This is a genomic window from Oerskovia sp. Root22 (assembly GCF_001429135.1).
Lineage (GTDB): Bacteria > Actinomycetota > Actinomycetes > Actinomycetales > Cellulomonadaceae > Oerskovia > Oerskovia enterophila.
Map to the genome: position 1 here is coordinate 398,758 of NZ_LMIL01000009.1, position 57,671 is coordinate 456,428.

General features: G+C 72.2%; 48 protein-coding genes and 3 pseudogenes (1 of these 51 running past the window's edge). 27 read left to right on the forward strand and 24 right to left on the reverse strand.

All coding sequences use genetic code 11. The features are described 5' to 3' along the window. Positions 1-672: 672 nt before the first annotated feature. The 7 genes and pseudogenes from ASE15_RS21860 to ASE15_RS12300 form a co-directional block, all read right to left on the reverse strand. Positions 673-810: pseudogene (locus ASE15_RS21860) on the reverse strand (Fe-Mn family superoxide dismutase); the annotation flags it as partial. Between the two features lie 31 nt (positions 811-841). Beyond that, positions 842-1,406 (reverse strand): annotated as a pseudogene (locus tag ASE15_RS12280) (superoxide dismutase); the annotation flags it as partial. Between the two features lies 1 nt (position 1,407). Continuing rightward, positions 1,408-1,504 (reverse strand): annotated as a pseudogene (locus ASE15_RS21865) (superoxide dismutase); the annotation flags it as partial. 179 nt (positions 1,505-1,683) lie between these two features. Beyond that, positions 1,684-3,402 (reverse strand): cytochrome bc complex cytochrome b subunit, encoded by a 1,719-nt coding sequence (locus ASE15_RS12285; protein ID WP_056650267.1) that lies wholly within the window; start codon positions 3,400-3,402, stop codon positions 1,684-1,686. Further along, complete coding sequence (locus tag ASE15_RS12290; protein ID WP_056650265.1) at positions 3,399-4,430, reverse strand: ubiquinol-cytochrome c reductase iron-sulfur subunit; 1,032 nt, start codon at positions 4,428-4,430, stop codon at positions 3,399-3,401. The genes ASE15_RS12285 and ASE15_RS12290 overlap by 4 nt, the downstream gene beginning before the upstream one ends. Then, complete coding sequence (locus tag ASE15_RS12295; protein ID WP_056650262.1) at positions 4,427-5,206, reverse strand: c-type cytochrome; 780 nt, start codon at positions 5,204-5,206, stop codon at positions 4,427-4,429. Before ASE15_RS12295 ends, ASE15_RS12290 begins: the two co-directional genes overlap by 4 nt. Positions 5,207-5,287: 81 nt before the next feature. Beyond that, a complete protein-coding gene (locus ASE15_RS12300; RefSeq protein WP_082608858.1) occupies positions 5,288-5,938 on the reverse strand; it encodes a heme-copper oxidase subunit III in 651 nt (216 codons plus the stop codon). A gap of 489 nt (positions 5,939-6,427) precedes the next feature. Between ASE15_RS12300 and ASE15_RS12305 the strand changes: the two genes are divergently transcribed. Both ASE15_RS12305 and trpD read left to right on the forward strand, forming a co-directional pair. Further along, the gene (locus ASE15_RS12305; RefSeq protein WP_235534393.1) at positions 6,428-6,901 is read left to right on the forward strand and encodes a hypothetical protein; all 474 of its coding nucleotides are present in this window, start codon (positions 6,428-6,430) and stop codon (positions 6,899-6,901) included. Positions 6,902-6,987: 86 nt separating this feature from the next. After that, entirely contained in the window at positions 6,988-8,043 is a 1,056-nt protein-coding gene (trpD, locus tag ASE15_RS12310) for an anthranilate phosphoribosyltransferase (protein WP_056763818.1), read from the forward strand. Positions 8,044-8,179: 136 nt separating this feature from the next. Here trpD and ASE15_RS12315 read toward each other — a convergent pair whose 3' ends face one another. Then, positions 8,180-8,461 (reverse strand): Lrp/AsnC family transcriptional regulator, encoded by a 282-nt coding sequence (locus ASE15_RS12315; RefSeq protein WP_056650255.1) that lies wholly within the window; start codon positions 8,459-8,461, stop codon positions 8,180-8,182. After that, positions 8,455-10,332 (reverse strand): DEDD exonuclease domain-containing protein, encoded by a 1,878-nt coding sequence (locus tag ASE15_RS12320; RefSeq protein WP_082618407.1) that lies wholly within the window; start codon positions 10,330-10,332, stop codon positions 8,455-8,457. The genes ASE15_RS12315 and ASE15_RS12320 overlap by 7 nt, the downstream gene beginning before the upstream one ends. A 72-nt stretch (positions 10,333-10,404) precedes the next feature. Here ASE15_RS12320 and ASE15_RS12325 point away from each other — a divergent pair, with 72 nt between their 5' ends. Continuing rightward, a complete protein-coding gene (locus ASE15_RS12325; protein WP_056763519.1) occupies positions 10,405-11,949 on the forward strand; it encodes an NYN domain-containing protein in 1,545 nt (514 codons plus the stop codon). Between the two features lie 78 nt (positions 11,950-12,027). Here ASE15_RS12325 and ASE15_RS12330 read toward each other — a convergent pair whose 3' ends face one another. Next, positions 12,028-13,839 carry a long-chain fatty acid--CoA ligase gene (locus ASE15_RS12330; protein WP_056650247.1) on the reverse strand — a complete coding sequence of 604 codons (1,812 nt, stop codon included), beginning with the start codon at positions 13,837-13,839 and terminating at the stop codon, positions 12,028-12,030. A 263-nt stretch (positions 13,840-14,102) separates the two neighbouring features. Here ASE15_RS12330 and ASE15_RS12335 point away from each other — a divergent pair, with 263 nt between their 5' ends. Further along, a complete protein-coding gene (locus ASE15_RS12335; protein WP_056650244.1) occupies positions 14,103-15,050 on the forward strand; it encodes an ROK family glucokinase in 948 nt (315 codons plus the stop codon). Between the two features lie 209 nt (positions 15,051-15,259). Here the strand turns inward: ASE15_RS12335 and ASE15_RS12340 are convergent, their stop codons facing one another. Then, the gene (locus ASE15_RS12340; protein ID WP_056650239.1) at positions 15,260-15,832 is read right to left on the reverse strand and encodes a hypothetical protein; all 573 of its coding nucleotides are present in this window, start codon (positions 15,830-15,832) and stop codon (positions 15,260-15,262) included. A 60-nt stretch (positions 15,833-15,892) separates the two neighbouring features. Here ASE15_RS12340 and ASE15_RS12345 point away from each other — a divergent pair, with 60 nt between their 5' ends. The 3 genes from ASE15_RS12345 (at position 15,893) to ASE15_RS12355 (ending at position 19,371) form a co-directional block, all read left to right on the forward strand. Continuing rightward, on the forward strand, positions 15,893-16,684 hold the full coding sequence (locus tag ASE15_RS12345) for a 1-acyl-sn-glycerol-3-phosphate acyltransferase (protein WP_231907543.1): 792 nt from the start codon (positions 15,893-15,895) through the stop codon (positions 16,682-16,684). An 88-nt stretch (positions 16,685-16,772) separates the two neighbouring features. Further along, on the forward strand, positions 16,773-18,011 hold the full coding sequence (locus ASE15_RS12350) for a pyrophosphate--fructose-6-phosphate 1-phosphotransferase (protein WP_056650236.1): 1,239 nt from the start codon (positions 16,773-16,775) through the stop codon (positions 18,009-18,011). Between the two features lie 7 nt (positions 18,012-18,018). Continuing rightward, positions 18,019-19,371, forward strand: coding sequence for a class II 3-deoxy-7-phosphoheptulonate synthase (locus ASE15_RS12355; RefSeq protein WP_056763521.1), 1,353 nt, complete (start codon positions 18,019-18,021; stop codon positions 19,369-19,371). A 256-nt stretch (positions 19,372-19,627) separates the two neighbouring features. Here the strand turns inward: ASE15_RS12355 and pknB are convergent, their stop codons facing one another. Next, the gene (gene pknB / locus ASE15_RS12360) at positions 19,628-21,757 is read right to left on the reverse strand and encodes a Stk1 family PASTA domain-containing Ser/Thr kinase (protein ID WP_056763522.1); all 2,130 of its coding nucleotides are present in this window, start codon (positions 21,755-21,757) and stop codon (positions 19,628-19,630) included. A gap of 127 nt (positions 21,758-21,884) precedes the next feature. Between pknB and ASE15_RS12365 the strand changes: the two genes are divergently transcribed. Continuing rightward, a complete protein-coding gene (locus ASE15_RS12365) occupies positions 21,885-22,304 on the forward strand; it encodes an Rv2175c family DNA-binding protein (protein ID WP_056650227.1) in 420 nt (139 codons plus the stop codon). A 118-nt stretch (positions 22,305-22,422) separates the two neighbouring features. Here the strand turns inward: ASE15_RS12365 and ASE15_RS12370 are convergent, their stop codons facing one another. Both ASE15_RS12370 and ASE15_RS12375 read right to left on the reverse strand, forming a co-directional pair. Next, positions 22,423-23,544 (reverse strand): polyprenyl synthetase family protein, encoded by a 1,122-nt coding sequence (locus tag ASE15_RS12370; protein ID WP_056763524.1) that lies wholly within the window; start codon positions 23,542-23,544, stop codon positions 22,423-22,425. 14 nt (positions 23,545-23,558) lie between these two features. Next, on the reverse strand, positions 23,559-24,131 hold the full coding sequence (locus tag ASE15_RS12375) for a hypothetical protein (protein WP_157277214.1): 573 nt from the start codon (positions 24,129-24,131) through the stop codon (positions 23,559-23,561). Positions 24,132-24,252: 121 nt separating this feature from the next. Between ASE15_RS12375 and ASE15_RS12380 the strand changes: the two genes are divergently transcribed. From ASE15_RS12380 to ASE15_RS21515, 3 genes are all read left to right on the forward strand, one after another. Further along, on the forward strand, positions 24,253-25,407 hold the full coding sequence (locus ASE15_RS12380) for a DUF4192 domain-containing protein (protein WP_056763528.1): 1,155 nt from the start codon (positions 24,253-24,255) through the stop codon (positions 25,405-25,407). Between the two features lie 117 nt (positions 25,408-25,524). Next, positions 25,525-25,920: a universal stress protein gene (locus tag ASE15_RS12385; RefSeq protein WP_056650215.1), complete on the forward strand. Its 396-nt coding sequence runs from the start codon at positions 25,525-25,527 to the stop codon at positions 25,918-25,920. A 296-nt stretch (positions 25,921-26,216) separates the two neighbouring features. Then, a complete protein-coding gene (locus ASE15_RS21515) occupies positions 26,217-27,788 on the forward strand; it encodes an RNA polymerase sigma factor (protein WP_056650212.1) in 1,572 nt (523 codons plus the stop codon). 335 nt (positions 27,789-28,123) lie between these two features. Here the strand turns inward: ASE15_RS21515 and ASE15_RS12395 are convergent, their stop codons facing one another. Continuing rightward, positions 28,124-28,330: a hypothetical protein gene (locus ASE15_RS12395; protein WP_056650208.1), complete on the reverse strand. Its 207-nt coding sequence runs from the start codon at positions 28,328-28,330 to the stop codon at positions 28,124-28,126. Between the two features lie 167 nt (positions 28,331-28,497). Here ASE15_RS12395 and ASE15_RS12400 point away from each other — a divergent pair, with 167 nt between their 5' ends. From ASE15_RS12400 to ASE15_RS12410, 3 genes are read left to right on the forward strand one after another with little or no spacing between them, the layout of a single operon-like run. Further along, complete coding sequence (locus tag ASE15_RS12400) at positions 28,498-30,624, forward strand: type IIA DNA topoisomerase subunit B (protein WP_056650205.1); 2,127 nt, start codon at positions 28,498-28,500, stop codon at positions 30,622-30,624. Positions 30,625-30,682: 58 nt separating this feature from the next. Next, the gene (locus tag ASE15_RS12405; RefSeq protein WP_056650202.1) at positions 30,683-31,144 is read left to right on the forward strand and encodes a DUF4430 domain-containing protein; all 462 of its coding nucleotides are present in this window, start codon (positions 30,683-30,685) and stop codon (positions 31,142-31,144) included. Further along, positions 31,123-31,698, forward strand: a complete 576-nt coding sequence (locus ASE15_RS12410) for a DUF6580 family putative transport protein (RefSeq protein ID WP_056763530.1) — start codon at positions 31,123-31,125, stop codon at positions 31,696-31,698. The genes ASE15_RS12405 and ASE15_RS12410 overlap by 22 nt, the downstream gene beginning before the upstream one ends. Positions 31,699-31,808: 110 nt before the next feature. Here ASE15_RS12410 and ASE15_RS21870 read toward each other — a convergent pair whose 3' ends face one another. The 4 genes from ASE15_RS21870 to metH all read right to left on the reverse strand — a co-directional run bounded on the left by ASE15_RS21870 (position 31,809) and on the right by metH (position 39,015). After that, positions 31,809-32,915, reverse strand: a complete 1,107-nt coding sequence (locus ASE15_RS21870; RefSeq protein WP_369800596.1) for a dihydrofolate reductase family protein — start codon at positions 32,913-32,915, stop codon at positions 31,809-31,811. Positions 32,916-33,129: 214 nt separating this feature from the next. After that, positions 33,130-33,705 carry a TetR/AcrR family transcriptional regulator gene (locus ASE15_RS12425; protein ID WP_056763535.1) on the reverse strand — a complete coding sequence of 192 codons (576 nt, stop codon included), beginning with the start codon at positions 33,703-33,705 and terminating at the stop codon, positions 33,130-33,132. Between the two features lie 21 nt (positions 33,706-33,726). After that, the gene (locus tag ASE15_RS12430) at positions 33,727-35,424 is read right to left on the reverse strand and encodes an FAD-binding protein (RefSeq protein ID WP_235534394.1); all 1,698 of its coding nucleotides are present in this window, start codon (positions 35,422-35,424) and stop codon (positions 33,727-33,729) included. A 27-nt stretch (positions 35,425-35,451) separates the two neighbouring features. Next, positions 35,452-39,015 (reverse strand): methionine synthase, encoded by a 3,564-nt coding sequence (gene metH / locus ASE15_RS12435; RefSeq protein ID WP_056763539.1) that lies wholly within the window; start codon positions 39,013-39,015, stop codon positions 35,452-35,454. A gap of 91 nt (positions 39,016-39,106) precedes the next feature. Between metH and ASE15_RS12440 the strand changes: the two genes are divergently transcribed. Then, a complete protein-coding gene (locus ASE15_RS12440; protein ID WP_056763541.1) occupies positions 39,107-40,189 on the forward strand; it encodes a GNAT family N-acetyltransferase in 1,083 nt (360 codons plus the stop codon). Positions 40,190-40,279: 90 nt separating this feature from the next. Next, positions 40,280-41,104, forward strand: a complete 825-nt coding sequence (locus ASE15_RS12445) for a lysoplasmalogenase (RefSeq protein ID WP_235534395.1) — start codon at positions 40,280-40,282, stop codon at positions 41,102-41,104. A 104-nt stretch (positions 41,105-41,208) separates the two neighbouring features. On the opposite strand, the gene ASE15_RS12450 is transcribed toward ASE15_RS12445, so the two are convergent. After that, entirely contained in the window at positions 41,209-43,692 is a 2,484-nt protein-coding gene (locus ASE15_RS12450; protein ID WP_056763543.1) for a DNA topoisomerase (ATP-hydrolyzing) subunit A, read from the reverse strand. Positions 43,693-43,913: 221 nt separating this feature from the next. Between ASE15_RS12450 and ASE15_RS12455 the strand changes: the two genes are divergently transcribed. From ASE15_RS12455 to ASE15_RS12470, 4 genes are all read left to right on the forward strand, one after another. Continuing rightward, a complete protein-coding gene (locus ASE15_RS12455; protein WP_056763545.1) occupies positions 43,914-46,784 on the forward strand; it encodes a GNAT family N-acetyltransferase in 2,871 nt (956 codons plus the stop codon). A gap of 87 nt (positions 46,785-46,871) precedes the next feature. Then, complete coding sequence (locus ASE15_RS12460) at positions 46,872-47,474, forward strand: DUF5998 family protein (RefSeq protein WP_056650182.1); 603 nt, start codon at positions 46,872-46,874, stop codon at positions 47,472-47,474. Continuing rightward, on the forward strand, positions 47,471-48,643 hold the full coding sequence (locus tag ASE15_RS12465; protein ID WP_056763546.1) for an alkaline phosphatase family protein: 1,173 nt from the start codon (positions 47,471-47,473) through the stop codon (positions 48,641-48,643). Before ASE15_RS12460 ends, ASE15_RS12465 begins: the two co-directional genes overlap by 4 nt. Positions 48,644-48,727: 84 nt before the next feature. Next, entirely contained in the window at positions 48,728-49,390 is a 663-nt protein-coding gene (locus ASE15_RS12470; RefSeq protein WP_056650177.1) for a thymidine kinase, read from the forward strand. Between the two features lie 93 nt (positions 49,391-49,483). Here the strand turns inward: ASE15_RS12470 and sepH are convergent, their stop codons facing one another. Then, a complete protein-coding gene (gene sepH, locus ASE15_RS12475; RefSeq protein ID WP_082618411.1) occupies positions 49,484-50,785 on the reverse strand; it encodes a septation protein SepH in 1,302 nt (433 codons plus the stop codon). 122 nt (positions 50,786-50,907) lie between these two features. Here sepH and ASE15_RS12480 point away from each other — a divergent pair, with 122 nt between their 5' ends. The 3 genes from ASE15_RS12480 (at position 50,908) to ASE15_RS12490 (ending at position 52,959) form a co-directional block, all read left to right on the forward strand. Continuing rightward, the gene (locus tag ASE15_RS12480; RefSeq protein ID WP_056763549.1) at positions 50,908-51,570 is read left to right on the forward strand and encodes a trimeric intracellular cation channel family protein; all 663 of its coding nucleotides are present in this window, start codon (positions 50,908-50,910) and stop codon (positions 51,568-51,570) included. A gap of 3 nt (positions 51,571-51,573) precedes the next feature. Next, positions 51,574-52,425: an inositol monophosphatase family protein gene (locus tag ASE15_RS12485; RefSeq protein WP_255354304.1), complete on the forward strand. Its 852-nt coding sequence runs from the start codon at positions 51,574-51,576 to the stop codon at positions 52,423-52,425. A gap of 234 nt (positions 52,426-52,659) precedes the next feature. After that, a complete protein-coding gene (locus ASE15_RS12490) occupies positions 52,660-52,959 on the forward strand; it encodes a DUF4193 domain-containing protein (RefSeq protein WP_056650168.1) in 300 nt (99 codons plus the stop codon). Positions 52,960-53,068: 109 nt separating this feature from the next. Here the strand turns inward: ASE15_RS12490 and ASE15_RS12495 are convergent, their stop codons facing one another. Next, positions 53,069-53,548, reverse strand: a complete 480-nt coding sequence (locus tag ASE15_RS12495; protein WP_056763551.1) for a DUF3093 domain-containing protein — start codon at positions 53,546-53,548, stop codon at positions 53,069-53,071. 113 nt (positions 53,549-53,661) lie between these two features. Between ASE15_RS12495 and dut the strand changes: the two genes are divergently transcribed. The 4 genes from dut (at position 53,662) to ASE15_RS12515 (ending at position 56,347) form a co-directional block, all read left to right on the forward strand. Further along, positions 53,662-54,135, forward strand: coding sequence for a dUTP diphosphatase (gene dut / locus ASE15_RS12500; protein WP_056763823.1), 474 nt, complete (start codon positions 53,662-53,664; stop codon positions 54,133-54,135). A 150-nt stretch (positions 54,136-54,285) separates the two neighbouring features. Beyond that, positions 54,286-55,038 (forward strand): DUF3710 domain-containing protein, encoded by a 753-nt coding sequence (locus ASE15_RS12505; protein ID WP_056763554.1) that lies wholly within the window; start codon positions 54,286-54,288, stop codon positions 55,036-55,038. Positions 55,039-55,044: 6 nt separating this feature from the next. Next, positions 55,045-55,413, forward strand: a complete 369-nt coding sequence (locus tag ASE15_RS12510; RefSeq protein WP_056763556.1) for an OB-fold nucleic acid binding domain-containing protein — start codon at positions 55,045-55,047, stop codon at positions 55,411-55,413. Positions 55,414-55,447: 34 nt separating this feature from the next. Further along, positions 55,448-56,347: a DUF3159 domain-containing protein gene (locus ASE15_RS12515; RefSeq protein ID WP_082618412.1), complete on the forward strand. Its 900-nt coding sequence runs from the start codon at positions 55,448-55,450 to the stop codon at positions 56,345-56,347. A gap of 94 nt (positions 56,348-56,441) precedes the next feature. On the opposite strand, the gene ASE15_RS12520 is transcribed toward ASE15_RS12515, so the two are convergent. Continuing rightward, on the reverse strand, positions 56,442-57,155 hold the full coding sequence (locus ASE15_RS12520; RefSeq protein ID WP_056763558.1) for a TrkA family potassium uptake protein: 714 nt from the start codon (positions 57,153-57,155) through the stop codon (positions 56,442-56,444). Continuing rightward, positions 57,155-57,671, reverse strand: the 3' portion of a protein-coding gene (locus ASE15_RS12525) for a TrkA family potassium uptake protein (protein WP_056651301.1). It continues 137 nt past the right edge of the window; only the last 517 of its 654 coding nucleotides appear in the window; its start codon lies off the right edge, out of view — the gene reads right to left on this strand; its stop codon occupies positions 57,155-57,157. The genes ASE15_RS12520 and ASE15_RS12525 overlap by 1 nt, the downstream gene beginning before the upstream one ends.

Consider the following 57,671-nt stretch of genomic DNA (forward strand, 5'->3'; position numbering starts at 1 on the left):
CCCGTCGGCGTTCCCGGGCACGAAGCGTGGACTCCTGCCCACGTTGCACGCGTGCGGGACCGGCGACGCCCCAGGGCGTGATCGTTGCCCGGGGGCGTCGCCGGAGGAGTGCCGGTGTGATCGAGGAGAAGGGGCGCTGCTCGATCTGGGCGAGAAGACCTGGTGGTCTGCCGGAGGCAAGCAGGAAGAGCATCGGAGAGGCCACGAGGGCGACACCTGTGGCCGCCCTACGACCACGCGGACCCAGCAGCCTCCCTCCAGAGCTCCTCGTCCGAGGAAGGGAGGCCGGAGCAGGAACCGGCGTCGCAGCTTTCCAGGCCGGCAGGAGAGCGCACCTCGTCGTCGGCCCTGACCGGTGCACGCGCCGTCCCGGTCTGCCGACACTGGGCGGCGACGACGCCGAGCGGGACGTGACGCCTCGATGTGTGCACGTCCGTCGTTCGAGCCGCGACGGCTGGCGCACTGCGGAGATCGGTGCCCCGTGGGCGTCCCCGGACGACGCACGGGCCGCACAGGCACCCCGAGAAGGGGGCTGTGCGGCCCGTGGGGCGACGCAGAGGGTCAGGCGGGGATGATGAGGCCTTCGCCCTGGGTGCGGGCGCGGGTGAGGCGTGCGTCGGCGTCGGCCCAGTTGACGAGGTTCCACCAGGCGGTGACGTAGTCGGCGCGCACGTTCTGGTAGTCGAGGTAGTAGGCGTGCTCCCAGACGTCGAGCAGGACGATGGGGACCAGGCCCAGGGAGATGTTGCCCTGCTGGTCGTAGAGCTGGACGATGATGAGCTTCTTGCCGAGGGTGTCCCAGGCGAGGATGGCCCAGCCCGAGCCCTGGACGCCGGCGGCCTGCCCAGTTGACGAGGTTCCACCAGGCGGTGACGTAGTCGGCGCGCACGTTCTGGTAGTCGAGGTAGTAGGCGTGCTCCCAGACGTCGAGCAGGACGATGGGGACCAGGCCCAGGGCGATGTTGCCCTGCTGGTCGTAGAGCTGGACGATGATGAGCTTCTTGCCGAGGGTGTCCCAGGCGAGGATGGCCCAGCCCGAGCCCTGGACGCCGGCGGCGACCGCGGCGAAGTGCTTCTTGAACTTCTCGAACGAGCCGAAGTCCTCGTCGATGGCTGCGGCGATGTCGCCCGTGGGCTCGCCGCCGCCCTCGGGGGAGAGGTTGGTCCAGAACGCGGAGTGGTTGACGTGGCCGCCGAGGTTGAACGCGAGGTTCTTCTCGTGGAGGTTGACCGCGGCCAGGTCGCCCGAGTCGCGGGCCTCGGCGAGCTTGTCGAGCGCGGTGTTGGCGCCGGTCACGTAGGCCTGGTGGTGCTTGGAGTGGTGCAGCTCCATGATGCGGCCGGAGATGTGGGGCTCGAGTGCGCCGTAGTCGTACGACAGCTCGGGAAGGGTGTAGACAGCCATGNGGTGCTTGGAGTGGTGCAGCTCCATGATGCGGCCGGAGATGTGGGGCTCGAGTGCGCCGTAGTCGTACGACAGCTCGGGAAGGGTGTAGACAGCCATGCCGGATTGCCTCCTGGATCGTGTGCCGCGCCGGAGAGGAGCGACATCTTTGACGAACGCGCTCGAGAGCGGCAAATGCGATCGAACGCGACACCGGTGGAACGCAGAAGACCCGTGAGATTGTTCCGGCCGAGGCCGAGACAATCTCACGGGTCTTCTGGTGCCCCGCGGGGAGCGGGTCAGTGCTTGGTGCTGCCGGCCCCGGTGTCGTCAGGGCTGACGATGTGGCTGCCGCCACCCACGGCCGACCCGGACTCGACGGCGTGCGTCGTGTCCGCAGCGCCCAGGGCGTCGTGCTCTCCGTGCGAGTGCGATGCCGCGAGCTCGGACGGGGTCACGGGCTCGACCCGGTCCTCGTAGAAGAACTGCGACAGACGCTGGAGTCGACGGTCCTTCTTGTAGCGCTTGCGGCGGACACCGCGCGAGTCGGTCGCAGGGTCGATCTCGAGCGGGGCGTGGGCCGTGTAGTTCACACGGAGCCAGCGCTCCTGCTCGTCCAGCGGACGGTGGACCTCGATGTACTCGCCGTGCGCGAAGCGCACGATGCGGCCGGTCTCGTGCCCGTGCAGGACGAGCTCGCGGTCCTTGCGCTGGAGCCCGAGGCAGATGCGCTTGGTGATCCAGAAGGCGATCACCGGACCGACGAAGAGCAGGACCCGGAACACCCAGGTGATCGCGTTGATCGACAGGTGGAAGTGCGTCGCGATGAGGTCGTTCGACCCGGCCAGGGCCAGGATGATGAAAGCCGTCAGGAACGCGACACCGAGCCCGGTGCGGACCGGGACGTTGCGCGGGCGGTCGAGCACGTGGTGCTCGCGCTTGTCCTTGGTCACCGCGGCCTCGAGGAACGGGTAGACCGCGAGGAACGTGAACAGCAGGCCTGGGATCACGACCGCCGGGATGAGGATGTTGAGCGAGAGCGTGTAGCCCGCGATCACGTACTCGGTCTGCCCCGGCATGAGTCGTAGCGAACCCTCGAGGAAGAGCATGTACCAGTCGGGCTGGGCGCCCGCCGACACGGGGGAGGGGTCGTACGGCCCGTAGTTCCACACGTTGTTGATGGCCATCGTGGCGCCCATGGCGGCGATGACGCCGAACACCACGAAGAAGAAGCCACCGGCCTTGGCGACGTACACGGGGAAGAGCGGGAAGCCCACGACGTTGCCGTTGGTGCGGCCGCCACCCGGGTACTGCGTGTGCTTGTGCAGCACGACGAAGAACAGGTGGAGCGCGACGAGCGCCAGGATGAGGCCCGGGACCACGAGGATGTGGAGCGTGAAGAGCCTCGGGATGATGTGCTCGCCCGGGAACTCGCCACCGAAGATGAAGTAGGACATGTACGACCCGATGACCGGGATCGACTTGACCACGCCGTCGGTGATGCGCAGGCCGTTGCCGGACAGGACGTCGTCCGGGAGCGAGTAGCCCGTGAAGCCCGCGGCGAGCCCCATGATCATCAGGAGGAACCCGACCATCCAGTTGAGCTCGCGGGGCTTGCGGAACGCGCCGGTGAAGAACACGCGCATCATGTGGGTCACGATCGCGGCCATGAACAGCAGCGCCGACCAGTGGTGGATCTGGCGCATGAGCAGGCCGCCGCGCACCTCGAACGAGGTGTGCAGCGTCGAGGCGAAGGCCTCGGACATGAGCACGCCGTTCATGGTCGCCGGCTCACCGTGGTACGTGACCAGGCCCATGCTCGGCACGAAGAACATCGTCAGGAAGAATCCCGAGATGATCAGGACGACGAACGAGTAGAGGGCGATCTCGCCCAGGAGGAACGACCAGTGGTCGGGGAAGACCTTCCGGGCGAACTCCTTCACGGCCCCGGCGATGCCGGTCCGCTGGTCCAGGTAGTCTGCGGTCGCTTCAGCGGGTCCCGCGGTGCTGGTGCTCACTTCAGGCGCTCCCAGTAGCTCGGTCCGACGGGCTCGTGGAAGTCGCTCTGCGCAACCAGGTAGCCCTCGTCGTCAACGGTGATCGGCAGCTGCGGGAGCGGCCTCTTGGCCGGGCCGAAGACGACCTTCGCGCCGTCCGCGACGTCGAAGGTCGACTGGTGGCACGGGCACAGCAGGTGGTGCGTCTGCTGCTCGTAGAGCGCGACGGGGCAGCCGACGTGGGTGCAGACCTTGGAGTACGCGACGATGCCGTCGTAGGACCAGTCCTTGCGGTCGGGCGCCTCCTTGAGGTCACGCGGGTCGAGGCGGACCATCAGGACGATCGCCTTGGCCTTCTCCGAGATCCACTCGTGGGAGTTGCGCACCTCCTCGGGCACGTCCGGGATCACGTGGAAGGCGCTGCCGATCGTGACGTCCTCGGCCTTGATCGGGCGGCCCGACGGGTCGAGCGCGAGGCGCATCTTGGGCTTCCAGAGGGTGTGACGGAACTTGCTGACGTTCCAGTCTCCACCCACCTCTGCCACGAGGGGAACAGCGATCGCGAGGGGGAACAGCGCGAGGGCCGTCACGACCGCGCCCTTGAGCACGCCACGGCGGGCGATGCCCGAGTCCTCAGCACCCTCGGTCAGGGCCTGCACGGCCTCGGCACGGACTGCGTCCGAGCTGCGCTGCGCGTGGCGCTCGTCGACGTGCTCGTGGTCCGACATGAGCGTCTTGGCCCAGTGCACGGCCGCGAGACCGATGCCGAGCAGCGCGAAGGCCAGGCCGAGCCCGATGATGAGGTTCGCCGTACGGATGCCCGCGATGGAGGTGTCCTCCGGCAGGGCGAAGAAGGCGACCAGCATGCCGATGGTGCCGATGATCGAGATCGTGAAGAGGATCACGACCTGCATCTCGGCACGCTTGGCGGCCTGGGGGTCACGGTCTGCCATCCGGCTCTTGTGAGCCGGGATACCCGGATCCTGGAAGCGGTCGAGCTCCTGCCCGCCCTGCTTCGTCAGGTCCGTCGAGTTCTGGTTGTCGCTCACGACGACTTCGCTCCGATCCACACAGCGGCGCCGATCAGCAGGCCGAGCCCGACGATCCACGCCCAGAGGCCCTCGCTGACGGGGCCGAGAGAGCCGAGGTCAAGTCCACCGGCAGAACCCTGGCGCTGGTCGACGAGGAACGCGATGACGTCGCGCTTCTCGTCGGGCGTGATGTTCATGTCGTTGAAGACCGGCATGGACTGCGGGCCGGTCAGCATGGCCTGGTAGATGTTGCGCTCGGAGGTGTCCCACAGCGCAGGGGCGAACTTGCCCTCCGAGAGAGCACCGCCCGCGCCGACGGCGTTGTGGCACATCGCGCAGTTGGTGCGGAAGACGGCCGCGCCGTTCGCGGGGTCGCCGAGCGAGGCGTCGATCTGCTCGTCGGTCGGGATCGCCGGGCCGGCGCCCAGGGACGCGATGTACGCAGCGAGCTGCGCAGTCTGCTCGTCGTCGAACTGGCGCGGCTTCTGGATGGCCTGAGGGCCCTCCATCTGCATGGGCATACGACCGGTCGACACCTGGAAGTCGACAGCGGCCGCACCGACGCCGACGAGGGACGGAACGGTGTCCGAGCCCTCCGCGTTCGGGCCGTGGCAGGTGGCGCAGTTCGCCTGGAAAAGCTTCTGGCCAGTCTCGATGTCCTCAGTGCTGGCGGTGTCAGCGCTGGCTGGACTCGGGGCAAAGGCGGCGTAGACGCCGCCGGTGACCAGCAGCGCCAGCAGCAGCAGCACGACCGGAGCGAAGCGGTGGTGTCTGCGGGCGGCGAGTGCCTTCACGAAATGATCCTCGTCTCGCAAGTGGGGGGTGCAGGGGGCAGGTGTGGTTGTCCGGGCATCGGTGCCGCGGGCGTCACCGCGTCAACGGAGGATGTAGATCACGAAGAACAGCGCGATCCACACGACGTCGACGAAGTGCCAGTAGTAGGACGTCACGATGCCGGTCGTGGCCTCGTGGTGCCCGAAGTTCTTGGCGGAGAAGGACCGGCCGAGAAGGAACAGGAAGGCGATCAGACCACCGACGACGTGGATGCCGTGGAAGCCCGTGGCCATGAAGAAGACCGAGCCGTAGGGGTGCGACGAGATGGTGAGTCCCTCGTGCACGAGCTCGGCGTACTCGTAGATCTGACCACCGATGAAGAACGAACCCATGATGTACGTGAGCGTGATCCACTCGTTCATCCCCCACCGGTTGACCTGGAAGATCGATCCGGTGCGGACGGGCTGGAAGCGCTCCGCCGCGAGGACTCCGAGCTGGCAGGTCACGGAGGACAGGACCAGCACCGACGTGTTGATCACGGCGAAGGGGATGTTGAGCTTCTCGGTCTGAGAAGCCCACTCCTCTGCCGGGATCACCGAGCGTGCGGTGAAGTACATAGCGAACAGTCCAGCGAAGAACATGAGCTCGCTGGCCAGCCACACGATCGTCCCGACCGAAACTGGGTTCGGTCGGTTGACGCTCACGTGCTGGTGGGCGTGGGGGGCAGCCGTTGCGGTCGACACACCAGCCATTATGGCCGACGTCGGAGCGATTTGGGCCATCGAACCAGGGGGTGGCGCGCGGCGAATCTCACAAAGTCTCCAGATCTCCCCACCAAGCCCTGCACTTCGTGACGGATCGCGTTGAAGTGCCATGAAAGGGCGTCATTCCGGGCGTTCTGCGAAGAGTGTGGCCCTGGGTATTTCCTGACGGTGCGCCGGGAATTGCCATGAAACAACGACGATGATCGGTGCTCCCGACGGCACGCGAGGCACCCCGGCGGTCGCGGTGTCCCCGCAGCGATGCCGGCCGCGGGCGCCGCCCTGTCCGGTGGGCGGACGCGGGCCGGTCGTCGCCGGTGCGGGGGGTGCCGTGGCGCGACCCGACGTGCCAAGATGCCGGGGAGCGCTGTGCCCGTCGAGCAGGTGCCGGTCGGCGACCGTGCACCGCGGGCACGGTGCCACCAGACCCGGCCGGGACCGGTCGGGACCACGTGAGACCCGAACGAGATGGAGGCGACGATGACGTCGACCACGAGCGGCACGACGACCACGTCCACCGGCGGCGTGCTGTCCGCGCAGGGCACGGCCGTCGAGCCGACCACCGCGCCCCGTGAGGCGCGCGCTCCCCGCATCCTGCTCTACAGCGACGACGCGACCGTCCGCGAGCAGGTCCGGATGGCGGTCGGACGTCGGGTGCGGGTCGGTGCTCCTGACATCGTCTGGAAGGAGGTCGCGACCGCTCCTGCGGTCGTCGCCGCGGCCGACGCGGGCGGCTGGGACCTCCTCGTGCTCGACGGCGAGGCCGACAAGGCCGGGGGCATGGGGCTGTCTCGTCAGCTCAAGAACGAGATCTACGAGTGCCCTCCCGTTCTGGTCCTCACGGGCAGGCCCCAGGACGGTTGGCTAGCATCGTGGTCGCTCGCCGACGATGCCGTTCCTCGGCCCTTCGACGCGATCGAGCTGCAGCGGGCGATCGTCTCGCTGATCGAATGACCTCATGAAGGGCAGGTCCTGTGACCACGACCCCGGGCAACCCGGCACACGCTTCCTCCGACCCCACGCCGCCGGCCACCGTCCTGGTGTCCGAGCAGCCGGAGCCGACGTGGCCCGGGCTCCTCACGGAGCTCATCGCCGGCCAGGACCTGAGCGCCGCGCAGACCGCATGGGCCATGGACAGGGTGATGACGGGCGAGGTCAGCCCCGTCCGCCTCGGAGCGTTCCTGATCGCGCTGCGGTCCAAGGGCGAGACGGTCGGTGAGCTGCGGGGCCTCGCGGACTCGATGCTCGCGCACGCGACGCGCTTCCAGGTCGCGGGTCCCTCGGTCGACATCGTGGGGACGGGGGGCGACCGTGCGCACACGGTCAACGTCTCGACGATGGCCGCCGTGGTCATCGCCGGGACCGGGGTGCGTGTCGTCAAGCACGGCAACCGTGCCGCGTCGTCGTCGTCGGGTTCGGCGGACGTGCTCGAGGTCCTGGGGATCCGGCTGGACCAGGCTCCCGAGCGCGTGGCCCAGATCGTCGACGAGGTCGGCATCACGTTCTGCTTCGCGCAGGTCTTCCACCCCTCGTTCCGGCACTCGGCGGTCGCTCGCAAGGAGCTCGGCGTGCCCACCGCCTTCAACTTCCTGGGGCCGCTCACGAACCCGGCGCAGCCTCGCGCCGCCGCGATCGGGGTGGCCGACGAGCGCATGGCCCCGCTCGTCGCGGGGGTCTTCGCGTCCCGTGGTGCGTCGGCGATCGTCTTCCGCGGCGACGACGGCCTCGACGAGCTGGCGGCGACGGGCACCTCGACGATCTGGGAGGTGCGCGAGGGGGCGGTGACCGTCCACTCGCTCGACGCGGCCCGCGACCTCGGTCTCCAGCGGATCACGGTCGAGGACCTGCGCGGGGCCGACGCGGTGTTCAACGCCGAGGTCGCCCGGCGCGTCTTCGCGGGCGACCCGGGGCCTGCGCGCGAGACGGTCCTGCTCAACGCGGCAGCCGCGCTCGTCGCGGACGCGAGCCTGCCGGGGACCGCGGAGGGCCCCCTCGTCGAGCGCCTCGCGGCCGGCATGCAGCACGCCGCCACGAGCATCGACTCAGGGGCGGCCGCGGCCGCCCTCGATCGCTGGGTCGCCGCGTCGTCGCGCTGACACGTACCGGTGGGGCGGCCTGCGAGGGCCGCCCCACCGAGGTTCCAGCGGTTCGTCAGGACAGGAGCCGCCTGTGCGGCGCCGCGCGCCGGCTCGCGGCGCGGCGCCCTGTCCGGTCCGCCTCGACCTGCGCGGGTCAGTCGTCCAGGCCGAGGGCGAACGCCTGCTCGAGGTCCACGTCGGAGTACGCGCGGAACGCGATGAACGTCTCGGTGCGCAGCACGCCGTGCACCTTGCTGATCTTGTCGGCGATCACGTCGGCGAGGTCGTCGTGCTCGTTGACGCGCACCATCGCGACGAGGTCCGCCTTGCCGGTCACCGAGTAGACCTCGCTGACACCCTTGAGCGAGGCGACGTGCGAGGCGACCTCCGGGATGAGGTTCGGTTCGGTGTCGATCAGCACGATCGCGGTCAGCATGGGTCCTCCGTCGGGTCCGTGGCACGTGGTTCGCCGGTCGGGGAACCGCTGCCCAATCTAGCGCTGCCGTGGTGGGCGACGCGCTGCGCGGTGCGGGTGCCGTCCGCGAAGGCGCGGGCCGAGCGGACGGGCCACGCGAGCGGGTGGCTGACGTCGACGAGCCGGACCCCTGGCTGCTCGAGCCATCCCAGGACCAGGTCGGCCTCGTGGGGGTGGCACGCGGGCGCGGGCGCCACGGGGGCCGGGACGTCCTCGGCTGTCGCGACGAGCGCGTCGATCGTGGGCCAGGGGTCGGCGCCGGAGGGGGAGAGGCCCGTGGCGGCGAGCCGCGCGTGCCGCACGACCACGATCTCCCAGCGGGAGCCCTCGACGGGGCGGGCAGCGACGAGCTGGGCGCACGCCGCGAGCGGGTGGAGCCGCTGGGCGCGCCCGGCGCCCAGGAGGAAGGCCTCGAGCCGGGAGGTGACGTCGGCAGCCTGCTCGTAGCGCTCGGTCGCGGCGAGCTCGGCGATGCGCGCGGTCAGGTGCTCGACGACGTCGCCCGGGTCGGTGAGCATGGTCGCCCGTGCGCGCCCCACCACGGCCGGGTAGCCCTGCGGCTCCTGCGCGGTGGTGCACGGAGCGCCGCAGCGTCCCATCTCGGCGAGGGCGCACGCGCTCGCCCCCCGGGCGGGCAGCAGCGGGAGCCGCGAGGTGCACTGGCGCACGGGGAGGGCGTCGTGCAGGGCGTCGATCGCGAGCTGTGCCTGACGCCGCGACGAGTACGGACCGATGTGCACGGCGTCCGCGCGCACCTCCTGGACGATCGACAGGCGGGGGTGGTGCTCGCTCGTCAGACGGACCCAGCTCATGCGTTCGGGGAACTTGGACCGACGGTTGTAGCGCGGCGAGTGCTCGGCGATCAGCCGGAGCTCGCGCACCTGGGCCTCGAGCACCGTGGCGCACTCGACCGGTGTGACGGCGTGGGCGATGCGGACCATCTCGGTCATGCGGCCACGCTTCTCCGCGGCCGTGAAGTAGCTGCGCACCCGGCGCCTGATCGACGTCGAGGTGCCCACGTAGAGGACCTCCTCGCCGGGGCCACGGAACATGTAGACACCTGGCCCGTCGGGAAGTCCGTCGGCGAGCGTGCGCTTTCGCCGGACGTCGGCCGGGACCGGGTCGGTCGCGGTCGCGAGGTCTTCGAGGTGCGTGACCCCGAACGGCGCCATGCGTTCGAGCAGCGCGTGCAGCACGTCGACCGTCGCGCGCGCGTCGGCCAGCGCGCGGTGCTCGGGGGTCACGGTCGCGTGGAAGAGCGCGGCCAGGGTCGAGAGCTTGTGGTTGGGGGCCTCGTCGCGGGTCACGACGCGTCGCGCGAGCGGCACGGTGTCGAGGACCTGGTTGCCCGGCCACTCGTAGCCCGCGTCCCGGGCTGCGGCCTTGAGGAAGCCGATGTCGAACGGCGCGTTGTGCGCGACGAGCACCGCGCCGCGGGAGAACTCCAGGAAGCTGGGCAGCACGGCCTCGATGGGTGGGGCGGTCGCGACCATCCCCGTGGTGATCCCCGTGAGGCGCGCGATGAACGCGGGGACCGGGGTACCAGGGTTGACGAGGGTCTGGAACTCGCCGAGCACCTCGCCGCCGCGGACCTTGACCGCCCCGATCTCCGTGATCCCGGCCGAGGCGGGCGAGCCGCCCGTCGTCTCGAGGTCCACGACCACGAAGGTCACGTCCTGCAGGGGCGTACCGAGCTCGTCGAGCCCGAGCTGGACCGGAGCGGCTCCCTCGACCGCCGTGGGCGTGAAGGCGTGGACCGAGAGCAACCGGGGCCCGCCCGGTGCGGGCGGTCGGCGTGGTGCGTCCCGGGTGGGGACGGTCGTGGACGACATGGGGTGAAGGTAGCCGCGGGCACTGACACGTCCGTCCGCGCGATGCATGATCGCTGCCCGTAGTGTGGACCCATGGATGGGACGAGTCGGGACAAGAAGGACACACCGCATCGGTCGGACGACGCGCCGCCCGACCCGCTCGTCGTCCCCTCCGTCGTCCGCAACCAGCTCCTCGAGCTCTCCGCGCGTGTCCTGGGCACCTGGGAGCCGTCGACCGTCCCGGTGCCCCTGCGCAGGGTCCGCACGTTCGCGCCACGCCGGCGCGCGGTGTCGGGCGCGGCGCCGCTGTGGCAGGCGCTCGAGACCAGTGCGTCGTTCCGGCACGCGGTCGCGGCCGCGTGGAGCACCGCGCACCCGCGGGAGGCACGAGCCCTCCGGCCCGACGGCGGCACGTCGGCGGGAGGTGACGGCGCCCAGGGCGCGGCGGGCGCGCGCGGCGACGCCACGCCCGAGGCGGCGGAGGCCCTGGTCCCCACCCCCACGTCGGACGACTCGAGCACGACGACAGGTACGGCTCCCGCGCGGGACCGGGGCTCCGCCGTCGGGCAGGGGGAGGGCGAGGGAGCGCGGGCCGCGAGCGACCTCGTGGAGCTGGCCGTCGGCGCGTTCCTCCTGCGACCCGACGGCTGGGAGGTCCACCTGGCCCGCGCGGCCGAGGCCCTCGAGGCGCAGGCCGAGGCGCAGCGCCGCGCGCTGGAGGCCGAGCGCGCCGCGGGGGAGCGCGACCGGGCCGTCGCGGAGCTCGCCGCGGCCCAGGAGGCAGCGGCGGCGGACCGCGCAGCGCTCGAGGAGGCGCGGGCCGAGATCGCGACCCTGCGTCGGCAGGAGCGCAAGCTCCGCTCGGACGCCGACCGTGCCCGCGCCGAGGCGCGGTCAGCGCTCGCCGAGGCCGCCTCGCGCACCGAGGCCGCCGAGGCGCTCGCGGCCCGGGCCGCCGACGAGCGGCGCGAGGCGTCGGTCGCGCTCGACCGGGCGCACGCGGCCCGGGACGAGGCGCGCACGCTCACGCACACCGGTGCCGAGCTGGCCAACGCGCGCGCCCGGCTCCTGCTGGAGACGGTCGTGGACGCGGCCGTCGGGCTCCGTCGCGAGCTCGGGATCCCGCCGACCACGCTCCGCCCGGCCGACACCGTCGCTCCCGCGGACAGCGCGGGTGCCCCAGGGGTCCCCGGCCGCACCCGGCCCGGGTCGCGTGGGCGTGCCGGGGACGATCCCGCGCTGCTCGACGACGTCCTGGCCGTCCCCCAGATGCACCTCATCGTCGACGGGTACAACGTGACCAAGACCGGCTTCGGAGCGCTGACCCTCGCGCAGCAGCGCCGCCGTCTCGTGGACGGGCTCGTGCGCGTCGCGTCGCGCACGGGAGCCGAGGTCACGTGCTGCTTCGACGGCCAGGACCTGGGCCACCTGCCGCCCGCGAGCACCCGCGGGGTGCGCGTCCTGTTCACGTCGGGCGAGATCGCCGACCACCTGATCCGCCGGCTCGTCGCGGCCGAGCCGGAAGGCCGGCCCGTCGCGGTCGTCACGAGCGACCGGGAGGTCGCGGACGACGTCCAGGCCATGGGGGCCGTGGCGATCGGGTCGCCCGCGCTCGTCGCGCGGCTCGCGCGGCTCTGAGAGCGGGGACCGCGGACAGCAGGACGGCCGGCCCCCCTCGTGGGGACCGGCCGTCCTGCGGTGCGCTCTCCGTGCGGATCAGTGGGCGGCAGCACCCGCGTAGATCGCGTCGACCTCGACCGAGAAGTCCTGGAGCACGACGTTGCGCTTGACCTTGAGCGAAGGCGTCAGGTAGCCGTTCTCGACCGTGAAGTCCGTCGTCAGGATCGTGAACTTGCGGATGGACTCGGCGCGCGAGACGGCCTTGTTGGCGCGGTCCACGGCGGTATCGAGCGCTGCGAGGACGTCCACGTCGATCGCTGCGGCCTCGACGGTCATGGGCTCCTTGCCGTGCATCGCGAGCCACCCGGGCAGGCCCTCGGGATCGATCGTCATGAGTGCGCCGATGAACGGCTGCCCGTCCCCGACGACCACGCACTGGCTGACCAGGGCGTGCGCGCGGATGCGGTCCTCGAGCACGGCCGGGGCGACGTTCTTGCCGCCCGCGGTCACGATGATCTCCTTCTTGCGGCCCGTGATGCGCAGGAACCCGTCAGCGTCGAGCGAGCCCAGGTCGCCCGTGCGGAACCAGCCGTCGACGAACGCGTCCTGCGTGGCCTGCGGGTTGTTGTGGTACCCGCGGAACACGTGGTGGCCCTTGAGGAGGATCTCGCCGTCCTCGGCGATCCTGGCCCCGCAGCCCGGGAGCTGGGGCCCGACGGTGCCGATCTTGGTCGCGGTCGGACGGTTCACCGACGTCGGCGCGGTGGTCTCCGTCAGGCCGTAGCCCTCGAGGATGCGCACGCCGATGCCGCGGTAGAAGTGTCCGAGCCGCTCGCCGAGCGGGGCGCCGCCCGAGACGGCCCACTTGGTCTGCCCGCCGAGCGCCGCACGCAGCTTCTTGTAGACGAGCGCGTCGGCGACCTTGTGCTGGAGCTTGAGACCGATGCCCGGGCCCTTGGGGTCGTCCAGGGCGCGGGAGTAGGCGATCGCGGTCGCGGCGGCCCAGTGGAAGATCTTGACCTTGCCACCGGCGGCGGCTTTCTGCTCCGAGGAGTTGTAGACCTTCTCGAACACGCGGGGGACCGAGAGGATGTAGGTCGGCTTGAACTCGCCCAGGTCCTCGAGGAGGGTCTTGGTGTCCGGGGTGTGCCCGAGGACCGTGCCGCCTGCCACGACGAGCACGCCGATGAAGCGCGCGAACACGTGCGCCAGGGGCATGAACAGCAGCGTGCGACCGTTCGCCTCGGCGAAGACCTCGGGCAGCGCCTTCACGGCGTTGACGGTCAGCGAGTAGAAGTTCTCGTGCGTGAGCTCGGCGCCCTTGGGCCGTCCCGTGGTGCCCGAGGTGTAGATGATGGTCGCGACGTCCGCGAGGTTCGCGAGGCCGCGACGGCGGGCGATCTCGTCGTCGCTGACGTCCTTGCCCGCCTCCTTGAGCGCGGCGATCCCGCCGTCGTCGATCACGAACACCTGGCCCAGCTCGGGCGCCTGTGCCCGGACCTCCTCGACCGTGGCGGCGTGCGCGGGCGACTCGACCACGAGCAGCCTGACCCCAGCGTCCGAGAGGATCCACTGGACCTGCTCGGCGCTCGAGGTCTCGTAGAGCGGCACGGGCACCGCTCCCGCGGCCCACGTGGCCCAGTCGAGCAGGGTCCACTCGTAGCGGGTGCGGGACATGATGCCGACGTGCTCGCCGGGCTGGATGCCCAGGGCCACGAGGCCCTTGGCGACGGAGACGACGTCGGCGTCGACCTCCCGTGCGGTCAGTGTCTTCCAGGGGGCGCCCGGCCCGCTCTTGACCTCGACCATCGGCTGGTCGGGCCCGGCCGCGACACGGCTGGCGAAGAGGTCGTTGAGGTTGTCGAGGGGATCGACATCGATGATGCGCGGTGCGCTGAACTCGTCCATGCTGGCTCCAGTGGCAGAAGTCGACGGTGTGAGAACACTACCCACAGGTCGGAAGTGTCGTTGACCGCCTCCGAGTCGGTACTCTTCATGGTGCTGTGCGCTGTTGCGCAAGATTTCAGGCCGTACCTGGGCGAACGCCGGGATCGACCGACGATCGGAGCCGACGGACGTACGCAGAACCGATGCCGAGGCGGTGCACAACCGTTACCGGCGGGTGTTCCCATCCTGTGAGTTCCAGACCGCTACGTGAGTGAGGACCTGACATGCATGCCATCGGAGTCGACATCGGCGGAACGAAGATCGCCGCGGGTGTGGTCGACGAGAACGGCAAGATCCTTGCGCAGACGCGTCGCGACACCGAGCCCGACGACGTCGCGAGCATCGACGCAGCGGTCGCGGACGTGTACGCCGAGCTGTCCAAGGAGTTCGAGGTCGAGGCCATGGGCCTGGCCGCAGCCGGCTTCGTGAGCCCCGACCGCACGTCGGTCCTCTTCGCCCCCAACATCGCGTGGCGCGAGTACCCGCTGGCCGACAAGGTCCGCGCGCTGATCGGCGACGACGACGTGAAGATCGTCGTCGAGAACGACGCCAACGCCGCGGGCTGGGCCGAGTTCCAGTTCGGCGCGGGACGCGACGCCTCGGACATGCTCATGCTCACGGTCGGCACGGGGCTGGGCGGCGCGATCATCGTCGACCGCAAGCTCGTGCGCGGTCGCTGGGGTGTGGCGGCCGAGGTCGGGCACATGCGCGTCGTGCCCGGCGGGCACTACTGCGGGTGCGGCCACGAGGGCTGCTGGGAGCAGTACGCGTCGGGCAGCGCGCTCGTGCGCGACGGCCAGGCCGCGCTCATCGCCCAGCCGGACCGGGCTGCCGCGCTGCTCGAGCTCGCGGGCGGCGACGCCTCCAAGCTCAACGGCCCCCAGATCACGCAGGCCGCGCAGGACGGCGACGAGCTCGCGATCGAGCTGCTCGCGACCCTCGGCCGGTGGATCGGCGAGGGTGCAGCCTCGGTGACGGCGCTGCTCGACCCCGAGCTGATCGTCATCGGCGGTGGCGTCGGCGCAGCCGGCGACCTGCTGCTCCAGCCCGTGCGCAAGGCGTTCGCCGACCAGCTCTCGGCTCGTGGGCACCGCCCCGAGGCGCAGATCGACCTCGCTCAGCAGGGCAACGAGGCCGGCATCGTCGGCGCCGCGGACCTCGCTCGCAGCTAGTCGCATCGCCTCTGTCACGGGAACGGCCCCCGACCTCTGCACGAGGTCGTGGGCCGTCCGGCTTCTCGGCACGCCCCGTCAGGGGAGATGGCCGGTCGGTCGTCCCGCCCGGGTGCGCAGCGCACCCGGGGCGCGCGACGTCGTCGGGCACGGGAGCGCACGACCCGGCGCCGCCCGGACCCTGCCGCGGTGCGTGCGGGAGGCGTCCGTCAGACGACGGCGCCCGGCCCCGCACGGTCGTCCTCACGGCGGTGGGGCATGCGCCACACGAGCACCGCGAGCCCGACCAGGAACAGGCCGCCCGCGACCTGGGCCACGATCGTCGGGAACGGGCGGAGCACGACCATCCCGACGAGCAGGAGGATCGGGATGCCGGCGACCAGGCCCCAGGCCATGGTGAGCAGCGGGTCGCGGCCCATGCCGATGTCCGGGTCCGGGGGAGTGAAGTGGCTCTCGGCCTCCTCGAGGTCCTCGACCTCGGGCGTGGCCGGCCAGTCCCGGGGGCCGGCCGGGCCCTGGACCCAGGGCGCGACCGGGAACGTCTCGTGCAGGTCGCGCGGGGCCGAGGGGCGCGCGTCGGGCCCGGACGGGCCGGGACCCGCCTCGGCGACGGCCGACTCCGCCGCGGCCGAGACGTCCGAGAGGTCCGCCACGATGTCGGCCCAGCGGGCCTCGACGTCGGGGAGGTCGTCCTTCGGCGTGGTCGGCTGGTCGTCGGTCGGCTCGATCGCGTCGTCCTTCCCGTCGTTCTCGTCCTGCGGTCCTGCATTCGGTGCGGCCATGGGGTTCACTCTAGAGTCGGAACCGCAGCCCGTGTTCGCGGGGTGCTCCAAGGAGGAACGTTGTTCTACTGGTTCATGAAGCAGGTGATGGTCGGCCCCCTGCTCCGGCTGCTGTACCGTCCGTGGACGCGCGGCGTCGACAACGTCCCCGACGAGGGCGGAGCGATCCTCGCGAGCAACCACCTCGCGGTCATCGACTCCTTCATCCTGCCCCTCGTGCTGAACCGCAAGGTCCAGTTCCTCGGGAAGTCCGACTACTTCACGGGCAAAGGCGTCAAAGGGCGTCTGACGGCCGGGTTCATGCGCGGCGTGGGCACCATCCCCGTCGACCGTGCGGGCGGCAAGGCCAGCGAGGCCGCGCTCAACACGGGCCTGCGGGTCCTGGGCGACGGCGAGCTGTTCGGCATCTACCCCGAGGGCACCCGCAGCCCCGACGGGCGCCTGTACCGCGGCAAGACCGGCGTGGCCCGCCTCGCGCTCGAGTCCGGCGCGCCCGTCGTCCCGGTCGCGATGATCGGCACCAACATCGCCCAGCCCATCGGCAAGGTGATCCCCAAGCCCATGCGGATCGGGATCGTGATCGGCGAGCCGCTCGACTTCAGCCGCTACAAGGGCATGGAGAACGACCGCTTCATCCTGCGCGCCGTCGCGGACGAGATCATGTACGCGATCATGAGCCTGTCGGGCCAGGAGTACGTGGACATCTACGCCGCGACGGCCAAGGCGCGCCTCGCGGCCGGACCCGCCGCTACCACACCTCCCGCCTCGCCCGCAGCGCCGGGCGGCAGGCCGGTCCCGGACGTCCAGGTGCCGGAACCGCCGCAGGAGGACCCCGCGCCGTCAGTAGACTGAGGGAGCAGGCCGTCCCGCTGCCCCGGGGGATCCCCGGCGTCGATCGACGCAGGCACGGCGGCATCCTTCAACGAGAGGCTCCTTTGCTATGTCTGATCGTCGGCAGGTTCGTCGCGTCGCACTCCTGACGGCCGGTGGTTTCGCCCCGTGCCTGTCCTCCGCCGTGGGCGGTCTGATCGAGCGCTACACCGAGCTCGCCCCCGAGGTCGAGATCATCGCCTACCAGCACGGCTACCACGGCCTGCTGACCGGCAACAAGATCGTCGTCGACGAGGAGACCCGGAAGAACGCGGGCATCCTGCACCGCTTCGGTGGCTCGCCGATCGGCAACTCGCGCGTCAAGCTCACCAACGCGAAGGACTGCGTCAAGCGCGGCCTCGTCCAGGAGGGCCAGGACCCGCTGCAGGTCGCCGCGGAGCAGCTCAAGGCCGACGGCGTCGACGTCCTGCACACCATCGGTGGCGACGACACCAACACGACCGCGGCGGACCTCGCGGCCTACCTGCACGAGAACGACTACGAGCTCACGGTCGTGGGCCTGCCCAAGACGATCGACAACGACGTGATCCCGATCCGTCAGTCGCTCGGTGCGTGGACCGCCGCCGAGGAGGCCGCGGGCTTCGCGCGCAACATCATCGGCGAGCACCGCTCGGGCCCGCGCATGCTGATCGTGCACGAGGTCATGGGCCGTCACTGCGGCTGGCTGACCGCCGCCTCGGCCGCCGAGTACCGCAAGTGGCTCGACACGCAGGAGTGGGTCCCGGGCATCGGCCTGACCAAGGAGCGGTGGGACATCCACGCGGTGTTCGTCCCCGAGCTCGCGCTCGACATCGAGGCCGAGGCCGCGCGTCTGCGCACCGTCATGGACGAGGTCGGCAACGTCAACATCTTCCTGTCCGAGGGCGCGGGCATGAACGAGATCGTCGCGCAGCTCGAGGCGTCGGGCGAGACGGTCGAGCGCGACCCGTTCGGCCACGTCAAGCTCGACACCATCAACCCGGGTGCCTGGTTCGCCAAGCAGTTCGCGGAGAAGCTCGGCGCCGAGAAGACCATGGTCCAGAAGTCGGGCTACTACTCGCGCGCCGCGGCCGCGAACGCCGAGGACCTGCGCCTCATCAAGTCGATGACGGACCTCGCCGTGGACTGCGCGTTCAAGGGCGAGTCGGGCGTGATCGGCCACGACGAGGAGAACGGCGACCGCCTGCGCGCGATCGAGTTCCCGCGCATCGCGGGCGGCAAGGCGTTCGACGTCTCCCAGCCGTGGTTCGGCGACCTGCTGGGCGAGATCGGCCAGCCGCTCGTGCCCGCTGCTCCCACGGCGCACTGACCCGCTGATGGCGACCACGACCGGCGCGGAGATCACCCAGGGACTGGACGCGTTCCGTTCCCTCGTCGCGCAGCAGCAACCCACGTGGCCCGACGCCGCGGCCCTCGCGGACGTGTCTGCGCGGCTCGCGGCCTCCGCGCCGCTCGTGGTCCCCTCGGAGGCCGACACCCTGCGCTCGCGGCTCGCCGCCGCGGGCCGGGGTGAGGCCTTCCTCCTGCAGGGCGGTGACTGCGCCGAGACGTTCGCGGACGCCAACGCCCTGCGCATCCGCAACAAGGTCCGCACCATCCTGCAGATGGCCGTGATCCTGACGCACGGCGCGAGCATGCCCATCGTGAAGATGGGTCGGCTCGCGGGGCAGTACGCCAAGCCGCGCAGCTCGAACGACGAGACGCGCGAGGGGGTCACGCTGCCCGCGTACCGCGGCGACATGGTCAACGGGCACGCCTTCACGACCGAGGACCGCGTCCCGGACCCCGATCGGCTCATGCAGGCCTACCGGATCTCGTCGGCGACCCTCAACGTGGTCCGGGCGTTCACGGGTGGCGGTTTCGCCGACCTGCGACAGGTGCACGAGTGGAACCGCGGCTTCATGCGCAACCCCGCATACGCGCGCTATGAGAGCACGGCCGCGGAGATCGACCGCGCGATCCGCTTCATGAAGGCGTGCGGGGTCGACTTCGACGCGCTGCGCACGGTCGAGTTCTTCGTGAGCCACGAGGCGCTCATCCTCGACTACGAGCGCTCGCTCACGCGCATCGACTCGCGCTCGGGCAACGCGTACGACACCTCGGGGCACTTCCTGTGGATCGGTGAGCGCACGCGCCAGCTCGACGGCGCGCACGTGGACTTCCTGTCGCGCGTGGCCAACCCGATCGGGGTCAAGCTCGGTCCCACCACGGCTCCCGACGACGCGCTGCGCCTGATCGACAAGCTCAACCCGGACGCGATCCCGGGCCGGCTGACGTTCATCACGCGCATGGGAGCGGGTCGGATCCGCGACGCGCTGCCCGCGCTCGTCGAGGCCGTGCGCGAGTCCGGCGCCCCCGTCACGTGGGTCACGGACCCCATGCACGGCAACACCATCACCTCGGACAGCGGGTACAAGACGCGCCGCCTCGAGGACGTCCTGGACGAGGTCCGCGGCTTCTTCGAGGTCCACCGCGCGCTCGGCACGGTGCCCGGTGGCCTGCACGTCGAGCTCACGGGCGACGACGTGACCGAGGTGCTGGGCGGCAGCGAGGAGATCGACGACGCGGGGCTGGCCCTGCGTTACGAGACCCTCGTGGACCCGCGCCTGAACCACCAGCAGTCGCTCGAGATGGCCTTCCAGGTCGCGGAGATGCTCCAGGCACGCTGAGCCGGCGTCCGCTCACGACCGGGCCCGAGGCCCGGGAAGACCTCATGCAGCCCGACGGCGGCGCACCCGCAGGTGCGCCGCCGTCGGGCTGTCTCGTGCCGGTTGAGAGGGCGTGCGCGAGGTCGACGGGCCCGGAGGGGGCCGCGAGGTAGAGGGGAACCGTCGAGGTAGAGGCGTGCAGCCCTCTACCTCGACGCGAGCCCTCTACCTCGCGAACGGCCAGGTGGCCGAGCCGGGGTCAGAGGACCGAGCAACGTCAGAAGACGTTGACGACGACCGTCGACCCCTTGGGCGCGGTCTTCCCGGCCCCGCCCTCGGGGGACTGGGCGTAGACGATGTTGAGCGGGCTGATGCCCTGCGGGTGGCGCACCTCGACGACGAAGCCCGCGTCCGTGAGCATCTTCTCGGCCTCGGTGACGTTGCACCCGTAGGTGTTGGGGATCTCGACGAGCGGCGGGCCGAGCGAGACGACGAGCGCGACCTTGTCACCGCGGTGGCCCTCGGTACCGTTCTCGGGGGTCTGGCTGATGACGAGCCCCGCGGCGACCGTCTCGGAGTAGTCGTCGGTCGAGCTCGGGTCGAGGCCGAGGTCGGTGAGGGCCGTGAGCGCGGCGTCCTTCTCGAGCCCCACGACCTGCGGGACCGTCACGGGGGCGGGCCCCTGGGAGACCGTCAGCTGGACGACGGTGCTGTGGGGCTGCGAGCTGCCCTCGGGCACCGAGACGGCGAGCACGTCGCCCGCGGGCATGTTGTCGCTGTAGTCCTCGACCGGGTCGCCGACCTCGAAGCCCGCGGCCTCGAGGGCAGCGGTCGCGGAGTCAGCCGTGGTCCCGACGAGCCCGGTCGGGACGTCGAGCATCTTGACCCCGAGCGAGACCAGCAGGTTCACCGCACCGTCCTTGCGGACCTTGCCGCCCGCGGGGGGATCGGTCGAGATCACCGTGCCGGCCGGGAAGCTGTCGTCGTAGGCCTCCTTGACCGTGCTGCGCAGGTCGACCGCCCGGAGCGTCGTCTCGGCCTCGGCCTGCGTCGCGCCCACGAGGTTCCCGGGGACCGCCGTGTAGGCGCCCGGGCCGCTGAGGAACCACCAGGACGCGCCGACCGCGGCCCCGGCGAGGAGCAGGACGACCACGAACCACCACCAGCCGGCGCGCCGACGGCGTGACCGGGGTGAGGGGGTGTCGTCGGAGCCGTCGACCTCCAGGTCCCCGCGCGACATCGCGAGCGTGTGCTGCACGCCGTCGCCCTGGGCCGACGTCGTGACCAGGTGAGCGGTCGACGCGGGCCCGATACCCGTGAGGACGGTCGTCGGGGTCGAGTCGGGCTGGGCGGCCGAGGGCGAGGCCGTGGCGCCGGTCTGCCGGTCCGCGGCGGCGCGAGACGCGCCGGCCGTCGCGGCCCCCACCGCGGCGACCGAGGCCAGCACGGCCGTCGCGCCGGAGTCCGGGCTCTTTCGGTCCGTGCCTGCCGTGCCCACCGCGCGGGCCGTGCCGCTGCTCGCGGGGACCGATCGCCGGTCGAGGACGGCCGGGTCGAGCGCTGCCCGGGTCTGGCGCACCAGGGTCAGGGCCGCCCCGGCGTCGACGGGACGGTCGTCGGGTGCGCGCGCCGCGAGGGCGCAGACCAGCACGTCGAGCTCGGCGGGGAGCCACGGTTCGACGTCGGAGGGTGGCGGCACGTCGGAGTTGACGTGCTGGAAGGCGACCTGCAGCGGGGTCTCGCCCGTGTAGGGGAGGCGGCCCGTGAGCATCTCGTAGGCCATGACACCGACCGCGTACACGTCCGTCCGTGCGTCGCAGCGGCCCGACGTGATCAGCTCGGGGCCGAGGTAGGCGACCGTGCCGAGGATCGTGCTGGTCGCGGTCGACGCGGCCTCCGTCACGGCACGTGCGAGACCGAAGTCCGCGACCTTGACGTGCCCCGACGCGTCGATCAGGACGTTCTCCGGCTTGACGTCGCGGTGGACCAGGCCCTTGCGGTGGGCCGCGGCCAGGGCGTCCAGGATCTCCTCGAGCAGCTCGAGGGTGCGGCCCACGGCCAGCGCGCGCTCGTCCTGCAGGACGTGGCGGAGCGTCGTGCCCGGTACGTACTCCATGGTCAGGTAGCTGGTCTCGCCGTCGATCCCCTGGTCATAGACGGCGACCACGCCCGCGTGGGTCAGGCCCGCCGCGGCCCGCGCCTCGCGCCGGAAGCGCGAGACGAACTCCGCGCCGTCCGAGCCCTCGGCCAGGTGAGGGTGCATGACCTTGAGCGCGACCTCGCGGTCGAGTCGTCGGTCCAGCGCCAGGTACACCGTGGCCATGCCGCCACGGGCGATCTTGGACACGACCTCGTACCGCCCGTCGACCAGGCGGCCGACGAACGGATCAGTCGTCACAGTTGCCACGTGGGAAGTCTAGGCGTCCTGGGACGTGGAACCGGTGAGGCGCCGCATCGTGGTGGTGGGGGTCGTGCGGACGGATCGTGAGCGACGGGGGGCGGGCGCCGTGCCCGGAGCCACGTACGCTGGTCCCGTGACTGATGTGACTGACCTCGAGCAGCTCGTTCCCGAGTGGCTGACCCTTCCCCAACTCGCCGAGGTGCTCGGCACGACCGTGACGCAGGCCCGCAGCATCGTCCAGGACCGGCGCGTCGTCGGCGTCAAGCGTGGCGAACGCACCTCGTTCCAGATCCCCGCGGCCTTCGTGGTCCCGGCGCACCGGGCCAACCCGGCCAACGTGGCGCCCGCCCCCGAGAACCCCGAGGACGGGCGCCACGTGGTGCTCATGTCCGTGCAGGGCACGGTCGCGGTCCTCACCGACTTCGGCTTCACCGACGCGGAGATCATCGAGTGGCTCTTCAGCCCGGACGAGGCGCTCGGGACGTCGCCCATGGAGGCGCTGCTCGCCGGACGCAAGGCCGAGGTGCGTCGGGTCGCCCAGGCGCTGCTCTGACCTCCTGACGCCCGGCGCCGCTCGGCGGTGACGCGTACCGTCGAGCGGCGACGGTCGGACGCGCGCCGCCGGAGGCGCAGCGCGGGCCGGACGGTGCCCGACGCCGACGCGCCGAGCCTCAGGCCGTGCGCTGCACCGCGGCGCGCGCGAGCTCGGCGACCACCTCGGCACCCGGCGCCGCGAGGTCGGCTGCGTCGAGCGCTGCGAAGGCCTGTTCGCTCAGCTCGTCGATGAGCCGCTCGACCGCCGCGACCGCGCCGGTCTCGACCAGCAGCCCACGCAGCGTGTCGACCGTGGCCAGGTCCAGCGCGGGGTCGCCCAGAGCACCCAGCAGCAGCTCGCGCTGGGCAGGCGTCGCGGTCCGCAGCGCCCGCGAGACCAGCACGGTCCGCTTGCCCTCGCGCAGGTCGTCCCCGGCGGGCTTGCCCGTCGTGGACGGGTCGCCGAACACTCCCAGCAGGTCGTCGCGGAGCTGGAACGCCTCGCCGATCGGCAGACCGTAGGTGGGCACCGCCGCGAGGCGGTCGGGGGAGGCGCCCGCGAGGGCCGCCCCCAGCGCGAGCGGGTGCTCGACCGAGTACCGGGCGGACTTCGAGCGGATCACCGCGCGCGCCCTGGCCTCGTCGGCGTCGAGGTCCTGGCCCCACGGCACGGCCTGCGCGAGCACGTCCAGGTACTGCCCGACCGTGACCTCGGTCTGCATGTCGTCGAACAGCGTCCGGGTCCGCAGCGCGACGTCCTCGGGGACCCCGACGAGCGCCCCACGGATCTCCGCCTGGCTCCCGATGAGGCACAGGTCGCCGAGCAGGATCGCGGCCGACGAGCCGTACTGGACGTCGCTGCCGGACCAGGCCGCGTCGCGGTGCCGGGCCGCGAACGCCCGGTGCGCGGCGGGGCGGCCGCGCCGGGTGTCGGAGTTGTCCATGACGTCGTCGTGGAAGAGCGCGGCCGCCTGGAAGAGCTCGAGCGCGGCGCCCGTCCGGACGGCCGCGCGCCGGCGTCCGTCGCCGACCTGGCCGCCGTGCGCGCGCCAGGACCAGTAGCAGAAGGCGGCTCGCAGCCGCTTGCCGCCCGTGAGCAGGTCGGCGGTCGCCTGGGCGAGCGGTGCGGCGTCCTCGCCGATCGCGGCGAGCTGGGCCCGCTGGGTGTCGAGGAAGGCACTGAGAGCCGTGTCGACGTCGGGGCGGAGGTTCTCGCGGTCGACGGGCGGTGAGGCGGGCGCAGGGGCGTCAGCAGGCATGACCGCAGCCTAGGTCACGCGGGAGGTGCGACCTGCCCGCTGACCGTCACGAGCCGGGCGTCCTCGGTGTCGAGGACGCCCACGAACAGGGTCTCGGTCGCGCCCTCGGGCGTCGCCCGGTTGAACGCGGCCTGGCCGCTCAGGCCGCCCGTCGAGGAGCCCTCGACCGCGGTGAAGCCCGCCGCGGCCATCGCCTGCGAGTAGAAGTCGAGGATCTCCTGGACCGAGGCGGTCGACGAGAGGTTGAGCGTGACCTGGCGCAGGGGCTGGCCCTCGACGTCGGCCGCGGAGCTCGCGAGGACCTGCGCCTCGGGCGGGACGGGGACGGCGTCGGCCGGGAAGCCCGCGACGAGCGAGCCGGCGACGGAGCTCTCGTCGAACGAGGGCATGTCGGCAGCGGGGGACAGGCCTTCGGGGGCCGGGGCGGAGGCATCGCCCGACGGCGTCGCGTCCGTGCCGCGGTCGGGTCCGGTCGGGGGGGCGGCAGGAGCCGAGCAGCCCACGAGCAGACCGAGCGCGAGGCAGGCCGCGGTGGCGGACGCCCCCACGGTCCGGAGGCGATCGATCGAGTCAGATGGACGACGCACCCCCACACCGTAGTCAGTGCGCGGTGCGTGGCTCGACCACAGCCCACGCCGGCCCGGTCCGACGTCCACAGCCGTGCCCGCCCTCTCCTCAGGGCGCCGGTCGCGCGGTGGGATGAGCGACATGACGACCACGATCCGGGCCCGCGGGCCCCGCGAGCTCCTCGCCTACGTCCCCTTCCGGCTCGGGTACCGCCCCGACGACAGTGCGGTCCTGATCAGCCTGCGCGCCCCGCGCGGCCGGGTGGGTCTGGTCGCCCGTACGGACCTGACCGACCTCGCGGACCTCGAGCACGGCCCGCAGGTCGCCCGCACGCTCGTGTCCCACCTGTGCGCCGACGGTGCACGGCGCGCGGTGCTCGTCGTGTACACCGACGTGGACCTGCGCGCGGGCGGTGCCCCGGCGGCCCGTGAGCGTGCGGCGGTCGAGCACTGCCGGGAGGCCGCTGAGGACTTCCTCGGAGACCTCGAGGTCTGGGTCGTGGGCCCGCGGGGGTACTCCTCGCTCGACTGCCTCGACGAGGCGTGCTGCCCCGCGGCAGGCAGGCCCCTCACCGACCTCGAGTCCACCCAGGTCGGCGCGCACATGGTCCTCGCGGGGGCTGCTGTCGCGCCCTCCCGGGCCCACTCCTTCGCGATCCCGGTCCTCGAGCCCGCGCTGCGCCGTCGGGCCGTCCGGGCCTCCGCGCGCTGGCGCGCCGACCGCGAGAAGGCGCTCGCGGTCGGCGGGGACGCCGCGGCCCGCTGGCGGGCCGGAGGGCTCGAGGCGTGGCGGTCCGCGGTCGCGGTCGCCGACCGGCGCGAGGGTGGGGGCGAGACAGTGCTTCCGCCCGCCCTCCTGGGACGACTCGAGGCGGCGCTCGAGAGCATCCCGGTCCGGGACGCCGTCCTGCTCTCGTTCGCCGCGGGCACCGAGGACGTCGCGCGCCTCACCGCGACCGCCGTCCCGGGACCGCAGGTCGAGGCGGGGACCGCCTCGGCCATCGCGGCGATGGTCGACCCCGCGGTCGGGCTCCCGCCGGACCCGGACGTCGTGCGGAGCGCACGCACGGTCCTCGAGGCCGTCGTGGGAGCCGGCCGCACGGGGCGACAGGCGCCGGCGCTCACGCTCCTCGCCCTCCTCGCCTGGTGGGAGGGCGACGGCGGGCTCGCCGCGGACCGGCTCAGGAGGGCGCTCGACGCGGATCCCGCGTACCGGCTCGCGCTGCTCGTGAGGAGCGCGCTCGAGGCGGGGCTCGCGCCGGGTTGGGCCCGCGCCGAGGCGGGTGCGGCGAGGTGAGGATCCACGGGCGTTCCGGTACCGTCGCACCTGCCGGGGTGGTCCCGGTCCGCAGCCCGGGAGCAGCCCGTCCTGCGCGCGCCAGCAGGCATGCCTCAGGCATGACGGAGGATTCCCATGACAGTCGTTGTCGGCTACCTGTCCACCCCCGAGGGGCGCGAGGCGCTCGGCACGGCCGTCGACGAGGCGATCAGCCGTCGGAGCGAGCTCCTGGTCGTCGTGAGCGACAAGGACGGCCGGTCCCTCCCCGAGCAGGTCGAGGAGCGGCTCGCCGACATCGCCCGGATCACGGCGCCGCTCGACGAGGCAGGGATCCCTCATCAGGTCGTGACGGGCACGGGCGAGGTCGCCGAGGACCTGGTGGCGACCGCGGAGACCCATGGTGCCGGCCTGATCGTCATCGGTCTGCGGCGGCGGAGCCCGGTCGGCAAGCTCATCCTCGGGTCCAACGCCCAGCGCATCCTCCTGGACGCTCCCTGCCCGGTGCTCGCGGTCAAGCCCCACCGACCCTGACACGGCTCGCAGGACCCGTGAGGGGTCGCCCGGACGGCCGCGACGCGCGCGGGCAGGAGGGTGTGACCAGGACCATCGTCGGGGGGAATCTTCCGCGGCTCCGGTGCGTTGACCAGGGGACGACAGCAGCGGAGTGGACGTGTGCAGGCCCGTTGGCGGCAACTCACCCGCGTCGGAACACGCTTCACCGGCGTTCGACGACGGTTCGGCCGGTACAATATAGGTGTCCGCACATGATCCGAGAGTCCTCCGATCTCCCGGGCACGCCCCTCCAGTGATTGCCGAAAGGTCGGTTTGTGGCGCCCTCTTCCCAGAACCCCGCTCTCCCGCACGAGTTCGAACACCCCGCGTTGCAGGAACTGCTGCGCAAGGGCAGTGAGAACGGCCGGGTCGACGCCGAGAGCTTCCGCAACGCCTGCGAGAGCGCGACGATCGGCGACCCCAAGCGTCTGAAGGCCGTGCTGCGTGCACTGGCCGGTGCCGGTGTCGAGGTCGAGATCCCCGTCGCGACCAAGGTCGCCGCCGCCACCTCCTCGCGCTCCACCACGACGTCGCGGGCCGTCAAGCCCGCCACCAAGAAGGCCGCGACCCCGCGGGCAGGTGCCGTCACGACGACGCGCACCGCTGCGGCCACCGCCGCCGCCGCGGCTGAGTCCACGGACGCCGCGACCGACGAGGCCGCAGCGCCCGCCGCCAAGGCCCCTGCGACGCGCAAGCGCGCCACGACGGCCAAGACGGCTGCACCCAAGGCCGCGGCAACGACGCGCCGCAAGCGCGGAGCCAAGGACGACGAGGACTCCGACGAGGTCGTGGTCGAGGACCTCGTCGAGACCGACGACGACGCGGAGACCCCCGCGACCGCCGCCAAGCCCGCCGAGGAGGCCGACGAGTCGCGTGGCTTCGTCTACTCCGACGCGGACGACGACGACGCTCCTGCCCAGCAGGTCGTGACCGCGGGCGCCACGGCGGACCCGGTCAAGGACTACCTCAAGCAGATCGGCAAGGTCGCGCTGCTGAACGCCGAGCAGGAGGTCGAGCTCGCCAAGCGCATCGAGGCCGGCCTGTTCGCCGAGGAGCGCCTGAGCTCGGGCGACACGTTCGAGCCCAAGCTGCGCCGTGAGCTCGAGTGGATCTCGGGCGACGGTCGTCGCGCCAAGAACCACCTGCTCGAGGCCAACCTGCGTCTGGTCGTCTCGCTCGCCAAGCGCTACACGGGCCGCGGCATGCTCTTCCTGGACCTGATCCAGGAGGGCAACCTCGGTCTGATCCGTGCGGTCGAGAAGTTCGACTACACCAAGGGCTACAAGTTCTCGACGTACGCGACGTGGTGGATCCGTCAGGCCATCACGCGAGCCATGGCCGACCAGGCCCGCACCATCCGTATCCCGGTGCACATGGTCGAGGTCATCAACAAGCTGGCCCGCGTGCAGCGCCAGATGCTCCAGGACCTGGGCCGCGAGCCCACCCCGGAGGAGCTCGCCAAGGAGCTCGACATGACCCCCGAGAAGGTCGTCGAGGTCCAGAAGTACGGCCGCGAGCCCATCTCGCTGCACACGCCGCTCGGCGAGGACGGCGACAGCGAGTTCGGTGACCTCATCGAGGACTCCGAGGCCGTCGTCCCCGCGGACGCCGTGAGCTTCACGCTGCTCCAGGAGCAGCTGCACCAGGTCCTCGACACGCTCTCCGAGCGTGAGGCCGGCGTGGTCTCCATGCGCTTCGGCCTGAGCGACGGGCAGCCCAAGACGCTCGACGAGATCGGCAAGGTCTACGGCGTGACGCGTGAGCGCATCCGTCAGATCGAGTCCAAGACCATGTCGAAGCTGCGTCACCCGAGCCGCTCGCAGGTCCTGCGCGACTACCTGGACTGACCGGTTCCACCAGCAGCGCCGAGAGGCCCGCACCCCGCAAGGGGTGCGGGCCTCTCGTGCGTCCGGGGTCGTGCGCCCGGCCCGGGCGAGACGGGGTACGGGGCGCGTGGCGCCGTCGGGCACGGGGAGCGTCGCGTGCTGGCGAGAGGCTTGCACGAGGCGCGCCCGCGCCGTCGGGAGCGGCACGGGCGCTGCTCCTGCGGCCCGACGGCGGGGGCTCCGTCCGGCACGCACGACGCCCGGGCGCCGTGGTCCGGACAGAAAGAACCCCGGCCGGTGATGATCACCGGTCGGGGTTCAGGGTGTCCCGTGCGCGTCGAGCGCACGCGGGGGTCTCAGCGAGCGCCGTGCTCCGCGAGCAGGCGGTCGGTCTCGTCCTGGACGTGCGTCGCGATGTCTGCGTAGGCGGCAGCGTGCGCGCGGGCGTGGTGGGCGCAGAAGAGCAGCTCCCCACTCGGCATGGTCACGCGCACGTACGCCTGGGCGCCGCAACGGTCGCAACGGTCGGCCACGGTCAGCGGTTCAGTCGTCGTAGCAGTCACGTGACCATGTAATCATCCCGGGACCCTTTCCTCGTACCGAAATGGCCCGGGTTCGCTACCCGCGTAGCCGCGGCTTCTCGGGAATAGGGAGGTCGTGGGAACCGAGTGCGACGCGTCACGGCCCGGCGGCGAGGACCTGTGGGTGGCAGCGTCTAGGCTTTCCCTTCGTGACGACCACCTCTGAGTCCAGCTACACCGCACGGCACCTCTCCGTCCTCGAAGGACTCGAGGCCGTCCGCAAGCGACCCGGCATGTACATCGGGTCCACCGACTCGCGCGGTCTCATGCACTGCCTGTGGGAGATCATCGACAACTCGGTCGACGAGGCCCTCGCGGGCAACTGCGACGCGATCGAGGTCGTGCTGCACGCCGACACCTCGGTGACGGTCAAGGACAACGGGCGCGGCATCCCCGTGGACATCGAGCCCAAGACAGGCCTCAGCGGCGTCGAGGTCGTCTTCACCAAGCTGCACGCGGGCGGCAAGTTCGGCGGCGGCTCGTACACCGCCTCGGGCGGCCTGCACGGTGTGGGCGCCTCGGTCGTCAACGCGTTGTCCTCGCGCCTCGACGTCGAGGTGGACCGCAGCTCCAAGACCTACCGCATGACGTTCCACCGCGGCGAGCCCGGGGTGTTCGCGGACCCCGCGTCCGGACCGGACCCGGACGCAGCCTTCACACCGTTCGTCGAGCGCTCCGAGCTGGCCGTCGTGGGCAAGGCGCCCCGCGGGAGGACCGGGACCCGCGTGCGCTACTGGGCGGACCGCCAGGTGTTCCCCAAGACCGCGGTCTTCTCCTACGACGAGCTCGTGACGCGCGCGCGGCAGACGACCTTCCTCGTGCCCGGCCTCAAGATCACGCTGCGCGACGAGCGCGGGCTGCCGGGCACGCCCGGCGCCGACGGCCCGGTCGAGGAGAGCTTCCAGCACTCGGGCGGCACGATCGACTTCGTCGACTTCCTCGCCCCGGACCCCGCGGTGACCGCGACGTGGCACCTGACGGGTTCCGGCACGTTCAAGGAGACCGTCCCGGTCCTCGACGAGCGGGGCCACCTGACCCCGCAGGAGGTCACGCGCGACTGCGAGGTCGACGTGGCGCTGCGCTGGGGCACGGGCTACGACACCGAGCTGCGGACCTTCGTCAACATCATCTCGACGCCCAAGGGCGGCTCGCACCTCGCGGGCTTCGAGGCCGGGCTGCTCAAGATCCTGCGCAAGGGCGTCGAGACCAACGCCCGCCGGCTCAAGGTGTCCACCAAGGACGCCTCGGAGCGCATCGAGAAGGACGACGTCCTCGCGGGCCTCACGGCCGTGCTCACGGTCCGGCTCGCCGAGCCGCAGTTCGAGGGGCAGACCAAGGAGGTCCTCGGGACGGCCCCCGTCCGGGCGATCGTGGCGCGCGTCGTCGAGCAGCAGCTCGGCGCCATGCTGACCTCGACCAAGCGCGACGAGAAGACGCAGGCCTCCCTGCTCCTCGACAAGGTCGTCGCCGAGATGCGCGCCCGCATCACCGCGCGCAAGCAGAAGGAGATCTCGCGCCGCAAGAACGCGCTCGAGACCTCGTCGCTGCCGTCCAAGCTCGCGGACTGCCGCAGCGACGACGTCGAGCGCAGCGAGCTCTTCATCGTCGAGGGGGACTCGGCCCTCGGCACGGCCAAGCTCGCCCGCAGCTCCGACTTCCAGGCGCTCCTGCCCATCCGCGGGAAGATCCTCAACGTCCAGAAGGCCTCGGTCACGGACATGCTCCGCAACGCGGAGTGCGCCGCGATCATCCAGGTCATCGGTGCCGGCTCGGGGCGCTCGTTCGACCTCGAGGGCGCGCGCTACGGCAAGGTCGTGCTCATGACGGACGCGGACGTGGACGGCGCGCACATCCGCACGCTCCTGCTCACGCTCTTCTTCCGGTACATGCGCCCCCTCGTGGACGCGGGCCGGGTCTACGCGGCCGTGCCGCCGCTGCACCGCGTCGAGGTCATCGGCGCGGGCTCGCGCAAGAACGAGTACATCTACACGTACTCCGAGGCCGAGCTGCGCGACGTGCTCAAGAAGCTCGACCGGTCCGGCAAGCGCTACAAGGAGGACATCCAGCGCTACAAGGGGCTCGGGGAGATGGACGCCGACCAGCTCGCGGAGACCACCATGGACCCGCGCCACCGCACGCTGCGCCGTGTCACCGCGGAGCACGCCGAGTCCGCCGAGCGCGTGTTCGAGCTGCTCATGGGATCGGACGTCGCACCGCGCAAGGACTTCATCATCGCGGGGGCCGCAGGGTTGGACAGGGCGCGCATCGACGCCTGACGTCCCGTCTGCTGGGCGCTCGCCCCGCCTCGGGGCGAGCGTTCGTAGACTGCCAGGTGTGAACCCCCAGACTCTTCGTGCCACCCCGGCACGCTCGCTGACCGCCCTGACGTCCCTCCTGCTCGCGGTCGGCCTCCTGGCCGGATGCGCCCAGGGCGAGGACACGCCCGCGGCCGACACCACGGCCTCCTCGACGGTCGCCGCCGACGACGACGCGTCCGAGTCGGCGGACGACGCGACGAGCGGCGACGCTGACGACTCGGCGGACGACGTCGAGCTCACCTACGAGGGCGTCGCCGGGAAGACCGCGCTCGAGCTGCTCGTCGCTGCCGACCCCACCGCCGTGGTCCAGGGCGAGGGCGAGAACGCGTTCGTCACGGGGATCGACGGGCGCGAGGCGCAGGACTCCGCCAAGGAGTTCTGGGCCCTGTACGTGAACGGTGAGATGGCCCAGGTCGGCGCCGGGTCGCTCGTGACGGAGACGGGAGACGAGATCACGTGGAAGCTCGAGACCTACTGACCCGCTGGTGGCGCCCCGCGATCGCGGTGGCGTTCGTCGCGCTCGCGATCGTGTTCCGCCTCGTGCGCGAGGAGATCGGCGCCCCGCCGAACCTCGAGCTCGTGACCTCGGCGGCGTTCGTCGCCGCGGTCCTCGTCCGGCACCGCCTGGCGTTCCTGGCGCCGCTGGTCGTCGCGGTGGTCTCGGACCTCGCGCTGGGCAACACGTCGATCGCGCTGTTCACGTGGAGCGCGTGGCTCGTGATCGGGCTCGGCGCGCTACTCACCCGGGGCACGTCCGGGTGGGGGCGCGTGGGCGCAGCCGCCGGGCTGGGCGTCGGCGGGTCGCTGTGGTTCTTCTTCTGGACCAACTTCGGCGTCTGGTTCCAGGGTCGCGGGGTCTGGTACCCCGCGGGGCTCGACGGGCTCGTGGCGAGCTACGTCGCCGGGCTGCCGTTCCTGCGGACCATGCTGGTCGGGAACCTCGTGCTCCTGCCGGTCGTGGCCGCGGGCACGCTGCTCGTGGAGCGGCTCGAGCGGTCGCGGGGACTCGTGGCGGTGCCGCAGGCGGCGTGAGGTCGCTTCGTCTTTCGCTGAGGTAGAACGTCCCGCGCGAGAGAGAACCCGGTGGGTACTACCTCACGCAGGACGTTCTACCTCAGCGGTTTCTGGGGCCCGGACCCTGCTCACCCGAGCTCCTCGGCCAGGGCCACGATGATCCCCTCCTGCCCGCGGAGGTAGCAGAGCCGATAGGCGTCCTCGTACCGGACGATCTCGCCCACGAGCGTGGCACCGAGCGCGCCGAGCCGTTCGACCGTGTCGTCGATGTCGTCGACAGCGAACATCACGCGGTGCAGGCCCAGGGTGTTCGACGGCGCGGTGCCCAGGCCGATGTCGACCGCGTCGGGCGAGTGGTAGGTGGACAGCTCGAGCCGACCGGAGCCGCCCGGCACGCGCATCATCGCGATCTCGGACCGCATCCCGTCGAGCCCGACGACGCTCCCGGCCCAGGCCCCCTCGATGGGCGCCCTGCCCTCGAGCTCCATCCCGAGCTCGACGAAGAACGCGACCGCCGCGTCGAGGTCGGCGACGACGATGCCGATGTTGTCCAGCCGCTGGATCGCCATGGGTGCTCCTGCCTCAGTCGGTCTGGTCTGCAGCACTGACGCCGCGGTCGGCGGCGGCCATGTCGCCCGTCGCGGGGTGCCGTCGGCAAGACCGTAGCGCAGGAGCACGGTGCCCGCTGGGCTCGCCGCCGGCGGTTCGAGCAGGGTCAGGTTGGTGGGGACGGCACCGCCGTCGAACACCGACTTCCCGACGCCGAGGACGATCGGGTGGACCCACAGGTCGAGGCGGTCGAACAGCTTCTCGCGCAGCAGCGTCTGCACCAGGCCCAGGCTGCCGACGACCTTGACGTGCTCGTGCCGGTCGCGGACCTCGCGCACCGCGGCGGCGAGGTCGGGGCCGATCTGCGCAGACCCGGCCCAGGAGAGGTCGGGCTTGCCGCGGGAGGCGACGTACTTGGGGATGCGGTTGAAGAGCGCGGCGAAGTCGTCGTCCGGACCGCCCTCCTGGTGGGGCCAGAAGGCGGCGAAGATGTCGTAGGTGCGGCGCCCGAGCAGGAGGGCGTCGGTGCCCTCGTACGCGGCGGCGACCTGCTCCCCGGCGACGTCGTCCAGCAGGGGAGCCTGCCAGCCGCCGAACGGGAACCCGATCGGGTCCTCGTCGGGCCCGCCGGGCGCCTGCCCGACGAGGTCCAGGGTCGTGAACAGCTCGATCTCGATCGATCCCATGATGTGCTCCGGTGGGTCGGCGGCAGGGTCATGGGGGTAGACCGGGTGGCGCGGCAGAAGTCATCGGGCGCGCCGTGTTGTTCGACGCTCTGGTCGACTCTCCGCGACGACGTCCTGCCGATGGTTCGACGAGGCTGGTCCATCGCAGCGCTCACAGGCGACGTCGTCCCGCGGCCCGTCACGGCCGACGAGCGCTCGCGGGACGTCGCCAGGGTCAATGTTCGCTCAGATCCACCCCGAGCAGACGCCAGGCACGTAGCGCGAGCCGTAGGCGCGTGGTCGCGGGCGCGTCTGAAGAGACGGCAGCGGAGACCATCGTCACCGAGAGCATCAGGTCCGAAGCGGTGCGATCTCCCGGGACTGTGCCGTCCGCATGGCCGTACCGGACCCGCGCGTCGATGACTGCCTCGACGCGGGTTGCCAGCGAGGCGACGCGCCGGTCAGTGTTGGCGGCGCGGACGAGGTCGACGAACGCGGTCGAATCGACGATCTGCTGCGTGACCGTTGTGAGCAGGTCCCGAAGCGTCGAGCGCGGATCGGCGGCGAGCAGTTCGAGCTCCGCCACGTTGTCCTCGAAGACTGCTACAGCGAGAGCGACCCGGTCGGGAAAGTGCCGGTAGAGGCTGCCTTGCCCGACGCCGGCTCGCCTGGCGATCGCTGCGAGCGGGGCTTCGATCCCGCTTTCGGCGAAGACGGCTCGAGCCGCCGCGAGAAGTGCGGTGCGATTGCGCGCCGCCGCAGCCGGGCCGAGGTTGGCGGCTCGGCCCAGCGGCGTGTCGGTCGTGGGCATGGCAAGGAGCCTAGACCCGGGTCATCCTCGTGCGCGGGCCATGTGGCGGGCGGCACGCATGCCGAACACGGCAGCCGGGCCGATCGTCGACCCTGGACCCGGATAGGTGTGTCCCATGACGGAGGCGGAGTTGTTGCCGGCGGAGTACAGCCCCTCGATCACGGAGCCGTCCTCACGCAGGGCGCGGGAGTCGGTGTCGGTCACCACTCCGCCCTTGGTGCCGAGGTCGCCGACAACGATCTTGTAGGCGACGAAGGGCCCCTTCTCGATCGTTCCCAGGCAAGGGTTCGGGCGCACGGTCGGATCACCGTAGTAGCGGTCGTACGCCGAGTCGCCTTTGCCGAAGTCCTGATCGCGGCCGGTGCGAGCGAACCCGTTGAGACGCTCCACCGTGGACCGGAAGGTTGCCTTGTCAAGATCGAGCCTCTCGGCGAGCTCCTCGAGCGTGTCCGCCTTCACCTCGATTCCCTCGGCCCTCATCGCCTTGCTGAGCCTTGGGTCCAGTGCGAAGGAGCGCAGGTAACGGTGGCGGTGGCGGGCGTCGAGGATGAACCAGTAGTCACCGTCCTTGTCGTGCTCGAGCATGTGATGGCCGAGGTCGACATAGTACTCGGCCTCGTTGGCGAACCGGGCGCCTCGGGCGTCGACGATGAGCGAGAAGGGGAGGGAGCGCTCACCGACCAGGAAGGACGGGCCGAATCCTTCCGGGCCTGCGATCGACGCCCCCCACCAGGCGTCTTCCATGAGCTCGACGGCGGCGCCGGCCTGTTGTGCCAGGTCGATCGGGACGCCGAGAGCACCTGGGCTGCCAGACGGTGTGCCCTCGACGCCCTGGAGCTCCAGGCGCTTGGCCCTGTTCTGGTCGAAGCCACCTGCTGCGAGCATGACCCCGCGCTTCGCGCCGACCGTCACCGGATTGCCGTCCTTGCGAACCTGCACTCCGACGACCCGGTCGCCCTCGAGGAGCAGCTCCTCCAGCGGCGACTCCAGCCACAGGGGTGCCTTGCCTTCGACGAACACGGCGTGCCCGAGCCGGGCGGCGAGGCCCGCGCCGATGCCGGTGAGCTTCTTGCCGGTGATGACGCCGCCCAGCACACGGAAGACGACTCGAGCGCCGCGCCCGAATCCGTCGAGGGTCGACCAGGCGCGCACGATCTGCCAGACGTCGTCGGTCATCATCGGCAACGGCATGAGGATGCGCAGCGACTTCGCCAGCTCGCCGATCTGGCGTACGTCGAACGGCTTGGGCTCGATCGCTCGGCCGATCTTGCCGCCAGGCAGCTCTGGATAGTAGTCCGGGTAGTCGGTCGCACGGGCGAAGACGATGCCGTGCTTCTCTGCCGTGAGGACGAAGTCGTCGACGCCGTCGACATACGCCTCCTTGCGCTCGTGCGTCGAGGCGCGACCGACGACGCCGATCGTTGCCTCCATGTACTCGAGCGCCTCCGTGCGCGAGTCGCCGGCACCGGCGCGCTGCATGAGCGGGTTGTTCGGCAGCCACATGCCGCCGCCCGACATCGCGGTGTTGCCGCCCCACCGGTCGGTGCTCTCCAGCAGCAGGACGCTGAGCCCTTCATCGATGGCGCCCAGCGCGGTCGCGAGCCCCGCACCTCCCGTGCCGACGACGACGACGTCGTAGGTGTGATCGAAACTGCGCACCGTTAGCCTCCTTAACCGGACAACATTGTCCGGTTGATACTGACACACGCTCTTGCCCACCACCATGCTCGTGGTCGACCTGCGGGATCAGACCGAGAAGTACTTCGCCTCTGCGTGGTGGAACACGAACGCGTCCGTCGACTGCTCCGGGTGCAGCTGCAGCTCGTCGGACAGCACCACACCCGCCCGCTCGGGCCGCAGCAGCTCGACGACCTTGCGGCGGTCCTCCATGTCGGGGCACGCCGGGTACCCCAACGAGAACCTCGCCCCGCGGTACTTCAGGTCGAACATCCCTTGGACGTCGTCGGGCTCCTCGCCCGCGAACCCCAGCTCGGAGCGCACGCGGGAGTGCCACATCTCGGCGAGCGCCTCGGTGAGCTGCACGGACAGGCCGTGCAGCTCCATGTACTCGCGGTACTTGTTGGCCGAGAACAGCTTGGCCGTGTGCACGTCGACGGTGTCGCCCATGGTCACGAGCTGGACGGGCAGGACGTCGTAGCGCCCGGTCTCCTCGACCCACGAGCGCGGCTTGACGAAGTCCGCGAGGCACAGGTGACGGTCGCGCCGTTGCCGGGGGAACGTGAAGCGCAACCGCTCGGTCCCCACCGGACCGCCCGAGCCGCCGTCGGGCCCGTCGTGGTGCCCGACGACCACGTCGTTGCCCTCCGACCAGACCGGGAAGTAGCCGTAGATCACCGACGGGTCGACGATCCCGTCGGTGCGGATCTGCTCGAGCCACGCGTTGAGGCGCGGGCGGCCCTCGGTCTCGACGAGCTCCTCGTAGGAGGCTCCGTCGTCGGAGCGCCCCGGCTTGAGCCCCCACTGCCCCATGAACGTCGCGCGCTCGTCGAGGAACGCCGCGTAGTCGGCGAGCTGGATGCCCTTGACGATGCGCGTCCCCCAGAAGGGCGGGGTGGGGACCAGGTTGTCGGCCGCGACGTCGGAGCGGGCGGGCAGGTCCTCCTCGGGCGTCTGCGTCACGGTCACGGTCGCGTGCCGGCGCTTCTTGAGGGGAGGGAGCCCGACGGCGTCGCGCGCCTCTCCCCGCGCCACGCGGACGAGCGGCTCCATGAGTCGCAGGCCCTCGAAAGCGTCACGCGCGTAGCGGACCTCACCCTGGTAGACGTCGGCGAGGTCGTCCTCGACGTACGTACGCGTCAGGGCCGCGCCGCCCAGCAGGACGGGCCAGCGCTGCGCGTACCCGCGGGCGTTGAGCTCCTCGAGGTTCTCCTTCATGACGACGGTCGACTTCACGAGCAGCCCGCTCATGCCGATCACGTCGGCGTCGTGGGCCTCGGCGGCCTCGATCATCGCGGCGATGGGCTGCTTGATACCGATGTTGACCACGGTGTAGCCGTTGTTGGTCAGGATGATGTCGACCAGGTTCTTGCCGATGTCGTGCACGTCGCCGCGCACGGTGCCGATCACGATGGTGCCCTTGGACCGGCCGCTCGCGTCCTCGGACTTCTCCATGTGCGGCTCGAGGTAGGCCACGGCGGTCTTCATGGCCTCGGCCGACTGCAGCACGAACGGGAGCTGCATCTCGCCCTTGCCGAACAGCTCGCCCACGACCTTCATGCCCTCGAGCAGGTGGTCGTTGACGATGTCGAGGGCCTTCCAGCCCTCGTCGAGCGCGGCCTGGAGGTCGGCGTCGAGCCCCTTGAGCTCGCCGTCGACGATGCGGCGCTCGAGGCGCTCGCCGAGCGGCAGCGCGGCCATCTCGGCGGCGCGGGCGTCCTTGAGCGACGCCGAGTCGACACCGGCGAACAGGTCGAGCAGCCGGGCCAGGGGGTCGACCGTCATGTTCCCCTCGGCGTCGAACTCGCGGCGGTCCCACACGAGGTCGAGCGCGGCCTGGCGCTGCTCGTCGGGGATCTTCGCGAGCGGCAGGATCTTGGCCGCGTGCACGATCGCGGAGTCGAGCCCGGCCTCGACGGCCTCGTGCAGGAACACCGAGTTGAGGACGACGCGCGCGGCGGGGTTGAGCCCGAACGACACGTTGGAGACGCCGAGCGTGGTGTGCACGCCCGGGTAGGCGGCCTTGAGCGCGCGGATGGCCTCGATGGTCTCGATCGCGTCGCGTCGCGTCTCCTCCTGCCCGGTCGCGATGGGGAAGGTCAGGGTGTCGACGACGATGTCCTCGATGCGCATGCCCCAGGTGCCCACGAGGTCGTCGATCAGGCGGCTCGCGATGGCCACCTTCGCGTCGGCCGTGCGGGCCTGGCCGTCCTCGTCGATCGTCAGGGCGATGACCGCGGCGCCGTGCTCCTTGACCAGCGGCATGATCCGCGCGTAGCGCGAGGTGGGGCCGTCGCCGTCCTCGAAGTTCACCGAGTTCACGACCGCGCGGCCGCCGATGAGCTCGAGACCCGCCTGGATCACGGGCGGCTCGGTCGAGTCGATCACGAGCGGCAGCGTCGAGGCGCTCGCGAGCCGCGAGACGACCGCGCGGGCGTCCGCGACGCCGTCGCGCCCCACGTAGTCGATGCACACGTCCAGCAGGTGCGCACCGTCGCGCGTCTGGGCGCGCGCGATCGCGACGCACTCGTCCCAGTTCTCGGCGAGCATGGCCTCGCGGAACGCCTTGGACCCGTTGGCGTTGGTCCGCTCGCCGATCGCGAGGAACGAGGCGTCCTGGTCGAAGTCGACGTGCGAGTACAGGCTCGCGACGCCGACCTCGCGCGCGGGGCTGCGCGGGGTCACGGGCCGGGCGCGGACGGCCTCGACGACCTGACGCAGGTGCTCGGGCGTGGTGCCGCAGCACCCGCCCACGAGGCCCAGGCCGAACTCGGTGACGAACTGGGCGTGCGCCGCGGCGAGCTCGCTCGGCGTGAGCGGGTAGGAGGCGCCGTTCTTGCCCAGCACGGGCAGGCCCGCGTTGGGCATGCACGTCACGGGGATCTCGGCGTGCTTGGACAGGTGGCGCAGGTGCTCGCTCATCTCGGCGGGCCCCGTGGCGCAGTTCAGGCCGATCGCGTCCACGCCGAGCGACTGGAGCGTGGTCAGCGCTGCGCCGATCTCCGACCCCATGAGCATGGTGCCCGTGGTCTCGACCGTGACCTGCACGATGACCGGCACCGAGCGCCCCTCCGCGGCCATCGCGGCGCGCGAGCCGTTGACCGCGGCCTTGGCCTGGAGCAGGTCCTGGCTGGTCTCGACGAGGATCGCGTCCACCCCGCCCTCGAGCAGGCCGGTCGCCTGCTCGGCGAACGTGTCGCGCAGGTTCGCGTACGTCGTGTGGCCCAGGCTCGGCAGCTTGGTCCCGGGGCCCATCGAGCCCAGCACCCAGCGGGGCTGCTCGGGGGTCGAGAACGCGTCCGCGCGCTCGCGTGCGATGCGTGCCCCGGCCGCGGCGAGCTCGCGGATGCGGTCCTCGATGTCGTAGTCCGACAGGTTGGACCAGTTGGCGCCGAACGTGTTGGTCTCGACGCAGTCGACGCCGACCTCGAGGTAGGCGTCGTGGACGGCGGCGATGATGTCGGGTCGCGAGACGTTGAGGATCTCGTTGCAGCCCTCGAGCTGCTGGTAGTCCTCGAGGCTCGGGTCCTGCTCCTGGATCATGGTCCCCATGGCGCCGTCGGCGACGACCACGCGGGTGCGCAGGGCCTCGGCGAAGGCGGCGGATCGGGCGTTGGCGACGTCGTGGGGCATGAGGCGAACTGTAACGCCGGGCCGCACGCCGACACCTGGGTGTCCGGAAAACAGGATGCTGCGCGCGACGCTGCGACCTAGCGTGGTGCGCATGAGCACCGAACCGTCCGCCCCGCCGGCCCTCGCCCCGATCGCCGAGCGCGTGGCCGCGCCCGCCCACCTGCCGCTCCCCGAGGTCGACGGCCTGGTCTGGCGCTCCCTGACGCTCGCGGACGCACCGGCTCTCTTCGCGCTGACGGCGGCCGTCGAGGAGCACGACCAGCATCCGTTCCGCACCTCGCTCGAGGAGACCGAGGAGATGTTCGAGGGGGAGTGGCGCGACCTCGCCCGCGACACCCTGGTGGGCCTGGATGCCGACGGCGAGCCGCGCGCCTACGCGTCGGTCGACACCCGCCCCGGCGACGCGAGCGTCGTCCGCGCGTTCGTCCAGGGCGCGGTCCACCCGCGGTGGCGGGGACGCGGCGTCGGGCGTCAGGTCCTTGCCTGGTCGACGGGGCGTGCGCGTCAGCTCCTCGCGGCCTCGGGCAAGGAGCTGCCCGCGCGCATCGCGGGCTACGTCCAGGACGGCGATGCGCCCGAGTGCCGCCTGTTCGAGGCCGCGGGCTACACGGCCAACCGCTACTACTCGACCCTGCGTCGAGACCTGTCGCTGCCCGTCCCCGAGGTAGCGCTGGGCGACGGCCTGCGCGTCGTCCCGTGGTCTCCCGAGCTCGACGAGGCCACGCGCCTGGCCCACAACGACGCGTTCCGCGACCACTGGGGCAGCGAGCCCGCGACGCCCGAGTCCTGGGTGCACGGGCGCAGCATGTTCGCGCCCGAGTGGAGCGTGCTCGTCGTCGACGACGACGCCCCCGACGGCGTCGCTCCCCGCGCGAGCACCGGCGGCGGTCCCGTCGTGGCCGGGTACCTCCTGTCGGGGCGGTACGAGCAGGACTGGCCCGTCGCGGGGTACTCGAGCGGGTACACCGAGACCCTCGGGGTCCGCCGGGAGTACCGCGGGCGCAGGATCGCGCTCGCGCTCCTCAGCGCGGGCATGACCGCCTACCAGGCCGGCGGGGTCGAGTACGCCGAGCTCGACGTCGACACCGAGAACCCGTCCGGGGCCCACGGGCTCTACGCGAGCCTCGGCTACGAGAAGAAGGACGGCTCCCGGATGTACTCGATCGAGCTCTGAGGCCCTACCGTGTCCCCAGGTCAGCGCGGCAACGGTGCCGCGCGCCAGGGCGCCCGTGACCCGGGTCGCCCTTCCTGGAAAGGGAACGACGTGGTCTCCTCGACTCCTCGCGTCTCGCACGCACCCACCTCGCACCGAGCGGTCTCGATCGTGACCGTGCTGCGGCGCCGCCCCGTGGCGGCGCTCGCGGCCGGTGCCTTCCTGCTGCTCTCCGCGGTGCACCTGATCGCCCACCTGGCCCGAGCAGAGCAGGTCGCGAACGTGACCCAGTGGTTCGTCATGCCGCTCCTGGCGCTCGTCGTCTGGACCGCGACGGGTGCGCCCCGGGGAAGTGTCGCCGCACCGACCGCCGCATCCGCCGCTACATCCGCCGCCGCACCGGCCGCCGGGCCGCGCGGGCGGTCCCGCCTCGTGCGGTGGACGCTCGTCGCGCTCGGGTTCTCGTGGCTCGGTGACTCCGCGCCCGACCTGTCGAGCGGTCACGCCTCGTTCCTGACCATGGTCGGGTTCTTCCTGCTCGCGCAGGTCGCGTACGTCGCGGCCTTCTGGCCGTCGCGCGGTTCGAGCGTGCTGCGTCGCCCGGTCCTGCTCGTCCCCTACGCGCTCGCCCTCGTCGCGCTCGTGGTCCTGTGCGCCCCGCACGCGGGCGCGCTGCTGGTCCCGGTCATGGTCTACGGCCTCTGCCTGACGCTCATGGCGGTGCTGTCGACCGGGGTGAACCGGGTCGCGGGCATCGGCGGGGCGATCTTCCTGGTCTCCGACGCGCTCATCGCCCTGGGGGCGTTCGTCCCGGGCTTCGAGGTCCCGGGGCCGCTGTCCTCGGGGTTCTGGGTCATGATCACCTACCTCGCGGGCCAGGCGCTGCTCGCGGTCGGGATCCTGCGCCGCGACGCGGCCGAGGCGGGGGAGTCCTAGGCGGTCTGGCCGTGCCGGCCGCGTGAGACGGCCGAGGGGCCGACCGGAGACACCGGTCGACCCCTCGGCCGTCCGCCGCGTGGAGCGGCGGGGTCGTGCTGTGCTCAGCCGACGCCGATCGCGGTGATCGGCACGTCGAGCGGGGCGCCCGAGCCGTCGCGTCGCTGGTCGACGGGCGGGAGGTCGACCGGCTGCCCGGCCGAGCCGACGGCCCGACCGGGGCCACGGCCCACCCACGCGAAGATGAGCGAGTCCTCGCCCTTGAGGAAGCGCTGGGCCCGGACGCCGCCCGTCGCGCGTCCCTTGCCCGGGTACAGCTCGTAGGGCGTGACCTTCCCGGCGCCTGCCTGCGTGCCCGGCAGGGCGTCGGCCGACCCCGCGATGGTCACGACGGTCATGAGGTCGCGGCTGTCGGCCTCGACCACGCCGAAGAACGTGACGCGCTGGTCCGGGCCGAGCTTGATGCCCGCCATGCCGGCCGCGCTGCGCCCCTGGGGGCGTACCGCCGAGGCGTCGAAGTGCAGCAGGTTCGCGTCGGAGCTGACGAACACGAGCTCGTCCTGGTCGGTGACCGGGGCCGCGCCGACCACGCTGTCGCCCTCCTTGAGGGAGATGACCTCCCAGGCGTCGCGGTTGGTCGGCATGTCGCCCGCGAGGACGCGCTTGACCACGCCGCCTGCGGTGCCGAGCGCGAGGGTGGGCGCGTCGGGGTCGAGCGAGACGATGGTCAACGGTGCCTCGCCCGGCTCGAGGCTCACGATCTCGCTCAGCGGCACGCCGCCGGACAGGCTCGGGGCCCCGTCGGTCGGGGGCAGGGTCGGCAGGTCCAGCACCGAGAGACGCACGATCCGTCCGCGGCTCGTGACGAGCCCGACGTCGCTGCGCACGCTCGCGAGCACCGTGCCGCGCAGCGCGTCGTGCGAGTGGCGGCGCCCGCCCGTGCCGGGCTCGGTCGCGTCGCTCGTGCGGGCCAGGAGCCCGGTCGCGGACATGAGCGCCCAGCAGGGGGTGTCCTCGACCTCGAGCGGCACGGCCGAGACGGTACCGAGCACGCCCTGGGCCGAGGTGGGTGATGCGCCCGCCGACTCGAGCAGGATGGTGCGGCGAGGCGTGCCGTAGGTCTTGGCGACCTCCTTCATCTCCGCGGAGACGACCGCGCGCAGCTTGGCGTCGTCGCCGAGGATCTCCTCGAGCTGGGCGATCTCGAGCCGTAGGGCCTCCTGCTCCTTCTCGAGCTCGAGGCGGGAGAACTTGGTCAGGCGGCGCAGGCGCAGCTCGAGGATGTACTCGGCCTGGGGCTCGGAGAGGTCGAAGACCTCGCGCAGGCGGGTGCGGGCCGTGTCCGCGTCGTCGCTCGTGCGGATGACCTGGATGACCTCGTCGATGTCGACGATCGCGAGCAGCAGGCCCTCGACCAGGTGCAGTCGTTCCTTGCGCTTGGCGAGGCGGTAGGAGCTGCGACGGCGCACGACGTCGATGCGGTGGTCGACCCACACCTGGAGCAGCTCACGCAGCCCCAGCGTGCGGGGCTGGCCCTCGACGAGAGCCACGTTGTTGATGCCGAACGAGTCCTCGAGCGGCGTGACCTTGTAGAGCTGCTCGAGCACGGCCTCCGGGTTGAAGCCCGTCTTGATCTCCACGACCAGGCGCAGACCGTGCGCGCGGTCGGTCAGGTCGGTCGCGTTGGTGATGCCCACGAGCTTCTTCGACTTCACGCCCTCGGCGATCTTCTCGATGACCTTCTCGGGGCCGACGAGGTAGGGCAGCTCGGTGAAGACGATGCCCTTGCGCTTGGCCGTGATGTTCTCGACGCGTGCCGTGGCCCGGGTGCGGAACGAGCCGCGACCCGTGCGGTAGGCGTCGCGGATGCCGTCGAGGCCGACGATCTTGCCGCCTCCGGGCAGGTCCGGGCCGGGGATGAAGCGCATGAGCGCCTCGAGGCCCGCGGTGGGGTGCTTGATGAGGTGCTGGGCCGCGGCGACGACCTCGACCAGGTTGTGGGGCGCCATGTTGGTCGCCATGCCGACCGCGATGCCCGCGGCTCCGTTGACCAGGAGGTTGGGGATGGCCGAGGGCAGGACCTCGGGCTGGGTCAGCTTGTTGTCGTAGTTCGGGATGAAGTCGACGACGTCCTCGTCGAGCCCGACGGTCATGGCCATGGCCGAGGTCGCGAGGCGGGCCTCGGTGTACCGGGGGGCCGCGGGGCCGTCGTCGAGCGACCCGAAGTTGCCGTGCCCGTCGACGAGGGGCAGGCGCAGCGAGAACGGCTGGGCCAGGCGGACCAGCGCGTCGTAGATCGCGGTGTCTCCGTGCGGGTGGAGCTTGCCCATGACCTCGCCGACGACTCGCGCCGACTTGACGTGGCCGCGGTCCGGGCGCAGGCCCATGTCGGACATCTGGAACAGGATGCGGCGCTGGACGGGCTTGAGCCCGTCGCGCGCGTCCGGCAGGGCGCGGGCGTAGATGACCGAGTACGCGTACTCGAGGAAGGACCCCTCCATCTCCGTCGTGACGTCGATGTCGATGATCTTCTCGTGGACCTCGCTCGGGTCGAGCGGGGCTTTCGAGGCGGACGGTCTGCGCGCCATGGGTCGTCGGGCTCCTGCGGGTCGGTGGATCGGGGACAGCGGTCGTCGCGTGGCGAAGGCTCGGGTGCGGCGGGCACAGCGGGCACGGTGTGCGGCCTGGTGGTCCAGGACACGCAGCACCAGCGAACGATACTGCGGGGCACCGACACCCGGGCCCCATTCTCCCGCGAACCGGGCGTGCCGCTGACCAGCGGTGCCACGACCCACGTAGCCTAGGGCGGGTGAGCGGACACGACGTCCCGGCGGAGCCCGACGCGGGGCCCCACGACGCCGGCCAGGGGGAGTACCCGGTCGAGTGGGAGGCGGACGTGGTGCTGCGCGACGGCAGCACGACGCACGTGCGCCCCATCCGCCCGTCCGACGCCCCGGCCCTCCAGCGCTTCCACATGGGGCAGTCCGAGCGCTCGACCTACCTGCGCTTCTTCGCGAACATCGAGCGGCTCTCGGACCGTGACCTCGCGCGCTTCACGGTCGTCGACCACGACGAGCGCGTGGCCCTGGTCGCGGTCAAGCGCGTGGGAGAGGATGCGCGCGAGGACATCATCGGCGTCGCGCGCTTCGACAAGGTGACGCCGCACGAGGCCGAGGTCGCCTTCAACATCGCCGATGCCGAGCAGGGGCGCGGACTGGGCTCGGTGCTGCTCGAGCACCTCGCGGTCGCGGCGAGGGAGCGCGGGGTGCGGCGGTTCAGCGCCGAGGTGCTGCCGCAGAACGGCAAGATGCTCGCGGTCTTCCAGGAGGCCGGGTACGCCACGAGCCAGCACGTCGACGACGGGATCGTCGCGGTCAGCGTCGACCTCGACCCGACCGAGCGCTCGCGGGCGGTCATGGCGGACCGCGAGCACCGCGCCGAGGCACGGTCGATGCACGGCCTGCTCACGGCGCGTCGCGTCCTGCTCGTCGGGCCGGGTCCGACGGCGGAGCCCGGCACCGCGAGCCGTCTCATGGCAGAGCGCGTGCTCGCCAACGCGTCGACGGACCCGGGCGACGGCACGTTCGACGTCGTGGGGGTCGCTCCACCGGCGGGCTTCGACGACCTTGCCGCAGCGCCCGCGGAGGGAGGAGCCGAAGGAAGGGCGGAGGGCGACACCGCACCGGCTCCCTCGGCCGTCCGGTTCTTCGGGCGGATCGCGGACGTCCCCGGGCCCGTGGACCTCGCCCTGCTCGCGCTGCCCCCGCACGAGGCGATCGCGGCCACGGCCGAGCTCGAGCGTCTGGGCGTGCGCGCCGTCGTCGTGCTCTCGGCGGGGTACGCCGAGACCGGTCCCGAGGGCCTGGCCCTGCGGCGTGAGCTGCTGCGCACCGCGCACGCCGCCGGGATGCGCGTGGTCGGCCCCGCGACCTACGGGCTCTTCACGACCCACGTCGAGCACCGGCTCAACGCGAGCCTGGCCGAGGTGCTGCCGCCCGCCGGGAGCATCGGGATCTTCTGCCAGTCGGCACCCACTGCGGTCACGCTCCTGGCGACCGCGCTGCGGCGCGGGATCGGGGTCTCGTCGTTCGTGTCGGCCGGGCATCGGGCCGACGTCTCGGGCAACGACCTCATGCAGTTCTGGCAGGACGACCCCGAGACCTCGGTCGTGTGCCTCTACCTCGAGTCGATCGGCAACCCGCGCAAGTTCTCCCGCATCGCGCGCAGGCTCGCGTCGGTCAAGCCCGTCGTGGTCGTGACCGCGGGGCGCTCGGGGCAGGTCGTGCCGCCCGGGCACGCGGTGCGCTCGACCCGTGCCCCGCGCCGCACGCTCGACGAGATGCTGCGCCAGTCGGGCGTGATCCACGCCGAGAACACCCACCACCTGGTCGACATCGCCCAGCTCCTGGCGTACCAGCCGCTGCCTGGCGGTCGGCGCATCGGGCTCCTCACGTCGTCGGCCGCGCTCACCGCGCTCGTCGCGGAGGCCGTGGGGTCGGCCGGGCTCGTGGTCTCGGACCGGTCGGGCTTCGTGGCCGAGGACGCCGACGACGCCGAGGTCGAGGCCGCGGTCGCGGCGATCTTCGCCCCCGACGCGTGCGACGTCGTCGTCGCGGTGCACGTACCCACGGTGCGACCGCGCGGGGAGGCGTTCTCGCGGGCCGTCGCGCGCGCGGCTGCGGCGAGCGGTCGCACCACGGTCGCGAGCGTCCTGGGCATGCACGGGCTCGCCGAGGAGCTCTCGGCCCCCGACCCGGCGAACCCCGACGGTCCACCCGTGCACGTGCCCGCCTACTCGACGCCCGAGGACGCGGTCGCCGCGGTCGAGGCCGTGGTCGGGTACGCCCGCTGGCGCGAGGCCGACCACGGGACGGTCGAGCGGCCGACGGGCGTCGACTCCGACGGGGCGCGCGCCCTGGTCGAGGCGGCGCTCGTCGGGGACACCGTGGTGGACCTCGACGCCCAGGACGTCGCGCGCCTGCTCGCGGCCTACGGGATCGAGCTGTGGCCCTCGCGCCGCGTCCGCACGGCCGACGAGGCCGTCGCGGCGGCCCAGGACATCGGCTGGCCCGTGGCTCTCAAGAGCACCGCGGAGTCGCTGCGGCACCGCGCGGACCTGGGGGGAGTGCGCCTCGACATCGGCGACGAGGACGAGCTGCGCGACGACGTCGAGCAGATGCGCCAGACGCTCGCGGCCGTGCTGCCGGGGGCTCGCAGCACCGGGACCGGTGACGACGAGGAGGGGGGCCCGGGCGGCCCCGCGCCGTTCGAGGTCCAGCGCATGGCCGACGCGGGCGTCGCGTGCGTCGTGCGCTCGACCGAGGACCAGCTCTTCGGCCCGGTCGTCTCGTTCGGTCTCGCGGGCGACGCGGTCGACCTCCTGGGCGACGTGAGCTACGGCGTGCCGCCGCTGACGGACGTCGACGTCGCGACCATGGTCCGCTCGATCCGCGCCGCGCCCCGCCTGTTCGGGTACATGGGCGCGCCCGTCGCGGACACCGCGGCCCTCGAGGACCTGCTGGCCCGCGTGTCGCTCATGGCCGACGAGCTGCCCGAGCTGCGCAGCGTCGAGATCTACCCGGTCGTGGTCGCCGAGCACGGCGCGGCGGTGCTGGGCGCCCGCGTCCAGGTCGCTGGTGCCCAGCGCGCCGACACCCTGCGCCGGGCCCTGCCGGGCTGAGGCGTCCACAGGCCCCCGCGGGGCCGAGGCGCCCACAGCCCGGGGGCGGACTGGCCCCGCCGCGTCGAGCGGTGGGAGAATGCGCGGGTGCCATCTGCTGAATCTGCCTCCCGGACCGACCTGACCTCCCAGCTGCGCCGTGCGGGCTACTACCCCGAGCTGGTCCAGGACGTCCTCGACGTCGCGATCGCCGGCGAGGAGCTCGTGTCCCACCTGGTGTACGTCGAGACGACGTTCGACACCGAGGTCCGTCGCCACCTGACCGTCCTGGTCCTGACCCCCACGCGCCTCATCACGGCCCACGTCGACGACCACCCCGCGGACAGCGAGAACCCCTCGGCCTCCGCAGCCGCGACCACCGAGTCCGTGCCGATCACCGAGCTGCGCTCGGTCTCGCTCACGCACGTCGTCCTCGACCCCGAGAAGCACCGCAGCGGCACGCCCCCCATCGAGGTCACGCTCGCGATCGGCTGGGGAGCCGTCTCGCGCGTGGACCTCGAGCCCGCCCAGTGCCCCGACCCGGGCTGCGAGGCCGACCACGGCCTGACGGGCCAGATCACTCCCGACGACATCGTGGTGCGCGTGAGCGCCGAGGCGGAGGGCCGCGACGCCGTCCGCAACGCGCTCGCGTTCGCGCGCGAGCTCTCGACGGCCACGGCCCGCCGCGACGCAGGCCGGGCGAGCCGGTGACGGTCCTGCCCGAGGTCCTGCCCGACGGCCTGCTCGCCCCCCGCTACGACGGGCTCGCGCTCAGCTCGGTCCTGCCCGCGGCCGCGGGCGCGCTCGGGGTCGACCTGACGACCGCCACGGGGACCCGCTCGACCCAGGCGCGCACCGACCTCGCGCTGCCCGCCGCTGACCGGGTGTGCGTCGTCCTGGTCGACGGGCTCGGCCACGCCAACCTCACCGAGCGCGCGGGGCACGCCCCGTTCCTGCGCTCGCTCCTCGCGTCCTCGCGCGTGCTCACCTCGAGCTTCCCCAGCACGACCGCCGCGGCGATCGGGACCTTCGGCACGGGGACCTCGCCCGGGCGGACGGGCATGCTGGGGTACACCCAGCGCAACGCCGCCACGGGGCGCCTGGCCAACATGGTCTCGTGGGAGGGCGCTGCCCCGCCCCAGGAGCTCCAGCAGGAGCCGCCCGTCCTCGAGCAGGTCGCGGCCACGGGCCGCGAGGTCCTGTCGGTGGGGCCCGCGCGCTTCGCGGGCTCGGGCATGACCGTGGCCGCCCTGCGCGGCGCGCGCTACGTCGCGGCAGAGTCCATCGCGGACCGCGTCGACACGGTCGCCTGGGAGCTCACGGCCCCCGGCCTGGTGTACCTGTACTGGGGAGACGTCGACAAGGCGGGCCATCACCACGGCTGGCGCTCGCGGCAGTGGGGCGACGCGCTCTCCGACCTCGACCGCGAGCTCGGGCGCCTGGCCCGGTCGCTGCCCCACGGCACGCTGCTGCTCGTCACGGCCGACCACGGGATGGTCGACGTCGACCGCTCGCAGCGCTGGGACGTCGCCACGACGCGTGCGCTCGGCCGCGGGGTCGCGCTCGTGGGCGGCGAGCCGCGTGCCGTGCACGTCTACACGCAGCCGGACCAGGCCCCGGCCGTGGCCGGGCGGTGGTCCGAGGTCCTCGGGGACGCAGCCCTCGTCGCGCTGCGCGAGGACGCGGTCGCCGCGGGCTGGTTCGGTCCCGTCGCGGAGCACGTGCTGCCCACGATCGGCGACGTCGTGGTCGCGATGCGCGGCCGCGCCACGGTCGTGGACTCGCGGACCCAGACGCCGGCCTCGATGCAGCTCGTCGGGGTCCACGGCTCCCTCACGCGCACCGAGATGCAGGTCCCGCTGCTCGTCACGACCACCTGAGCACGACGCCTCCGCCCGGGCGTCGCGAGCACCCGGTCACATCCTCCCGGGGACCTGTTCCCCCGCACCGAAAGGTCCACGACCGTGGCTGAGCTCGTCTTCTTCTCCGGGACGATGGACTGCGGCAAGTCCACCCTCGCCCTCCAGCTCGACCACAACCACACCGCGCGGGGTCGGTGCGGACTGATCTTCTCGCGCAACGACCGTGCCGGGACCGACCGCCTGTCCTCGCGCCTGGGACTCGAGGTCGCCGCGCACGAGGTCCGCGACGACACCGACTTCTGGACCTTCGTGGTCGACGAGCGGATGCGCGGCACCACGGTCGACTACCTGATCTGCGACGAGGCCCAGTTCTACTCGACGACCCAGGTCGAGCAGCTGGCCCGTCTGGTCGACGAGGTCGAGATCGACGTCTACGCGTTCGGCATCACGGCCGACTTCCGGACGCGGCTCTTCCCCGGCTCGGCGCGGCTCATCGAGCTCGCCGACCGCGTCGAGGTGCTCCAGGTGCAGTCGCTGTGCTGGTGCGGGGCGCGTGCGACGCACAACGCGCGCACGATCGACGGCTGGATGGTCGTCGAGGGGGCCCAGGTCGTGGTCGGCAACACGGGCGAGAGCGCGAGCGAGGTCGCGTACGAGGTCCTGTGCCGCCGGCACCACATGCGTCGCATGACGTCGGTGTCCGCGCGGCTGCGCTCGACGACCGCGGACGGGCTCGCGCTCGACCTGCCGGGGGCCGCGGGGTAGGGGCACGGCCGAGGTCATCGCGTACCGCCGCGCGCCCTCGAGGGCACGTCCGGCGGAGAGCGCCGTCGCCCTTGCAGGGCGGGGGAGAGGTGGTCAGTGCTCGGGCTTGGCGCCGAACACGATCTCGTCCCACGAGGGGACGCTGGCACGCGTCTTGCGCGGGCGACGCGGTTCGCCCGTGCGGGGGGTGGGGCGTTCGCCGTGCTCACCGGTCGCGTCGGGCTCGTCGCGCTCGCTCCGCACGGTCCCGACGACGTCGCGTCCCCCGTGCGGGGCCACGGTCGGTCGCGAGGTGATCGCCTCGGCGGCCCCGTCCTGGTCCGGGGGAGCGTCCGCCGCGCCACGGTCGTCGTCGGTCTCGTGGGACCCGCGGTGGCCCGTGCCCGCAGGGTGCCCCGTGCCCCGGTGCGACGACGACGCGTCGTGCTCTCCGTCGTCGGGCGCCGGACGCTGCTCCTTGCGGCTCGCCTTGCTCAGCGAGAAGACCTTGGCCCCCGGGGGCTCCTCGTCCTCCGGTGTCTCGTCCCGGCGCCCCGAGCGCTCGCCGAGGTCGAACGTCTGCGGAGGCCCGAACCCCTCGAACGGGGCCGAGGGCTCGTCCCGGTGCTGGCGGACGCCGCGACGCTGGCTGAGGTCGTCGAGCATCGACGAGGTCGAGTCGGTCTCCTCGTGCAACGGGGAGGGCGCGTCGTCGCGCTCCGCCGGGTCCGTGGGCGACGCGGCGGACGGTGCCGACTGCGCTGTCGACGACGACGGTCCTGCTGACGCCTGCCCACCCCGGGCCGAGTGGTCGAACAGCGCGCCGCGGACCCCGCGGACGGGCTCCTCGGCGACGTCGGTGCCCGACAACCAGCGAGCCTCGTCCTCGAGCGCGTGCAGCGTGCGGTTCTGGGGGTCGTACGACCAGCGCGCGCTGCGCGCACGGTCACCGATGAGGAAGAGCGCCGTGACGGTCCACGGACCCGCGTGGGTGCGCGCGGCGGACCACTCGACGTCGTCCTCGGCGACGCCCCGTGCCGTGAGGCGCTCGGAGACCACCTCGCCCAGCGTGGGGGAGTCGTCGTCGTGGCCCGCGCGGTTCTTGAGCACCTGACCCACGACGTACTCCTGCTCGGCGAGCACGGGGCCCTCGAAGCGGTGGACCTGCTCGATCGGGATGCCGGCCTTCTCGGCCACCTCGCGGGCACTGAGCCCCGCACGCAGCTGTGCCTGGATCTCGCGCACGGGCAGCACGTCGGGGGACTGCGAGCGCAGGTGTTCGAGCTGGGCGCGGTCGCGGCGCATGGCGGCGCGCAACGCGTCGTCGACGGGCAGGGTGAAGCGCGCACCGTCCGGTCCGGCGAGGACGAGACGCTCCCCGTCCTCGTGCACCCTCACCAGCTCAAGCTCACTCATGAATCCTCCAACGACGTCGCAGACCGGCTCGTCGCCGGTGGGCCTGCACTCCCGAGAGTGCCACCCCGGCGCGCCGGGACGGCGCAGGCGGCTCGGTGTGCCGCCCGGTGAGGTCTGCTGGGATGATTCTCCCCGTGATCGAGTTCCCCCTGGACGACGTCCTCGAGCTGGGCGCGGTGTTCTGCGCCGCGCTGTCCGGAGGGCTGGCCGCGATCCGCAAGTCCTTCGACATCTTCGGGGTCCTGGTGCTCGCCTGGGCGACCGGGCTGGGCGGCGGGATGCTGCGCGACGTGCTCATCGGCGCCATACCCCCCGTGGGGATCTCGAGCTGGAGGCTCGTGGTCGCGGCGCTCGCGGCCGGCGTCGTCATCTACTTCTTCCACCCACGCCTCGAACGCATGCGCCGCGGCATCATCGTGCTCGACGCCGGTGCGCTCGCGCTCTTCGTCGTGGTCGGGACGACCAAGGGCCTCGACTACGGCGTCGGGATGATGGCCGCGGTCATCGTGGGGACGCTCACGGGGATCGGGGGCGGGATCCTGCGCGACCTGCTGAGCAGCGAGGCGCCGCTCATCCTCCAGGACCGCCAGCTCTACGCGGTCCCCGCGATCGTCGGGGCCTCGATCACGGCCGTGCTGTGGCACGAGGGGTGGCTCACGCTCTGGAGCCAGCTCGCGACGATCGGCCTGGTGTTCGGCTTCCGGCTGGTCTCGCTCCGGCTCGGGTGGACCGTCCCGGGGCCGTGGTCGGGTCGTCGCGGGGGTGCGGGGTCGGGCAGGATGTGAGCCGTGACCTTCTTCATCGATGACCCCCGCCTGCCCGACGACGTCACGATCGCCGCACTGCGCGCGCTCGCCGAGAGCATGGCCAGGGAGGCGGGAGCGCTCGTGCGCGAGGGCCGCCCCGAGCACGTCGAGGTGGCCGCGACCAAGTCGAGCGCGGTCGACGTCGTGACGGCCATGGACGCCGAGTCCGAGGCCCTGCTGCGCCGGATCATCGCGCGGGAGCGGCCCGACGACGCCGTCCTCGGCGAGGAGGAGGGGGCCTCCGAGGGGACGTCGGGCCTCACCTGGGTCATCGACCCGATCGACGGCACCGTCAACTACCTCTACTCGGTGGCCTCGTACGCGATCTCGGTCGCGGTCGTCGTGGGCCCCCCGGACCCCGCGCAGTGGACGGTGCTCGCTGGGGCGGTGCACTCGATCGTCGACGGCCGGACCTGGACAGCGGGGCTCGGGGCGGGCGCGACGCTCGACGGCGAGCCCGTGCGCGTCAACCCGGCGGGACCGCTCGCGACCTCGTTGGTCGGCACCGGGTTCGCGTACGACGCCGAGCGGCGCCGTCACCAGGCCGAGGTCCTGACGACGGTCCTGCCGCAGGTCCGCGACATCCGCCGGCTCGGGTCGGCGGCGATCGACCTGTGCCTGGTCGCGACCGGGAGCCTCGACCTGTACTACGAGCGCGGGCTGAACCCGTGGGACCTCGCGGCCGGGGCCCTCGTGGCCCAGGAGGCCGGAGCGCTCGTGACCGGCCTGCGGGGACGTCCGGCCGGAGCGGACATGACGGTCGCCGGACCGCCGGCCGCGGTCGACGCGCTGGTCGCGATCCTCGAGTCGGCGGGAGCCGATTCGGGGGTCTGATCCTCGGGCCGCCGCAGGGGTGACGAGGAACACCCCGCGCTGAGGGTGCGCTCGCGCGGTATTTGGTGCAGAATCCGGGGGCCACCGGGAACAATTCCGGGTGGCGGAGCATTACACCGCGTACACCAGTCAGGACGTCTCGCGAAGCGTCCTACGGAGTGCCAGTTCGACGGCCTTCGCCGGACCGAACGACCCCCATGTTCGACCACGACGTTCCGGAGTGTGACCCCACAGATGGCAACTGACTACGACGCCCCCCGCAAGAGCGAAGAGGATCTCAGCGAGGACTCGATCCAAGAGCTGCAGGCTCGTCGCTCCGACAAGAGCTCGGGCGTTGTGGACGAGGACGAGACCGAAGCAGCCGAAGGGTTCGAGCTCCCGGGCGCGGACCTGTCCGGCGAAGAGTTCTCGGTCCGTGTGCTTCCTCGGCAGGCTGACGAGTTCACCTGTTCGAGCTGCTTCCTCGTGCACCACCGCAGCCAGCTCGCGTACGAGAAGAACGGGCAGCAGATCTGCTCGGAGTGCGCGGCCTGAGCGCCGAACCCTCTCACGACGAACGGCCGTCACCCCTCGGGGTGGCGGCCGTTCGCGCGTGCAGGGCCCCGGCGTGGGCGGCCCTCGGGTCGCCCCGGGGGCCGGCGGCTCAGGCCGACGCAGACCGCGCCGAGGCCGTGATCGCTGCGGCGAGCGCGGGGGCGTGGCGCGTGGAGACGAGCCAGTACGGCGTCGGGTCCGCCGGGTCGTCGACCTCGACACGGACGCCCGTGCGGGCCCAGGCCCGCAGGCACACGTACGCGCGCGCGTCGAGCCCCGGGCCGAGCTCGTGCGTCATCGCCTCGCGGTCCAGGACCGTGACGTCGCGCAGCAGCGAGGTGGGGATGACGGCCCGTCCGGCCCGCAGGTGGGGCGTGCCGTCGGTGCCGGGGGCCACCGAGACCACGGGCGACGTCCACCAGAGCAGGCCCACGAGGACCACCAGAGCGATGCCCGCGGTGACGTAGGACAGGACCTCGTCCACGGGCCACAGGGCGATGCCCAGGATGACGGCGAAGGCGAGAGCGGCGGACCAGCCGCCGGGTCCGGGCAGGAGGCGTTCGCGGTAGGCGGCGTCAGGCTGAGGCATGGGTTCATCATCCCAGGTCCGCGAGGTGCCCCGTGGCGATGTTCGCCGCCCCGCCCGTCGAGCACTAGGCTCTGCGGGTGCCCACCGAAGAACCTGCGCCCTCGCGCGTGCCCGTGCCCTCGTCCGCCCGTCCGGGCGACGTCGAGGTGCTCGTCCAGCTGCTCGACGACGTCGCGGCGGTCCCGTCGTACGCCCACCCGGGCGATGCTGGGGCAGACCTCGTGACGACCGTGGACGTGGTGATCGCGCCGCAGGGCCGGGCGACCGTGCCCACGGGGCTCGCGATCGCGCTCCCGGACGGGTATGCGGCGTTCGTGCACCCGCGCTCGGGCCTCGCGGCCCGGCACGGCCTGACGATCGTCAACGCGCCCGGGACCGTCGACGCGGGGTACCGCGGCGAGATCAAGGTGATCCTGCACAACACCGACGCGTCGGAGCCGGTCGTCCTGCATCGCGGCGACCGCATCGCGCAGCTCGTGATCCAGAAGGTCGAGCACGCGCGCTTCCTCCAGGCGCAGAAGCTGCCCGGGTCGCACCGGGGCGAGGGCGGGTTCGGCTCGAGCGGCGGGTGGGCCACCGGGCGGTGAGCCCGGGTGCCCGCCGTGTTCGCTCGTGGCCGAGGGCGGTCACGGGAGCGGCGCGGCGGTCTAGTGTGGTGGGGACGGGGATCGGTGCACGCCGTCCCGTACGAGTCGCTGTCGATGGTCGACGCGGCGAAGAGCTGAAGGAGAGCTTCCGTGGGTTTGTTCCGGCGTAGTGCGTCGCAGCAGTCGAGCGACGAGGCGGTCGTCGCCGAGGGCTCCGAGTCCGTGGAGGCTCCGGCGGGTGCGGACGAGAGCTCGGCACCCGTGGCTCCGGCCGCGGGCACCCGTGGCCCGTTCGACTCCTCCCAGGTCAGCGAGCTCGGTGCCCGTGCGGACCTCGGGGCGATCTGGCTCCCGGGCGTCCCGGGCATGGAGCTGCGCATGGAGGTCGACAAGAAGACCCAGAAGATCACGGGGGCCGCCGCGGCGGTCAACGGCTCGGCGCTGCAGGTCCAGGCGTTCGCCGCCCCCAAGACCATGGGCATCTGGGACGAGATCCGCGAGGAGATCGCCGAGTCCGTGACCCAGCAGGGCGGGACGGTCGACGACATCCCCGGTCCGTTCGGTCGCGAGCTGCTCGCGAAGCTCCCGGTCACGGGCCCGGACGGCCAGCGCGGCTTCCGTGCGGCCCGGTTCGTGGGCGTCGACGGTCCGCGCTGGTTCCTGCGCGGGGTCCTCACGGGCAAGGCAGCCGTTGACCCGGAGGCGGCTCGCCTGCTCGAGTCGGTCTTCGCCAACATCGTCGTGGTCCGCGACAACAACGCCCGGCCGCCGCGCGACCTGCTGGCCATGCACCTTCCCGGTCAGGCGCCGCGTCCCGCGGTCGCCGCCCCCGAGGGCGCGGCCCCGTCGCTCCCGGCCTTCGACCCGCTCACGCGCGGGCCCGAGATCACCGAGAGGCGCTGACCCGAGATGTCGCTGCGTCAGGCGCTGCACGCGGTGCTGGCCTCCCAGGAGGAGATCGCCGCGGACGAGGAACGTCACGAGGCGTCCCGGCAGACGGGGTGCTCGGCGGTCGCGGACCTCGCGAACCGCAAGCGGGCCCACGTCTCGGGGGTGCTGCGCTCGGTGATCCTGCGGCCCCGTGAGGGGGTGCCGACGGTCGAGGCCGAGCTGTACGACGGCTCGGGCTCGCTCGACCTGGTCTGGCTCGGTCGTCGGCGCATCGCCGGGATCGAGCCGGGACGTCGCGTCCGTGTCGAGGGCCTGGTCTGCGAGATCGCGGGCCGGCGCACCATGTTCAACCCCCGCTACGAGCTGCGCCCTCGCGCCGGCGAGTGAGCCCGTGACCCACCCCGCAGGCGAGAGAGACGACATGACGCACGAGCACCCTGCCGCCCCCGAGCCGCTCGCCCGGGAGGTGGAGGAGGTCGCCGACGCGATCGACGACGTCGTGCCCCCGGACGAGGGCGCCGCACGCGGTGTGCGCGCCCTGACAGGGGAGTCGTTCTCGCTCGCCGAGTCGATCGGCGGGGTACGCGGGCTCGTGGAGTCCATGGCTCCCGGGCTCGTGTTCGTGGTCGTGTTCATCGCGTCGGGCAACACGCTCCAGCCCGCGCTCATCGCGTCGGTCGCGGTGGCGCTCGTGGCCGTGGCGGCGCGGCTGGTCCAGCGCACGCCCATCACGCAGGCCTTCGGCGGGTTCCTGGGGGTCGCGATCGGCGTGCTGTGGGCCTGGAAGTCGGGCGAGGCCCAGAACTACTACGCCGCGGGACTGCTGACGAACGCGGCGTACCTGGTCGCGATGGCGGTCTCGGTGCTGGTGCGCTGGCCCGTGGTGGGGCTCGTCGTCGAGGCGCTGCGCAGCGGGTGGACGGACGGGGACAAGGTCAAGGCCGCGGTCGCGGCGAGCGAGGAGCCCGACGCCGGAGCGACCTCCGCAGCGCCCGTCGCGGCGGGCGAGGCGCGGGCTCCGCACGAAGGCGACGAGCCCGCCCCCGGTGCCTTCAGGGCGTGGGCCCGTCGCTGGCGCGGGGACGCGGATCTCATGCGTCGCTACGCGCTCGCGACGTGGCTCTGGGTCGGCATGTTCGCGCTGCGGCTGGCCGTGCAGGTCCCGCTGTTCATGGCCGGCGAGGACGCGGTCGCCTGGCTCGGCACGGCTCGCCTCGTCATGGGCATCCCGCTGTGGGCGCTGACGCTCTGGGCGACCTGGCTGCTGGTCCGGCGCCCGCGCGTCGCGGACGAGGAGCCTGCTGCCCCTGCGTCGGCCTGAGCCGAGCCGCTGCGGCGCCTCGTGAGCCGGTCCGCGCACCTGGCCCGAGTCGACCCGCGCCCGGGCGGGCCGGGCGCGGGTCGACGACCCGTGGTCAGACGGGCAGGCCCGTGGTCTCGTCCACGATCCCGGTGCCGCCGTCGTCGGTCGGGTCGACCAGCACCTTGAGGAGCGCGGCCTCGTCGACGTCCCGACCCGTCACGATGAGCAGCTCGTCGCCCACCTCGAGGGTGTCGTCGATGCTCGGCGTGATCGGCTGGGTCCCGCGCACGATCGCCGCGAGGACCGTGTCCTGGGGCCACGCGACCTGACCGACCCGGGTGCCGATGAGCGGCGAGTCCGGGGGGAGCGTGAGCTCGAGGATGTCCGCGCCCGACTGGTGGAACGTGAAGATCCGCACCAGGTCGCCGACCGCGACGGCCTCCTCGACCATCGAGGTCATGATGCGCGGGGTCGACACGGCCACGTCCACGCCCCACGACTCGTCGAACATCCACTCGTTCTTGGGGTTGTTGACGCGGGCGACCGTGCGCGGCACGCCGAACTCGGTCTTGGCGAGCAGCGACACGACGAGGTTGACCTTGTCGTCTCCCGTGGCGGCGACGATCACGTCGCACTCGTCGACCTTGGCCTCCGACAGGGTCGAGAGCTCGCACGCGTCCGCGAGGAGCCAGTCCGCGTCGGCCACCTGCGCGACCCGCATCGCCGCGGGCTGCTTGTCGATGATGGTGACCTCGTGGTCATGGCTGAGCAGCTCGCGGGCGATCGAGCGCCCGACAGAGCCTGCTCCGACGACGACGACGCGCATCAGTTCTCCTTGAGTGAGGGGGCGTGCGTGAGGACGCGCTCGACCGTGGGGGCGTCCGCGCTGCGCATGAGGACGTGCAGCACGTCGTTCTCCTGCAGGACGGTGCTGGGGGTCGCCAGGACCCCCTCGCCGAACCGGCCGAGGAACGCGACCCGCGCGCCGGTCGCCGACTCGATGGTCCCGACCGCGTGGCCCACCCAGCCCGGGTGGAAGTCGGTCTGCGCGAGGCGGACCTGGCCCGAGGGGTCGCGGTACTCGTCGGTCGCGCCGAGCGGGAGCATGCGGCGCAGGACCTGGTCCGAGGTCCAGCGGACGGTCGCGACCGTCGGGATCCCGAGGCGCTGGTAGATCTCCGCACGGTGAGGGTCGTAGATGCGGGCCACGACGTTGTCGACGCCGTACGTCTCGCGCACCACGCGCGCGGCGAGGATGTTCGAGTTGTCGCCGTCGGAGACCGCGGCGAACGCGTAGGCGTCCTCGATGCCCGCCTGGACGAGCGTGTCCCGGTCGAACCCG

Coding starts and splice junctions, on each gene's coding strand:
- ASE15_RS12300 (WP_082608858.1), bottom strand. CDS start 5,938: ATGGCTGGTGTGTCGACCGCAACGGCTGCCCCCCACGCCCACCAGCAC.
- ASE15_RS12305 (WP_235534393.1), top strand. CDS start 6,428: ATGACGTCGACCACGAGCGGCACGACGACCACGTCCACCGGCGGCGTG.
- ASE15_RS12315 (WP_056650255.1), bottom strand. CDS start 8,461: ATGCTGACCGCGATCGTGCTGATCGACACCGAACCGAACCTCATCCCG.
- ASE15_RS12320 (WP_082618407.1), bottom strand. CDS start 10,332: ATGTCGTCCACGACCGTCCCCACCCGGGACGCACCACGCCGACCGCCC.
- ASE15_RS12325 (WP_056763519.1), top strand. CDS start 10,405: ATGGATGGGACGAGTCGGGACAAGAAGGACACACCGCATCGGTCGGAC.
- ASE15_RS12330 (WP_056650247.1), bottom strand. CDS start 13,839: ATGGACGAGTTCAGCGCACCGCGCATCATCGATGTCGATCCCCTCGAC.
- ASE15_RS12335 (WP_056650244.1), top strand. CDS start 14,103: ATGCATGCCATCGGAGTCGACATCGGCGGAACGAAGATCGCCGCGGGT.
- ASE15_RS12340 (WP_056650239.1), bottom strand. CDS start 15,832: ATGGCCGCACCGAATGCAGGACCGCAGGACGAGAACGACGGGAAGGAC.
- ASE15_RS12350 (WP_056650236.1), top strand. CDS start 16,773: ATGTCTGATCGTCGGCAGGTTCGTCGCGTCGCACTCCTGACGGCCGGT.
- ASE15_RS12355 (WP_056763521.1), top strand. CDS start 18,019: ATGGCGACCACGACCGGCGCGGAGATCACCCAGGGACTGGACGCGTTC.
- ASE15_RS12370 (WP_056763524.1), bottom strand. CDS start 23,544: ATGCCTGCTGACGCCCCTGCGCCCGCCTCACCGCCCGTCGACCGCGAG.
- ASE15_RS12380 (WP_056763528.1), top strand. CDS start 24,253: ATGACGACCACGATCCGGGCCCGCGGGCCCCGCGAGCTCCTCGCCTAC.
- ASE15_RS12385 (WP_056650215.1), top strand. CDS start 25,525: ATGACAGTCGTTGTCGGCTACCTGTCCACCCCCGAGGGGCGCGAGGCG.
- ASE15_RS21870 (WP_369800596.1), bottom strand. CDS start 32,915: ATGGGATCGATCGAGATCGAGCTGTTCACGACCCTGGACCTCGTCGGG.
- ASE15_RS12425 (WP_056763535.1), bottom strand. CDS start 33,705: ATGCCCACGACCGACACGCCGCTGGGCCGAGCCGCCAACCTCGGCCCG.
- metH (WP_056763539.1), bottom strand. CDS start 39,015: ATGCCCCACGACGTCGCCAACGCCCGATCCGCCGCCTTCGCCGAGGCC.
- ASE15_RS12440 (WP_056763541.1), top strand. CDS start 39,107: ATGAGCACCGAACCGTCCGCCCCGCCGGCCCTCGCCCCGATCGCCGAG.
- ASE15_RS12450 (WP_056763543.1), bottom strand. CDS start 43,692: ATGGCGCGCAGACCGTCCGCCTCGAAAGCCCCGCTCGACCCGAGCGAG.
- sepH (WP_082618411.1), bottom strand. CDS start 50,785: ATGAGTGAGCTTGAGCTGGTGAGGGTGCACGAGGACGGGGAGCGTCTC.
- ASE15_RS12480 (WP_056763549.1), top strand. CDS start 50,908: ATGATTCTCCCCGTGATCGAGTTCCCCCTGGACGACGTCCTCGAGCTG.
- ASE15_RS12490 (WP_056650168.1), top strand. CDS start 52,660: ATGGCAACTGACTACGACGCCCCCCGCAAGAGCGAAGAGGATCTCAGC.
- ASE15_RS12495 (WP_056763551.1), bottom strand. CDS start 53,548: ATGCCTCAGCCTGACGCCGCCTACCGCGAACGCCTCCTGCCCGGACCC.
- ASE15_RS12510 (WP_056763556.1), top strand. CDS start 55,045: ATGTCGCTGCGTCAGGCGCTGCACGCGGTGCTGGCCTCCCAGGAGGAG.
- ASE15_RS12515 (WP_082618412.1), top strand. CDS start 55,448: ATGACGCACGAGCACCCTGCCGCCCCCGAGCCGCTCGCCCGGGAGGTG.
- ASE15_RS12520 (WP_056763558.1), bottom strand. CDS start 57,155: ATGCGCGTCGTCGTCGTCGGAGCAGGCTCTGTCGGGCGCTCGATCGCC.